The sequence below is a fragment of the Streptomyces sp. NPDC051310 genome (assembly GCF_044455245.1).
In the GTDB taxonomy this organism is placed as follows: Bacteria; Actinomycetota; Actinomycetes; order Streptomycetales; family Streptomycetaceae; genus Streptomyces.
Genome location: NZ_JBITEO010000006.1, coordinates 1 through 56,789 on the forward strand (window position 1 = coordinate 1; position 56,789 = coordinate 56,789).

Genomic DNA, 56,789 nt, shown 5'->3' on the forward strand with positions numbered 1-56,789 from the left:
GTCGAGGAGCAGGACGTCCTTGACCTCACCCTTGAGGACACCGGCCTGGAGCGAGGCGCCGATGGCGACGACCTCGTCCGGGTTCACACCCTTGTGCGGGTCCTTCCCCGTCAGCTCCCTGACCAGGTCCGTCACCGCGGGCATGCGCGTCGAACCGCCGACCATGATCACGTGGTGGATGTCGGAGAGCTTGATGCCCGCGTCCTTGATCGCGTTGTGGAACGGAGTCCGGCAGCGCTCCAGCAGGTCCGCGGTCAGCTGCTGGAACTGGGCGCGGGTGAGCTTCTCGTCCAGGTGCAGCGGCCCCTCGGCGGACGCCGTGATGTAGGGCAGGTTGATCGTCGTCTCGGTCGCCGCCGACAGCTCGATCTTGGCCTTCTCGGCCGCCTCGCGCAGGCGCTGCAGCGCCATCTTGTCCTTGGACAGATCGATCCCGTACCCGGAATGGAACTGCTTGACCAGGTGGTCGACCACCCGCTGGTCCCAGTCGTCCCCGCCCAGGTGGGTGTCGCCGTTGGTGGCCTTCACCTCGACGACGCCGTCGCCGATCTCCAGCAGCGAGACGTCGAAGGTGCCGCCACCGAGGTCGAAGACCAGGATGGTCTGGTCCTCCTTGTCGAGGCCGTACGCCAGGGCCGCGGCCGTCGGCTCGTTGATGATGCGCAGGACGTTCAGGCCGGCGATGCGGCCCGCCTCCTTCGTGGCGGTCCGCTGCGCGTCGTTGAAGTACGCCGGGACGGTGATGACCGCGTCGGACACGTCCTCGCCCAGGTACGCCTCGGCGTCCCGCTTCAGCTTCTGCAGCACGCGCGCGGAGATCTCCTGCGCGGTGTAGCGCCTGCCGTCGATGTCCCCGGTCTCCGGGAAGCGCCAGCCGGTGTCGCCCACGTGGCGCTTGACCGAGCGGGCTGTCCGGTCGACATTCGTCACGGCCTGGCGCTTGGCGACCTCGCCGACCAGCACCTCGCCGTTCTTGGCGAAGGCGACGACGGACGGCGTGGTCCGGGCGCCCTCGGTGTTGGTGATGACGGTCGGCTCACCGGCCTCCAGGACGCTGACGACGGAGTTCGTCGTACCGAGGTCGATACCCACTGCACGGGCCATGGGAGCGCACCTCCTCCTCCACGATCTGGATAAAACGTCTCAATACACCCTGTCAAGGGCCGGCGGTCCCCACGGCGGCCGGACCGCTGATCATGGACCTCGGGGCTACCGGCATACTGTGCCGCTGCGGCGCGACCCCTTCCGACACACGAGGAGCAGCCATGGCCGAACAGCCCGCTGCCGAGAAGACGACCTTCCTGCCGGTCTTCGAGGTGGGACCGGCCCACCTGTCCCGGGCCCGGGGCATCGAAGCCACGTTCCAGCACGCGATCGCCCCGGCGACGGTGAACTTCGACTTCGGCGAGATCAGCAGGGCGGCCGCCGCCATCCCCGACGGCTCCACCGTCCGGATCATCCGCGGCTGGGGCCTGCAGGAGACCGCCCCCGTCAGCGTCATGGTGCTGTCCCTGACGGAGGCGGTCCGCCAGGCGCTGTCCCGGCCGTTCACCAACTCCCGCTTCTGGCGGAAGGCCGAGGAGGCGCTCACCGGCGCGTTCGTCGGTCTCGGCCGGCAGCAGGGCACGCACTTGTCGTTCCACGAGGACACCGCGGAGCGCACGGGCTACTACTACAACCTCCTCTTCGCCCTGGAGGACGAGGAGACCGAGGGCCACCTGTACGCCGTCGCCCTGTGCCTCGACGCCACGCTCGCGCTGGACGGGGAGAAGGCCCGGTCGCTGAGCGCCGAGGACACCGCCCGGTGCCATCTGCGCGTCAACGCCATCGCCGTACGGCAGCCGCTGGGGAACACCGGCTGACGCGGCCCCCGCGCGGCCCGGGGCCCGACGGCCCCCGCCGGACCGCCCCCCGAGCGGGGCGGTCCGGCGGGACGCCGCCCCGGCCCGCCGGCTCACAACCCGCCCGGCCCCAGGCCGCCCTTCAGGCGCTCGAGGTCCGACGGGCGCACCTGAATCACCAGCAGGGCGATGACCGCGGCGACCGCCGTGAAGACCGCGGCCACGATGAACGCCGCCGAGACCCCGGACGTCAGGACCTGGTCGGCCCAGGGCGGCGGCAGTTCACGGGTCTGCTGGAACCGCAGCCGCTCCGCGGGGGTCGCCTGCGACAGGTACGCCCGTACCTGGTTCTCCGCCTCGTTGCGGTTCGCCGTGCCGAAGACGGTCACCAGGATGGACAGGCCCAGCGAACCGCCCACCTGCTGCATCGCGTTGAGCAGCCCGGACGCCGCGCCCGACTCGTGGGCCGGCACGTCCGACAGCGCCATCAGCGTCAGCGAGACGAACTGCATCCCCATGCCCATGCCGAAGACGAGCATCGGACCGAGGATGCTGCCCAGATACGTGGAGTGCACGTCGGTCAGCGTCAGCCAGGCCAGCCCCACCGCGGTCAGCAGCGCCCCCACCACCATGAACGGCTTGGGCCCGTACTTCGGCAGCAACTGCGAGGCCAGGCCCGCGCCGACCGCGATGATCGCGCTCACCGGCAGGAACGCCACGCCCGCCGCCAGCGGGCTGAAGTCGAGGACGTTCTGCACGAAGAGCGTCAGGAAGAAGAACATCCCGAAGATGGCGGCGGCCAGGCACAGCATGATGCCGTAGGTGCCCGCCCGGTTGCGGTCGGCGAACATGTGCAGCGGCGTGATGGGCTGGCGCGAGCGGCGCTCCACGAACACGAACACGGCGAGTATCACCACGGCGGCCCCGAACGACGCCACCGTCAGGGGGTCCCCCCACCCGTCCTGCGCGGCCCGGATGAACCCGTACACCAGCAGGACCATGCCGAGGGTCGAGCTGAGCGCCCCCGTGATGTCGAAGTGGCCCGGATGGCGCTCCGACTCACGGATCCAGCGCGGCGTCGCCAGGACGATGAGCAGCCCGATCGGCACGTTGACGAAGAACACCCAGCGCCAGTCGAGCCAGGACACCAGCATGCCGCCCGCCAGGAGCCCGATCGCACCCCCGCCCGCCGACACCGCGGCGAAGACGCCGAACGCCCGGTTGCGCTCCGGCCCTTCCTCGAACGTCGTACTGATCAGGGCCAGCGACGTCGGGGAGGCGATCGCGCCGCCGACGCCCTGGAGCGCCCGCGCCGCCAGCAACTGCGCGGAGTTCTGGGCCAGTCCGCCGAGCAGCGAGGCCAGGACGAACAGCAGCACGCCGAAGACGAACACCCGCCGCCGCCCGAGGATGTCACCCGTGCGGCCGCCCAGGAGCAGCAGCCCGCCGAAGGTGAGCGTGTAGGCGTTGACCACCCACGAGAGATTGGTGGTCGAGAAGTCCAGCGAGCTCTGGATGTGCGGCAGTGCGATGTTCACGATGGTGATGTCGAGGACGACCATCAACTGGCAGGAGGCGATCACCAGGAGCGCGATCCCGTTGCCGCCGCCCCGCCCGGGCGCCGTGGTGCCGGGTGCGGGAGTCGGCCGAGGTGTGGTCATGGCGCAGTGCCCTCACCGAAAGGTCGGTGAACGGTTCCGGGGCGTCGCCGGCCCCGCCGTCCACCATTCGACCGTAAGCCGGGGACCGGAGCGCCACCAGTCGATCAAAGCGACCACCGCGGGCGCCCCGTTCGCGCCCTTGTGGCGCGGCCCGGCACGGGACAAGGTGGTCCCGTCCTCTCCCGATCGGAGCGTGCCCGATGGCCCCCTTCGTCCTGCCCCACCGGCTGCTCGGCGACGGACCCCACCGGGTGTTCGCCGTCCACGGCTGGCTCGCCGACCGCGACGCCTACGCGCCCGTCCTGCCCGACCTCGACCTCGGAGCCTTCACCTACGCCGTTGTGGACCTGCGCGGTTATGGGGAAGCCAGGGACGCCCACGGCGCGTACACCACCCGCGAGGCCGCCGGCGACCTGCTCGAACTCGCCGTCCGGCTCGGCTGGGACCGCTTCTCGCTGATCGGCCACTCCATGGGCGGCAGCGTCGCCCAGCGGGTCCTGGCCGCCGCTCCCGACCGGGTCCGCAGGCTCGTCGGCATCTCCCCGGTGCCCGCCGAGGGCCTGCCGATGCCTCCGGAGCAGTGGGAACTGTTCGCCGGGGCGGCCGAACGCCCCGAGAACCGCCGCACCATCATCGACCTCACCACCGGCGGCAGCCGCCCCGGCGCCTGGCTCGACCGCATGGTGCGCCGCTCCCTGGAGCGCAGCGACCCCAAGGCGGTCCGTGCCTGGCTCGACTCATGGGCGAGCGAGGACTTCCACGCCGAGGTCGACGGCCTCGCCGTACCCGCCCTCGCCGTCACCGGCGCGCTCGACCCGGCGCTCGGCGCGGACCTCATGCGCCGCAGCTGGCTGGGGCGCTACCCGAACGGCCTGCTCACCGAGCTGCCCCGGGCCGGCCACTACGCCATGGACGAGACCCCGCTCGAACTCGTCCGCACCGTCGAGGACTTCCTGCGCGCGGACGGACCCGCGTGACACCCGGCACCGACGTCTTCGACCCCCGCCTGTACGCGCGCGGGATCCCGCACGACACCTACCGCGCCCTGCGCGACAGCACGCCGGTGGCCTGGCAGGACGAGTACGAGGTGCTGGGCTGGCCCGCGGGTCCCGGATTCTGGGCCGTGACCCGCCACCACGACGTCGTGGGCGTCCTCAAGGACACCCGCACGTTCTCCTCGTACCTCGGCGCCACCCAGATCCGCGATCCGGACCCGGCCGACCTGCCGTTCATCCGCCGCATGATGCTCAACCAGGACCCGCCCGCCCACGGCAGGCTGCGGCGGATGGTCAGCCGCGCGTTCACACCCGGGCGGACCGACCGCTTCACGGACGCGGTACGGACCCGCGCCCGTGAGCTGCTGCGCACCGCGTACGCCACCGCCCGCGACGGCGACGGAACGGTCGATCTCGTCCGCACCGTCACCGACGAGTACGCCCTGCTCAACCTCACCGACCTCCTCGGCGTACCGAGGAGCGACCGCGGGCTGCTGCTCGCCTGGACCGAGCGGGTCATCGCCTACCAGGACCCCGACGAGCCACCGGTCCTCGGACCGGACGGCACACCCCTCGACCCGCGGTCGCCCGCGATGCTGCGGGAGATGTTCGCGTACGCCCAGGAGCTCGCGGCACACAAGCGCGCCCACCCCGGGGACGACGTCATCACCTCCCTCGCGCACGCGGACCTGTCGGAGGGGGAGCTGGAGATGTTCTTCTTCCTGCTGACGGTCGCCGGGAACGACACCGTCCGCAGCGCCGCCCCCGGCGGTTTCCTCGCCCTCGCCGAACACCCCGGCACGCAACGGCTGCTGCGCGCCGGGGCGTTCCGCCTCGACACCGCCGTGGAGGAGCTGCTGCGGGTGCACCCGCCCGTCCTGCACTTCCGCCGCACGGCGACGGAGGACTGCGTCCTGGCCGGGCAGCGCGTCCGCGCCGGGGACAAGGTCGTGGTGTTCCACGCCTCCGCCAACCACGACGAGCGTGTCTTCGACGACCCGCACCGCCTGGACCCGGGCCGCTCCCCGAACCCGCACGTGTCCTTCGGCGACGGCCCGCACATCTGCCTGGGCGCCCACTTCGCCCGCCTCCAGCTGCGCGCCCTGCACGAGGAGGCGCTGCGCGCCCTGCCCCCGTACACCGTGGCCGCCCCGCCCCGGCGGCTGGTCTCCCACTTCATCAACGGTCTGAAGTCGCTGCCCCTGCGCCTCTCCTCAGGGGCAGGTGCCGTCGGCGACGGTGAAGTACCCGGCCGGTGACTCCTTCAGGGTGTGGGTGACGAACGTGTTGTACAGCCCCATGCCCTGCTGCGAGCCCTTGGCCCAGGTGTAGCCGCCGCTCGTGGTGGCGCGGCCCGCCCGGACGTGGTGGTGGTTGCTGCCGGTCCAGCAGGATGCGGTGCCGTCCCCGGGGCCGGGCGGCGGGGTCGGGTCCCCGCCGGATTCCGTCAGCCCGAAGAAGCCCGCGATCCAGTGGCTGGAGCAGATGGAGTCGAGGAAGTACGCGGCGGCGGTCGAGCCGCACTGCGCGGGCCCGGTCCCCGGGTCGACGGGCGTGCCGTGGCCGATGGCCGGAACCCGGTTCACCTCGACGGCGACCGTGCCGTCCGCGGCCGCGTACTCCTCGTGGCGCGTGGAGTCGGGACCGATGACGGAGGTGCGGGTGGGCTGGGGGGAGAGCCCGTGCACGGCGGTCCACTGGTCGCGCAGCTCATCGGCGTTGCGGGGCACCACCGTGGTGTCGCGGTCGCCCTGCCAGACCGCCACCCGCGGCCACGGCCCCGTCCACGCCGGATGGGCGTCCCGCACGCGCTGCGCCCACTGGGCGGGGCTCAGGTCCACCCCCGGGTTCATGCAGGAGTACGCGGACGCGACGTCCCGGGCGCAGTCGTACGGGACGCCCGCGACGACGGCCCCGGCGGTGAAGACGTCCGGGTAGGCGGCGAGCACGACGGACGTCATGGCGCCGCCGGCCGACAAGCCCGTGACGTACACCCGCCGCGGATCCGCGCCGTACGACGCGACGGCGTGCGCCACCATCTGCCGGATCGACGCGGCCTCGCCCTGGCCGCGCCGGCTGTCCGCGGTCTGGAACCAGTTGAAGCACTTGTTGAGGTTGTTGGACGCCCGCTGCTCGGCGAAGACCAGCAGGAACCCGGCGCGGGCCGCCACCTGCGGCAGGCCCGAGTGGTCGGCGTACACCTGGGCGCTCTGCGTGCAGCCGTGGAGGGCGACCACCACGGGCGGGGAGGCGGGCAGCGACGCGGGGCGGTGGACGTACATGGCCAGCTGGCCCGGGTTGCTCCCGAACCCGGTGACCGGGGTGAGCGCGACGCCGGCGGCACGGGCGGCGGGGACCGGGCCGGACAGCACGGCGGCGACCGTCATGACGAGCACGGTCAGGGCGGCCCGCAAGCGGGGGACGGGGAAGGGCATGGCGGCTCCTCGCGAGGCGTGGGGATGCTCCCGGCGGCCGCCGCCGCGGCCGGACGCAGGCCGCCGGGGTGACCCGCACCGTAGGCCGCCCCCGCACCGGCGGTGTATGGCCTCGGCCCCCACAGTCCGTCCTCCGCACACCGCCCACCGGGCGATTGCGGCGGGCGGGCGGCCGGTGCTATGCGCCGTTCCGGCCGGGTGTGGCGCGTCGCCGTGCGGGCATCCGACATCCGCAGGCAGTGGCAGGCAGTGGCACCAGGCCGTACGCAGTCGTCACGAGCCGTCACGAGCCGTCACGAGTCGTCACGAGTCGTCCGGAACACGGGGAGGCCGGGAGTGGTCGTCGCACGCGGATTACCGGAAGGTCCCACGGAGTGGGCCTGGCTGGCAGGCATCATCGGCGCCTACCTCGCCATCAGTTACCTCCTCGCCTACCGGGCCCGGCGCCGGCGCGGCGCGTCCGCCGCGGCGCGCGGCGCGCTGCACGACCTCGGGGACCGCCGGCCCGTGCAGCCGCCGGGGCAGTACCTGGCGAGCCGCATGATCATGCTGGGCGGCGCCCTGGTCACCGGCGTCGCCGGCTTCCTCACGTCCGGCGCCGTACGCGTGGTCGTGGTCGTGGTCGTCGGCCTCCTGGCGATCGCCCTGTGGGCGTACTTCGACCACCGCACCGAAGTGCGGTCGTCGCAGCGCGCGGAGTGACGCCCCTGCACCCGCCGTCCCCCGGTCGCGACGACCGGGGGCAGCCGGCGGTCAGGCGTCCCGGGGCAGGACGGTCATGGGGACGCGGTCGGGGTGGGCCATCGCGGACGCGGCCGCCCGAGGGGCGGGCTGCCCGTCTTGGGGGCGCAGCTTCCAGCGGCGCAGGACCGTCGCCAGGACGATGGTGGCCTCCGTCCACGCGAAGGCGTCACCGATGCATTTGCGGTTGCCGGAGCCGAACGGCACGAATTCCTCGCGGCCCAGCGCGGCACGGCGTTCGGGCAGCCACCGGTCGGGGTCGAAGCGGTCGGGTTCCTCGAACAGGCCGGGATCGCGGTGCAGGGCGTAGAGGCTGAAGGCGACTTCCGAACCGGCGGGCAGCGAGAAACCGCCGAGTTCCACGTCGGCCGTCGCCCGCCGCATCAGGAGCGTGACGCCGTACAGCCGGATGACCTCGTCGAGCACCCGCCGGATCGCCGTCAGACGGGGGACGTCCTCCATGGTCACCGGACGGCTGCCCACGACCCGGTCGATCTCGTCCACCACCTCTCGCTCCACCTCGGGGTGGCGAGCCAGCTCGTGGAAGGCCCAGGAGAGCGTGGAGGCCGTGGTCTCGGTACCGGCGAAGAGGATGGTGACGAGCTCGTCCCTGACCTCGGTGTCGGTGAGCGCCTCGCCGGTGTCGGCGTCCCGGGCGGCGAGCAGCACCGAGAGCAGATCGGACCGGTCGGTCCGCCCGGCTCGCCGCGTGGCCGTGATGACGTCGTCGATCACTTGGCGCATGCCGGCCGAAGCGGCGTCGAAGTCGCGGTTGGCCCGCACCGGCAGGCGGTCGAGGAACCGGGGGGAGGCGGCGCGGATCAGCATGTTCTTCAGGATGACGGGCAGATGCCGGCGCACCGCCTCCACCGCGGGGCGTCCGATGTCCGTGGAGAACATCGTCGCGGCCAGCGTCTCGATGGCGAACTCACCCATGACCTGCTCGACCGCGATCCGCTGCCCCGGTGTCCAGGACGTGGCGAGCGCCAGGGCGCGATCGCTCATGATGTCGGCGTAACCGGCGATGCGCTGGTGATGGAACAGCGGCTGCACCAGCCGGCGGTGGCGGCGATGGATGTCGCCGTCGGCCGTCGCCAGTCCGTTCCCGACGAGAGGCCGTACCCGGTCGTACAGGCGACCCTTCTCGAAACTCCGCGCCTGTCTGACGGTCACCTCGTTGACCATCCGCGCCGAGGTCGCGACATACATGGGCATGGTGCCGAGATCGACCCGCACCAGATCACCGCTCTCGCGCAGGGACCCCAGGAAGCCGAGCGGGTCACGCCACAGCTTCAGGGCGTGTCCGAGGAGGGGCACCCCTCCGGGGGCGCGCGGCACCGATTGCAATCGGACTGACACCGATGAATCCTTTGCTCTAGGCGGTGCGCTGGACCGGCCGGCGCATCGTGCGGCGCGCGGTTGCGGCCGGGAGGAGGTCCCACCACCAGGCGATCACGGGGATGTCCAGCGGTTCGGTGCTGTCGTCCGTGGGCCGGTCGGTGAACAGCGAAGGCATGCTCGCCGGGCTATGGGCAGTGGTGTACCGCACGGAGCTGATGCCCCAGTCCTGCGCACCGCGGATGAAGTGGGCCAGACTGGCGAGGTACTGGCGCAGTTGGGGGCTGCCGTGGTCCGACAGGTACTCGGTGAGGCGCATGAACAAGCACATCACCCGGTCCCGCTGGGCGATGGCGGTGCGCAGTGCGTTCCGGGCAGTGAGTCCCTCGTGCTCCTCCAGCACCCGCAGGACGTTGAGGTAATAACCGGACCCGCTCTTCTCCTTGTGGTGCGAGAAGATGTCGTTGTCCCAGGTGATGATGAAGGAGGCCATCTCGGCCGCGGCGCGTACCGCCGTACGGTCCCGCTCGTGCGGCTGGAGTTCGTACCCGTAGCCCATTTCCAGCAGGGGCAGGACCACGGAAGTCGCCCCGTCGTACAGCCGCATGAGGGTGTAGTCGTCGAGGTTTGGAACGGTGCCGTTGCGGCGGTGGGACGCCTCCCAGACGACCGAGAAGAAGTACTCGCGCAGGGCGTCCACCCAGCGGGCCGTCTGCCCGGACGTCCCGTACCGGCTGATCCGCAGGCGCAGGTCGCGCAGACCGGCCGCGAGCGGGTCGCCCTGGAGGACGGGGGCCTCAGGGTTCTGGGCCACGCGCAGCAGCCGGTGGAGCATGCCGGCCAGTTCGCCCGGCCGGTGCCCGAGCTCACCTTCCTCGCAGTGACCGTCGTCCACGCCGAAGAGCCACAGGACGAAGTCGGCGAGGAGGGAGACGACTTCCTGGCGGCCGCCCGGCAGGATGCGGGCCGAGAACGTGCCGATGGCCTGTTGCACGAGGCGGCCACGCAGCTCGTCGGACCCTATGTGAAACGTTTCTGCCCAGGCGGCCGTCTGCACGTCCGCTTCGGCGTGACAGGGATGGATCGCCGGTGGGATGGGGGAGTAGATCGGCGGAACGATGAGCCCGGGGCCCACAGCGGCCTCCCTCTTGTCACGGGACGCGACGTGTGCCCCGGCGGCACTGGCGGCACACACGTCTCTTGCACCCCAGAGTGATCAACTATGGCGCATAGTAGTCACCCGTGACAGTTGATCCAATAGGACAATAGCCGCGCTGTGCTGCCTGGAACGCGGTGCCTCAGCGCCGGGACCGGAACAGCCGGGCCCACCACGACGTACGGGCACGCTCCCGTCCCACCGGCGCAGAGCCGGGCTCGACGGCCGTAACCGGAACCACCTCGGGCAGGGGGCCGGGGCCTGTGGTGGCGACGTCGGACCGGCCGGCTTCCCCCTCGGCCGCCGAGCGCGGTGGCGTGAACCGTACGGGCATCGATTCCAGCCGCTTGGACAGCCACGCCGCACGTGTCCGGAGGTCCCCCTCGGCCACGGCGAGCTGCAGATCGGGCAGCCTCGCCAGCAGCGTGTCGATGCCGGTGTCCGCAATGGCCCTGCCGATGTCCTGTCCGGGGCACTCGTGGGGACCGCTGCTGAAGGACAGGTGGGCACGGTTGCCCTGCAGCGGCGCGGACAGGTCGGGGCGGATCTCCGGGTCGACGTTCCCGGCCGCCACCCCCAGCAGGAGCATGTCGCCCGCCTTGATCCGCTGACCGCCGAGAAGGGTGTCGCCCGTGGCCCAGCGACCCGGAATCGCGGAGAGCGGCGGCGCGTCCCACAGCACCTTCTCCAGAGCGTCCGGCAGCGTCATGTGGCCACCGGCCAGGTTCGCCCGGAAGCGCCGGTCGGTGAGGACCAGGTGGAGCGTGTTCGCAATCAGGTTCACGGTGGTCTCGTTGGCGGCCACCAGGACGAGCCGCAGATGTTCCAGGACCTCGTTGTCGGTCAGCCCGGCGTCGTGACGGATGAGCCAGCTGGGCAGATCGTGCCCGGGGCTGACCTTCTTGCGTTCCGTCAGCGTCCGGAGCGTCGAGACGAGGAAGTCGTTGCTCGCGAGAGCCGTCTTGCTGCCCTTCATCAAATCCAGTGCCGCGTCGACCAGGCGCGGCCCGTACTCCTCGGGCATCCCGAGGAGCTGCGTCATCACCAGCATGGGGAGCTTCTCGGCGAAGTCCCCGATGAGGTCCGCCTGTCCGGTCGCGGCGAAGGAGTCGACGAGCTGGTTGGTGTACCGGATCACGTACCGGCGGATGCCCCGGCGGTCGAACTGCTCCAGGCTGCCGGTCACCGCACCGCGCAGGCGCTCGTGCTCCCGGCCGTCCGCGAAGACGCAGATCGGTTGCCACTGGATCATCGGACGGAGCGGCGAGTCCGGGGCCACCCTGCCTTCCTGGAACATGCGCCAGTTGCGCGAGTCACGGGAGAAGCGCGACGGAGAGCGCATCACCTCCAGGTTCTCCCGGTGGCCCAGCACCAGCCACGCCGGCAGGTCGCCGTGCAGCAGTACCGGCGCCACCGGGCCGTACCGGGCGCGCAGCGTCTCGTACAGCGCCTGCGGGTTCGACTCCGCGGCCGGGCCGTACAGCCGGTGCAGGGCTTCGGGGCCCATGCCGTGGGCCGGGCAGCCGGGGGGCGGGCCGGGGAGGGGGCCGGAAGCGGTGTCGGCCGTTGTCATGACGCCTCCTGCGTCGTGGCGAGGGTCTGGAGATAGCGCATCAACGTCATCAGGACGTCCTTGCCGGAGCTGCGCTGCCGCGCGTCGCACGGCACGATCGGCACCGAGGGCGGCAGGTCGAGCGCGCCGCGCAGCTCCTCGACCGGATACGCCGGGGCGTCCGGGAAGGAGTTGACGGCCACCACGAAGGGCACGCCGCGCTCCTCCAGCCGCCCGATCACGTCGAAGCTGACCTCCAGGCGGCGCGTGTCGACCAGCACGACCGCGCCCAGCGCGCCCTCGAACAGGCCGCGCCACAGGAACCAGAAGCGTTCCTGGCCGGGCGTGCCGAACAGGTACAGCACCAACTGCTCGTTGATGCTGATGCGGCCGAAGTCCATGGCGACGGTCGTCGAGGTCTTGCCGCCTATCCCGGCGGTGTCGTCCACCCCGACCCCGGCCTGGGTCATGGTCTCCTCGGTCGTCAGCGGCCGGATCTCGCTGACCGAGCCGACGAGGGTCGTCTTGCCGACGCCGAAGCCGCCCACGATCACCACCTTGACCGCGGTGGTGGCCGTCGCCGGCAGCACGTCCTCGCTCCGCGGCCCGCGCGCGAGCGCGCCTGCCGGCTCAGAGCTTCTGAAGTCCATCGATCACTGCCTCAATCAACGCGCGGTCGGGGAGTCGGGCGGGTGGGACGGGTGCGCGGGCGACGACCCGGTTGTCGGCGAGGAGGTCGCCCAGCAGGACGGTGACGACACTGACCGGGAGACCGAGGTACGCGGAGATCTCGGCGACCGACAGCGGCGCCTGGCACAGCTGGACGATCGCCGCGTGCTCCGGCTGCATCCCGGGCTTCACGCCCGCCCTGGCCACGATCAGCGTGACCAGGTCGAGCGCGGCGGGCGCCGACGTACCGCTGCGCCCGCCCGTGATGACGTACAGCCGCTCCGGGCTGCTCTCCTCCCAGTGCGCGCCGGTCCCGCCGCCCCCGTTGCCCGCGTCGCTCACTCGGCGTCCCGGCGCGGCGGGCTGCTCAGGTGCTCTCCGATCCGCAGGACGAGATCGCGCATGCGCTGGCCCATGAGCCCGGCGTCGACGCCTTCCCCGGCGAGCACGGCGAGGTACGCGCCGGTGCCGGCCGCCATCAGGTAGAAGAAGCCGCCGTTCATCTCTATGACCACCAGCCGCATCCTGCCGTCGCTGCCCGGGAGTTCGGTGGCGACGGCACCGGCCAGCGACTGCAGGCCGGCGCAGGCGGCGGCCAGCCGGTCCGCGGTGTCGTCGTCCGTGCCGTACTGGGCCATGCGCAGACCGTCGGCGGAGAGCACGACGACATGCCTGGTCTGCGGCACGCCTTCCGCGAGGTCCTTGAGCATCCAGTCCATATTGGCCTGCTGCTTGATCATGGCTGAGTGTTCCCCTTGCTTGCGTCGTTCGGCTCCCCGGTCAGGCCGCTCTGGAAGGCGGCCAGCCACATTCCGGGCTGCACCTGAGGTGAGGGCTCCGCGTCGGGAGCGGCGGTGGGCGCCGGTGCGGCCGGCGCGGAGGGTGCGGCGGCCGCACCGGCCGGCGGCGTCACCGGCTTCTTGCGGCGGCGCTGGGGCAGCCCGTTCGGGGTCCGCCCGGTCACGACCGGCGCGTGGTCGTCGGTCACCGGCCCGGTGGCCGAACGCGGCGCCGGGTCGGCGGCCGGGCCCGGGAGGGCCTCCGCGGCCGGGACGGTCGCACGGGGCACGGAGGAGGCACCGATGCCGTGGGCGAGGCCGCTGGCCGACGCGACGGTGGTGATCAGCTCCTGGGGTACGACCACGACGGCCCGGACACCGCCGTACGCGGACGGGCGCAGCGAGACCTGGAAGCCGTACGCCTGCGCCAGCCGGCCCACCACGGCGAGGCCGAGGCGCGGGGTCTCGCCCAGGTCGTTCAGGTCGATGCCCTGCTGGGCCTGGCGGAGCATGCGCTCGGCGCGCTTGCGGGCCTCCTCGCTCATGGAGACACCGCCGTCCTCGATCTCCACCGCGATGCCGGACTGCACGTCCACGGCGGTCAGATGGACCTTGGTCTGCGGCGGCGAGTAGCGCGTGGCGTTGTCGAGGAGCTCGGCGAGGGCGTGGATCAGCGGTTCGACGGCCGGGCCCGTGACGGCGACCTCGGTGACCGAGTGCAGCTCCACGCGCTGGTAGTCGAGGATGCGGGACATGGCGCCGCGCAGCACGCTGTACAGCGGGACGGCGCGGCTCCACTGGCGGCCCGGGCGGGCGCCTCCGAGGACCGCGATGGAGTCCGCGAGCCGCCCGATCAGCGCGGTGCCGTGGTCGATCCGGAGCAGGTCGCCGAAGACCTCCGGGCTGTTGCCGTGGCGGTCCTCCATCTCCCGCAGCTCCTGGGCCTGTTGGTGCACGATGGCCTGGACGCGCCGGGCGATGTTCACGAAGGCGCGCTGCGCGGACTCGCGCAGGTCCTCCTCGGCGACGACCGCGTCGACGACCACGCGTACGACCGCCTGGTGCTCGTCGGGCGCGGTGAGCGAGGCCAGCACGTCCTCGGGGAACTCCCCGCGCCGCAGGCGCTCGACGGCGTCCGGCAGCAACGTTCCGGCCAGATGCGCGGTCTCCGCGTGCCGCCGGGCCAGGGCGGTGTCGCGGGCGGCGACGGTGCGCCGCAGCTCTTCGATCACCCGCCCCCGGCGGGCGGCCGCCATGCCTGTCGCGGCGAGCGCGAGGGCGGCCAGGGCCCCGATGGCGCCGACCGGGACGCGCGCGGAAGCGGACGCCAGGGCCGCGGTGACACCGGCGGCGACGGCGGTCAGAGCGGCGGGCAGGAGCCACACGAAAGAGGCCGCGGACCGCGGGCTTCCACTTCCGGGCGACGATGTCTCACGGACCATCAGCACCATCAAACCCATCGAACGAGAAAGATCATATGACGACGGGCGGGAGCATAGCCCGTTGCAGTCAAGGGGTTTGACGGCGGGTCACCGCGTTGGCGTGATCTGTTCGGTGCCGCTGAAGCGGAGTGAGTACCTCCGCCGGTGGTCCCCGTAGGCCTCGGGATCGGCGCACGAAGGGCGGGGTGGCAGCGCCACCGCCGCGGCGGAATGCGGGCCTGGAATGGCGGCCGGGGTCGGGGGCGCCGGTTCAGGGGCGGGTGGCGGCCCGGGGGCGCTGGCGCCACCGGCTCGGCGGCGGGTGGCGCCCCGAGGGCCGGCCGGGGGGATCCGCGGGGTGCCGGGCCGTCACCCGCGCATCGGCGCGGCGGCAGCGGCGCGGTACCCGCGCGTGGCCAGGGGCACGCGGCAGCGGCACGGCACCGGCGCATCGGCAGCGCCCCGGCACCCGGCGCCCCCGCGCCCGGCCCGGCGTGGGGGTCAGGGCCGGTCGAAGTCGCCCGCGAGTGCCGCCGCGACGCGCAGGTGCGTTTCGGCTTCTTCGTGCCGTCCCTGCCGCTGGAGCGTGCGCCCCAGCATCAGCCGGGCGTAGTGCTCGACGGGGTCGCTCTCCACGACGGCGCGCAGCTCGGCCTCGGCGCTGCGCAACTGGGCCGAGTGGTAGTAGGACCGTGCCAGCAGCAGCCGCGGTCCCGTCTGCTCCGGCACTTCGTCGACCAGCGCGCGCAGGACGAGCGCGGCGGCCGCGTAGTCCTTGGCGTCGAAGAACAGCCGCGCCCGCTCCCAGCGCTCGGCCGGGGTCCCGTGGTCGTAGTACGTCGCGTTCACTCCAACCTCCTCGGCGCCGTCAACGAGCCACACCGGTTGAATATTCCACTACCTGACCGGCGTGGCTCGTGTGCGGCGGTGCTAGCCCTCGACGACCCCCAGCTGCCGCATCAGGCCGAGGTCGTCGACGTTCCACCAGCTCTCGGCGATCTTGCCGTCCTTGCAGCGGAACGTCGCGTGGCCCGTGCCGGCGACGTCGCGGCCGGTGGCCTCCAGGCCGTGGTACGTGCCCACGTGGCGGCCGGTGAACGTCATCCGCAGACAGACCAGGTCGCCCTCGGCGACGAGGCTCTCGATGGTGCACGTCGGCCGGAACCCCTCCATGATCTCCCGGTTCTCGGCCTTGGCGGTCTCCAGGTCCACGTCGTACGACGAGAGCGAGGGGTCGTGCTCGCGGTAGTCGGCGCTGCACAGCGAGTCCGCCGCGTCGACGTTCCCTGCGTTGATCACGTCGTCGACGAAGCGCTGCACCATGAGCTTGTTGAGCTGCTGGTCGCCGACGACGTCCAGGTCGGTGAACGACGGTTCGCCGTCGCAGAGCGCCATCAGCTGCTCGTAGATCCGGTTGGTCTCGGGCAGGTTCGAGTTCTTCATCGCCTCCTCGTACGAGGGGAACTCCACGATCTCCACCACGTGGGTGCTGTCGGAGCGGTCCCGTCCGACGATCGAATGCGTGGCCGTCCGCTTACCCTCGGTCGCTTCGATCCACTGGTCCATCAGGCCGCGTAGCTCGTCGACCCGGTCCGTCTTGAGGTCGATGACCTGGACGAATGACATGGTCCCTCCTGTGCTCGGATCGCTGGGGCAATTTCAGAATATGCCCGTTATGAGATGAATGTTCGGCTCCATGGCGGGGGTCTCCGGGCACGGCCGGGTCCGTGGCCGCTGAACGCGACGGCCCCGCCGTCCGTACGAAGGGGCGGACGCGTCCCCCCGGCAGCCGTCGGCCGCCGGAGTCCGAACGACCAGCAGGAGCCACCGAGTTGACCCACAGGCGCATGACCAAGCGAAAAGCCGTCCTCGCAGGAGCCGGAGCCACCGGCATCGTCGCCGCGGCGATCCTGCTGCCCAACGCCAATGCCTCGCAGTCCCCAGCCGGCTCCGGACCGGTCGTCGCCCGGAAGATGACCGCCGCCTCCGCCGCCGGCGTCGCCGAGAAGCTCGGTGAGCGGCTCGGTGACGCGTACGGCGGGGCGTACTACGACGCCGGCAAGCAACGGCTCGTCGTCAACGTCGTCGGGGACGACGACGCCGCCGAGGCCGCCGTCGCACAGTCCGGCGCGGTGCCCCGCGCCGTGCGCAACAGCACCGCCACCCTGAAGTCCGCGGCGGGCACACTGACCCGCCGGGCCGCCATCCCGGGCACCGCCTGGGCCGTCGACCCCCGTACCAACCAGGTGATCGTCACGGCCGACCGCACGGTCACCGGCCAGAGATGGGACCGGCTGGAGACGGCCGTGGAGGCCCTCGGCGAGGGTGTCGCGCGGATCCAGAAGTCCAAGGGCGAGTTCAAGCCCTTCGCCGACGGCGGCGACGCCATCTTCGGCGGCGGTTCCCGCTGCTCCCTCGGCTTCAACGTCACCACCCAGGACGGAGGGCGCGGCTTCCTGACCGCCGGCCACTGCGGTGTCGCCGCCGACCGGTGGACCGACGAGAACGGCGCGGCCCTGGGCACCGTCCAGGCCGCCACCTTCCCGGGCGAGGGCGACTTCGCCCTCGTCACGTACGACGACCCCGGCGCCGACGCCCCCGACGTCGTCGACGTGGGCGGCGGGCAGACGGTGCCGATCCGCGGCGCGGCCGAGGCCGCCGTAGGCCAGCAGGTGTTCCGGATGGGCAGCACCACCGGTCTCAGGGACGGCCAGGTCACCGGCCTCAACGCCACGGTGAACTACCCGGAGGGCACGGTCACCGGCCTGATCCAGACCGATGTCTGCGCCGAACCGGGGGACAGCGGAGGCGCGTTGTTCACCCGCGACGGGGCCGCCATAGGCCTGACCTCGGGCGGCAGCGGGAACTGCGACGTGGGCGGCGAGACGTTCTTCCAGCCCGTGACGACCGCGCTGGACGCGGTCGGCGCCCGCATCCCCTGACCGCGCTCACCCGTGCCCGTACGGCGGGAGCGGCGGCGCCAGCCGCAGCCGTACGGGCACGGTCGGGGCGGGCTCCGGCAACCGCAGAGCGCGCCGGCCCGGGGTGATCGAGCCCAGCACGCTCGCATGCCGGGCACCGGTGCACGCCGGTACCGTACCGGCCAACCCGTGGGCGGTCAGGAAACCGAGAACCGCGAAGGCATACGCCTCCTTGGCCGCCGACGGCAGCCCCAGCTCGCCGGACCCGCGCAGCGGCACTCCGCCGAGCGCCGAGCGCAACCGGTCCATCAGTACCGGATTGCGGGTGCCACCGCCCGAGGCGAAGACCTCGGTCGCCCCGACGGAGCGGACCGCGTCCGCGACGGTACGGGCGGTCAGCTCCGTGAGGGTGGCGACCACGTCCGCCGGACGCAGGGCGTCCCGCCCCTCCAGCGCCGCCAGCAGGTACGGCAGGTGGAACAGCTCCTTGCCGGTCGTCTTGGGCGGCGGCGCCGCGTAGTACGGATCGCCCAGCAGCCGCCGCAGCAGCTCCCCGTCGACCCTGCCGCGCGCCGCCAGGGCGCCGTCGGCGTCGTAGGCGAGCCTGCCGCCCGTGAAGTGGAGCACGGCCGCGTCGATCAGCGCGTTGGCGGGACCGGTGTCGAAGGCGAGCGGCGGCGACCCGGCCGGGCCGCCGGCCGCCGTGATGTTGGCGATGCCGCCGAGGTTCAGCGCGACGGGCACGCCCGGGCGCCCGCGCAGCCACAGCACGTCCACGATGCTCACCAGCGGCGCGCCCTGACCGCCGGCGGCGACGTCCCGGGTGCGCAGGCCGGAGACGACGGGACGGCCGGTCGCCTCGGCGATCCAGGCCGGCTCACCGAGCTGGAGGGTGCCGTGCACCCGCCCGCCCTCGGCCCAGTGGTGGACGGTCTGCCCGTGGGAGACGACCAGCTCGGCGCGGCCCCCGCACAGCTCGCGGTCCGCCCGTACGGCGAGCTCCGCGAACGCCTGCCCGATGCGGGTGTCCAGCAGGCAGACGTCCTTCAGGGTGGTGGCCGCCGGAGGCAGCGCGGCGGCCAGGGCGGACCGCAGGCCGTCGTCGTACCGGGCGCTGACCATGCCGAGCGGGCGCAGGACGACACCGTCCCCGTCGAGCGTGATGTCCGCGGCGGCCGCGTCGACCGCGTCGTACGACGTGCCCGACATCATGCCGATGATCCGCACGGCGCCGCCCTCCCCTCAGTCGCGCAGGGCGCGGCGGTGGCCGTCGCCGGGCAGGGTGGCCAGGGCGAGCGCGCTCACGGCGCACGTGGCGGCCACGTAGTACGCGGGGACGTCGACGCTGCCGGTCCGCTCGATCGTCCAGGTGACGATCAGGCCCGCGCAGCCGGAGAACACCGCGTTGGACAGCGCGTACGCCAGGCCGAGCCCGGTGTACCGGACGTGCGTGGGGAACATCTCCGCGAGCATCGCCGGTCCCGGCCCCGCCATCAGGCCGACGACCGCGCCGGCGGCGATCACCGCGAGGCCCTTGGCGACCGCCCCGGCCGAGGGGTCCCGCAACAGGCCCAGGAGCGGGAAGGCGAGGAGGACGGCGAGCACCGCACCGGTCACCATGACCGCGCGCCTGCCCACGCGGTCGCTGAGCGCCCCCGCCGGGAGGATCGTGGCGGCGAAGCCCAGATTGCCCAGGACGGTGGCCACCAGCGCCTGCCGGAAGGAGGCGTTCAGGCTGCTCTGGAGGTACGACGGCAGCACGACGAGGAAGGTGTAGCCGGCCGCCGACCAGCCCATCAGCCGTCCGGCCGCGAGCGCGATCGCCCGGGCCGCCTCGCCTGTCGCGGCGGGGGCGGTCCGGGTCGCCTTGCCCGTCGCGGCGGCGGCGGACCGGGTCGGCTCCCGCCGCCGGAACGACGGTGTCTCCTCGAGGCGCAGCCGCAGCCACAGGGCGCCCAGCCCCATGGGCAGCGTCAGCAGGAACGGCACCCGCCACCCCCAGTCCTCCAGCTGAGCCTGTGTCAGGACCGTCGCCAGCGCGGCGGCCACCCCGGCACCGCCGAGCAGCCCCAGCGCCACGGTGAACGACTGCCACGCCCCGTACAGGCCGCGCCTGTACGGTGGGGCGAACTCGGTCATGACCGAGACGGCGCCCCCGAACTCCCCGCCCGCGGACAGCCCCTGGACGGCCCGCAGCAGGGTGAGCAGCCACGGTGCGGCGGCGCCCAGCGTCGCGTACGTGGGCAGCAGGCCGATCAGGGTGGTCGCGCCCGTCATCAGCAGGATGACGAGGATGAGTGTCGGCCGCCGGCCGGCCCGGTCGCCGATCCGGCCGAACAGCGCTGCCCCCACCGGACGGAAGAAGAAGGCCAGCGCGAAGGAGGCGTACGTCTTGACCAGGGCCTCGGCGCCGCCCGTGCCCGCGGGGTCGAAGAACCGGGCGGCGATGATCGTGGCGAACCAGCCGTAGACGCCGAACTCGTACCACTCGATGAAGTTGCCCACCGAGCCCGCCACCAGGGCACCGCGCGACCGCGGCGGCACGGCCGCCCCGCGGGCCCCGCCGGGAGGTGCGGAGGTGGTCGTGTGCCGGCTCTCCATGAAAGTTCGTTACATCATCGCAGCCTTTCGCTGTCAACAACTTTCACCGGCGCGGTGCGGCGAACCTTCCCGGCGGTGCGGCACCGCCCGCCGGCGGCAGGGCGGGGCGACGCTCGTGATGCACGGCCGCACAGTCGCACCTACGGTGTAAAAGTAACCCGTATGGCGCATTCGGGTCCTCTGGAGGCGAGACCATCGGCAGGTCAGCGTGGAGACGATCACCCGTCGTGAGAAGTGGCTCCGGCCGAACGGACGCTCCAGCCGCCCTATGCAATGCCTGACGGTCTGTTACCTCCTTGTCGTGATACCGCCGGTCGTCGTCCACCTGACGGTCCCGGCCCTGCACACCGGTATGTCGGCCCTCGTCGGACTCGCGGGCGTCGCGGCGATACTCATCGGCATCCGTATCCACCGCCCCGCCCGACGCCGGCCGTGGCTCCTGCTCGCCGCGGCGAATCTCGCCTTCACCGCCGGGGGCACCACGTACAACCTCCTCGAAGCCGCGTTCGGCCAGTCGAACCCCTTCCCCTCCCTCGCGGACGTGTTCCACCTGTCCACCTATCCGCTGTTCGCCGCGGGCGTCCTCGGCTTCGCGCAGCCAGGCCGGCTTCCGCATCCGGATGACGGCCCTCAACACCGACGGGCAGATCGACCGGCTCAATGCCGCCCTCACCGAACTGGCCGAGCGCTTCCCGCTCAAGCGGGCCGGGGTGAGCGCCCAGCCCGACCGCGTGCCGGGCGCCCGGCGGACGCGAACGCAGGCGCGGCGAGAGCGAGCCGGGAGAGGCGGGAGGCCGGGAGAACCAGGAGGGCCGGGAGGACCGTGGGCCGGGGGAACCGGAAGGGCGGGAGAACGGTGGAGATCATGGCAGCAGCAGTGACCGGGACGACGGACGGGTGGCGGGCATGACACCCGGCCCGCCCAGCCCCCAGGGGCACGACGACGACGGACACGAGCCCCGGTTCAACGCCGACGCGGACTGGGACCGCTGGCCCGTCACCGCGTACCTCACCGAGAACTACCGGCGGATGCACAGCTCGGACGCCACGGTCATCCGCCACCACGCAGCCTTCTACCGGGCCTTCGCCGCCGGCAGCGTCGGCCGGTCCCTGGAGTTCGGGGCGGGGCCGAACCTCTACCCGCTGATGCCGGCCGCCGCCGTCGTCCGCGTCATCGACGCGCTGGAACCGGGGGCCGGCAACGTCGCCTACCTCGCGGGCCAGCTGGAACGCCCCGACGAGAGCTGGCGGACCTTCTACGACCTGTGCCGCGAGCTCGACCCCCGGCTCCCGGTCTCCCTCACCGAGGCGCTGTCCCGGGTCCGCGTCCTGCACGCCGACGCGACCGCCGTGCCCGAGAGCGCCTACGACCTCGCGTCGATGAACTTCGTCGCCGAGAGCGTCACCGAGGACGCGGAGGAGTTCGCCGAACTCTGCGGTCTGTTCATCCGCGCCGTACGCCCTGGCGGGCACCTGGTCGCGGCCTTCATGGAGAACATGCCCAGCTACCGGATCGGTGCCGGGCTGGAGTGGCCGGCCTTCCCGGTGGACTCCGCGACGGTACGGGAGGTCTTCGGCCCGCACACCACGGACCTGCACCTCACACGCGTCGACAAGGACCCGGGCCTGCCCGACTACGGGGACACCGGCATGGTGCTGCTCCGCGCGGAGCGCGCTCGGCCGACCAGCTCCCGGTGAGGCGCGCGTCCCGCCGGTCACCCGTCAGCGCCCGTCGGGCCTGTCCGCGCCGCGCCCCTCCGCCACCGTGACCCTGCCCCGGCGGGCCCGCCCGTCCGGTCGGCCGCACATCGAACCCCGCCCGTCGCCGGGGGCGGCGCTCCGGTGGCCGGCGGCGGGCGGGACGTCTCACCGGCGGTGTCCGTCCAGCCCCTGGACGGACACCGCCGGGCAGGCGGCGCGCAGCGGCAGCGCCGCCTCCGCACCGGCGGCGCGGGCGGGGTGGCGGCACCGCCCCGTGTCCCGCGCCACCGGGACGCCGGCAAGGTCACGCGGACCGGTGATGCGGCGCCGGCCGGCGTGCCGGCAGCCGCTGAGGTGGACGAGGCGTACCCGGTCGACCAGGCGCACCTGGTGCACGAGGCGGTGGTCGACCAGGTGCACGTGGTGGACGACGACAGCACCGTGGCCGTCCCCGCGAGGTGCGCCGCCACGGCGCCCACGGCGGCGGTGGCGGCGGTGCCGCTCACCGTGCGGGCCTTGCGCACCCGCGGGATGGAGACGACGGCCACGGTGGCCCCCCACTGGCTCGGCCGGCCTCGCGGCCGTCCGGCCCGGCGCACGGCCGCCCGCCCGTCCCGGCGGCTCGCATGCGGCGTACGGGCGGGACGGGCGGGGGCGCGGGGCACCGCGGACGCGGCTGCGGGGCGGAGTACCAGGACCCGGACCCGGTACGGCCCGGGTCGGTGGTGACGCGGGTGCGGCAGGAAGCGGCAGGGGGCGGGCCGGCCCTGGTCCGGCCGGGCCCCGGTGCCCGGCGCCGGGCTGCCGGGAGCGTCCGGCCCGTCGTCGCCGCCGGCCGGGCCGCCGGAATCGTCCGTGCGGCGGCCGCACGTGACGCGCACGGCCACGCGGGACCGGTGTCGGCGGGGTGCCGAACAGGGCCGGTGTACGGGCGCGCGGCGGGTGGTGGTGGCGGCGCGCGACAGCCGGTCGGACGCCCTGCGGGCGGGATGCCTGCGACCGGGAGCCCTTCTGTCGCAGCTACGGCTCCGCGAGCCGGCGGCAGGCCAGTCGGTCACCCGCCGCAACGGGTGCGGAACCGAAGGCGCCGAGAGTCGGCCGACCGGGAGCGAGGACACCGCGGGCCTCTTCCTGCGATGGTGCAGACCGGGAGACGACCTGCCGGACATCAACGGTAAGCACATGGCTTTTGCCCGGTCAATCCGTGCCGGCCGGGCTTGCGCGGCGGCCCGGACGCGCATGCCCGGCCGCCGGGAGGGCGCCCGTCACGGTCGATCCCGCCGGGCGCGTGCCAGGGGCCCTCGCCGGTTCCGGCCCCCATCCGCTCCGGCCCTCACCCGGAGCGCCCCGGCGGACCCGGTCACCGAGCCCCGGCACGGCAACCACCCGTGCTCGGCACCGCGCTGACGAAGCGCCAGAAAAAGGCGGAGCGGCGCGAGTCGAGGGCGCGCCGAAGCGAACACGCCGTGCGACCGGCGCGAGGCGCTGCCCGGTCGACCCACAAAGAATCACGGAAAGTGGAACCTATGGCCACTGCTGTCCCTCTTCCTTCCCGACACGCGCGCGCTGCCAGCTGAAAGAGACGACCGCACGAAGAGAGCACAGCCATGTTCAGCAAGGCCCTCGCGCCCGAGTACCAAGGGGCCCTCAGCGCCCTGTCCGTCAACTCCTCCCTCACCGACGTGCTGGCCGCCGCGACCGAGCAGCTGACCGCCGCGCAGCGCGCCGGTGACGCCCGCGAGACGGCCCGCGCCGCCCTCGCCGTCGCCGAGGCACACCGCCGGCTCGGCGACGTACAGGCCGCCGACCGGGCGTGGAAGGCCGGTTACCGCACGGCCCGTGCGGCCGGGGACCTCTCCGGCATGGCCTGGGCCCTGTGGAGCGGCGGCACCCTCGCCCGCCAGCGCGGCGCCCTGGCACTCGCCTTCCGGCTCCTGCGGTACGCGGCCGACACGGGGAAGCGCGGCGGCGATGTCGTGGCCCACGGCTACTCCCTCGCCGGACTGGCCGAAACGGGCCGCATCCAGGGCGACTACGCCGCCGTGGAGGCCCTCCACGACGAACTGCTGGCGGAGGCCCGCCGCCGCGGCGAGGCCCGGCACACCGTCTGGGCGCTGGAGGGCATCGCACAGATCCACCGCAACACCGGCCGCTACGACAGCGCCTATGCCCTGTTCGAGGAGGCCGCCGGGATCGCCGAGCGCGCCGACGACCGCCGCGGCCACGCGTGGGCCCTGCGCGGCCTGGCGGACATCGTCTCCGTGCGGGACGGCGATCCGGAGCGCGCCCTGGACCTGCTCGCCCGCGCCGAGGCGACCTGCCGCGAGATGAACCTCTCGAGCGCGCTGGCCTACAACCACAAGATGCGCGCCAACGTGCTCTACCGGGCGGGCCGGTACGCGGAGGCACGCGAGACCTACGACCTCGCCCTGGCCGAGTTCCGCGAGATGGGCGAGCCGCGCGGCGAGGCCCTCTCCCGCCTCGGTGCCGCCAAGGCCCGGGCGCGGCTCGGCGCCGACCCGGCGCGGACCGCCGCCGAACTCGCCGAACTGCGCGGCGTACTGGACCGCCTGGGCCTCCACCACGCCCGCGCCATGGTGGACCGGGCCCACACCGAGCTGGGCCTCGACACGACACCGGTGACCGCCCGATGACCCGGCCCGTGTCCACGAGCACGGCCGTGTCCGCGACCCCGGCGCCCGCGACCCCGGCGCCCGCGAAGCCCGTCACGACGGGCCCTGTCGCGACGGACCCCGTCACCGCGAGTCCCCGGACCACGGGCCCCGTCACCGCGGGCTCCCCGACCACAACCCCCGAGCGGACGCTGGCCCGCTGCCGCGCGCTGGTGGAGCCCGCTCTGCGCGAGCGTGTCTCGGGACTGCACAACTGGCCCGCGGAGATGGCCGCCTACGCCTTCGGCTGGTGCGAGGTCGGCGGGGCACCCCGCGCCGGCGCGGCCGGCAAGGGGCTGCGCCAGGCACTCGCGGTGCTGTGCGCCGAGGCCGCCGGAGCGCCCGGTGACCTCGCGCTCGACGGCGCCGTCGCGGTCGAACTCGTCCACACCTTCAGCCTGGTGCACGACGACATCATGGACGGCGACGAGACGCGCCGGCAGCGCCCGGCCGTCTGGAAGGCGTACGGCACGGGCCCCGCGGTGCTCGCCGGGGACGCGCTCTTCGCCCTCGCCTACGAGGTCCTCGCCGGGGCACCCGGCCCGCACGGCGCGGCGGCCGTGCGCCGGCTCTCCCGGGACATGGCCGACCTCGTCGAGGGTCAGGCCGAGGACCTGCTCCTCGAGAGCCGGCCGTGGACCGGACCCGGTGCCGTGGAGGTGGGGGCGTACCTGCGGATGGCCGAGCAGAAGACGGGTGCGCTGCTGGGCTGTGCGTCCGCGCTCGGAGCGCTGCTGGCCGGGGCTCCCGCGCCGGTCGTGGACGCCCTGTCCGCCGCCGGGCGCCACCTGGGCGTGGCCTTCCAGGCCGCCGACGACGTGCTCGGGCTGTGGGGCGACCCCGCGGTCACGGGCAAGCCCGCCCACGGCGACCTGCGCCGTCGCAAGAAGACCCTGCCGGTGCTCACCGCCCTGGCGGCGCCCCACCCCGCGGCCGCCCGGCTCGCCACGCGGCTCACGGCCCTGGGACCGGGAGGCGGGGAGCCGGGTGACGCCGTGCTGCGGGAGCTGGCCGGCCTGGTGGCGGAGGCGGGGGGACGGGAGGCGGCGCTGGCCGAGGCGCGACGCCGCCTGGACCTGGCCGCGGAGGCGCTGAGCAGCGTCCCCCTGGCGCCGGCGCCGGCCGCGGAACTGCTCGCCCTGCTGCCGTTCGCCATCGGCCGCGTCAGCTGAGCGGACCGCCGGCCGGAGCACCGCCGGGGCGTGAACCCTGGTGCCGGCGGCGGCCGTTCGCGGACCCTCAGCCGCTGTGCGCCGTCGGGTCGACGGCCCGCAGCCAGCGCAGCAGGGCCGATGCGGCGAACCCAGCGGTGAGCGCGGCACAGGTCACCGCCGTGGCACTTGCCCACGCGTACGGCCCGCCGAGGCTGCTGACCAGCAGATCCGTGTCGCCGACGCCGGCCGTCGCGTGGAGGGCGACGATGCCGACACCGGTCGCGGCCGCGGCCGCCCAGATCCGTACGGTGTCGCGCAGGGTGAGCCAGGCGCCCGCTCCCAGGCAGAGCGCGGTCACGCCGACAGCCAGCAGGCCGGTGCTGTCACCGGCCCGCAGGCCGGGGAGGTCGGAGGGCAGGTGGACCAGGCCGCAGACGAGGAGCACGAAGGCGGCGGGCCAGCGCAGGGCGGAGCGCAGGCCGTGGGTGACGGCGTCACCGTCGCCCGGTGCGGCGGAGCGGATCCGGGCGGCCGCGACCGCCGGCCGCTTGCGCTCCCCGTCCCTCCTGCCGTCGCCCTTCGTGCCGGCGGCCTCACCCTCCTCGGCCTTGCGGCCGTCGGCCTTCCTGTCGCCGGGCTTGCGGAGGAAGACCCTCTTGTCGCCCGCCCGGAGGGCGGTGGTGGTCCTGCCGTCGGCGGCCTTCCCCATGTCCGCCGGGCTGTCGCCCGCGGGCGTCGGGGCCGCGTCCCGCGCGGTGTCCTCGGTGGTCCCGGCGCTCCGGGGCCAGCCGCCGCCGTCCTCGGTGCAGAGGATGTCCACCAGCCGGGCGACCTCCTCGATGGGCCTGCCGACGGCCGCGGCGCGCAGCGTCGTGTCGGCCTCGTCGAGGTGATGCGGAGGTTCCCCCAGCATGGCGACCAGTTGCCGGACCTCCTCCAGGGGGCGGGCCACGGCGGCGGCGCGCAGCGCCTCGTCGCCCGGGCTCGACACCTCCCTGGTCCGCTTGAGCAGACTCACCAGTGCGGCGACCTCTTCCAGCGGCCGGTAGGTGGCCGCGGTCCACAGCAGGGTGCGTATCGGCTCGTCGGTTACTTCCACGGGCGGTCTGACCTGCTCCTCCCCGGCCTCCGGCGGGGGAGGGGCGGGGGGTGTTGTCGGTCGGTCGGTGGTCATGGCGCGGCTCCATTCGCCGAACGTTCGGTGAGGCACACACCGTGTCGTTGGACCATCTAAGGGGCATGCCGGACCATTGCGCCATCCGGGAGCAGCAGAAGGGGGTACGCCGCCGGGAGGAGCCGTGACCGCGCCGGTCCGCGCGCCGGAGGCCGACCGGCGGCCCAGCAGCCCGACGGGGCCATGCCGGCCGTGGACGTCATGCCGGAGGGCGACCCCGAGGAGGTCTTCGACATCGTGTACCACTCCACCCTGGTCGCCGCCTTCGCCTCCCTGCCGGCGACCTCCCGGGCCCTGGCGCGGATGGCGGAGGCATGACCGCCGCACCGCACCGGCCGTCGCTGGGCCGCACCGCCGACGGGACGGAGATCGAGGGCCGGCTCGACGAGGCCGTCCGGGCCGTCCGGGCCCCCGACGCCGTGTTCGCCCTCTCGCAGGACGGCCGCCGCACGGTCCGCTGCGTCGGTACGGCGCCGCCCCCGGCCCGTCCCGCGCGACCGGCTGCGGTACGAGCTCGGGTCGGCCTCCAAGCCGTACACGGGGCTGCTCCTGGCCGAGCTGGTCCGTACCGGAGCGCTGTCCGGCGCCGACCCGGCCGTCGTCCACCTGGGCCCGGGCCGTCCGCACCCGCGCCGGTCCGCCATCACCCTGACCCACCTGATCACCCACACGTCCGGGCTGCCCCCGCTGCCGCGCGACTTCTACCGGCAGGGCCTGCCCCACTGGTCCACCAACCCCTACGCCGGCTACCCGGCCGAACGGGTCGTGCGGGCCTTCCTGCGCAGCCGGCCGGTCCAGCCCCGGAACCCGCTGGCGGTACTCGAACTTCGGGGCCTCCGTCCTCGGCCACGCCCTCGCGGCCGCCACCGCCACCCCGTGGGAGGAGCTGCTCACCGGCCGGATCCTGGAGCCCCTGGGCCTGACGGCCACGGCACTGGCGCCCGCCGGCCGGCCGGACACCGACGCCACCGGGCACCGCGCCGACGGCACGACGCCCGTGCCCCCGCTGCTGATCGGCGGCTTCCAGGCGGCCGGGGCGGTACGCGCCACCCCCCACGACCTGCTCTCCTTCCTGGAGGCGCACCTCCGCCCGGACGGCACCCCGCTGGCCGGCGCCCTGCGCACGGTGCAGCGGCCCGTCCTGCGGCGGGGTCTCGGCCACCGGCACGTGCACACGCTCACTTGGTTCCGGCACCCCACCGACCAGGGGCCGATGTACTTCCACGCCGGCGCGACCAGCGGGCAGCAGGCGTTCCTGGGCTTCCGCCCCGACACGGCGACGGCCCCTGGCCGCCGTCTCCACCCGCCGCCACACCGGCCGCGACACGTTCGTCGCCACGGCGTACGGGCTGCCGGCGTCCCTGCCGCCCCTTGATCGCGAATAGCTCACCAGTTCGATATCGGTCTAGGCTGGAGGGCATGGCACAGCACCTCCAGGGCTCGCTCTTCGACCAGAGCGACGAGATCCGGCTCGGCCCGCTCACCGGCGTCCGCCGGACCGTCCTCGGTGCCGGGGCGTGGATCGACCTGCTCCCCGGCTGGCTGACCGGAGCGGACGCCCTCTTCGGCGAACTGGTCTCCACCGTGCCCTGGCGGGCCGAGCGGCGGCACATGTACGACCACGAGGTCGCCGTGCCCCGGCTGCTCGCCTTCTACGGCGCCGACGACCGCCTCCCGCACCCGGTGCTCCAGGAGGCCCGCGCCGCCCTGTCCGCCCACTACGGCGCCGAACTGGGGGAGCCGTTCGCCACGGCGGGGCTGTGCTACTACCGCGACGGCCGCGACAGCGTCGCCTGGCACGGCGACCGCATCGGCCGGGGCTCGCGGGAGGACACCATGGTCGCCATCCTCTCGGTCGGCGAGCCGCGGGACCTCGCGCTGCGGCCCCGCGGCGGCGGCGCCGCACCGATGCGGCTGCCGCTCGGCCACGGCGACCTCGTCGTGATGGGCGGCTCGTGCCAGCGGACCTGGGAGCACGCCGTCCCGAAGACCTCGAAGGACGTCGGACCCAGGATCAGTGTCCAGTTCCGGCCCCGGGGGGTGCGCTGAGCACCCCCGGGGTACCCCCGTACGGCGGCCCGGCGCCCCGGCCGCCGGGTCAGGCGACGCGGTGGACCAGCTGGCTCGCCAGCTCGTAGCGGGCGCCGACGACGGCGAGCGCGCCCGTCTCCACCCGGGCCGCCAGATCGGGCTCGGCGGCGAGCCGGGTCGCCACGAGCCGCACCTGCGCCGTGATGGTCGCGTCGACGCGGGCCGGACCGCTCTGCCCGCGGTCGATCGCGGGCCGGATCTGCTCCGCGACGTACGCGATGTGCGCGGGCAGCTCCTCGCCCGTCTCGTCGGCGTGCACCGCCGCGCCGACCGCCCCGCAGGACTGGTGGCCGAGCACCATGACGAGCGGGATGCCGAGCTCCAGTACGCCGTAGGCGATGCTGCCGAGCACGGCCTCGTCGAGCACCTCGCCCGCCGAGCGGACGGTCATCAGGTCGCCCAGCCCCTGGTCGAAGATGAGCTCGGGCGGGACGCGCGAGTCGATGCAGCCGAGGACGACGGCGAACGGGTGCTGCCCGGCCACGGCCGCTACCCGGTCGGCCCTGGCCTCGTGCGGATGGGACTGGTGCAGGGCGCGCCACCGTTCGTTGCCGTGCGCCAGGGCGCGCAGCGCCGCGGCGGGGGTGGCGGGCCGCTTCCCGGGGGCGCCCGCGCCGGTCCGTGCGGCCGCGGACGGGGCGCCGGCGACCAGGCCGGTGGTGAGCGCCGCGGTGCCGCCGAACGCCGCCCGGAGCAGGCTCCGCCGGCGTGTCCCGGCCGTGGTCGCGGCGTCGGCCGGGTACGTGGATATGTCGCCTGGGGTCGAAGTCACGCCCGGGAACGTACGCCTGGTCATGATGTTTTCTGTTCGACTTTGATCAGCGTTGGGTCCTTGTTGGGCGAATCCTGGACTCCGCTGACGGCGGGTGTCCGGACGGCAACCTTCGGTCACACATGGTCGCGGCCGGGTGTGCGGTGTTAAAAATGAGCGTGGTCAACGTTCGCGACCGATTCCGTGGTGCCTCGGTTCGGTCCCTGGCCGAAAGGCGTCCGCGGAGTGTCGCCGGGCAGGTCTTCGTCCTGCAGGTGGCGCTCGTCGTACTGCTCGTCCTCGGCGCGGTCCTCGCGCTGCTCCTCCAGTCGCGCAGCGACAGCGACCGCGAGGCGCGCAACCGATCCGTCGCGGTCGCCGAATCGTTCGCCCACGCCCCCGGCATCGAGGAGGCGCTGGCCTCGCCCGATCCGTCCCGCGTGCTCCAGCCCCTCACCGAAGCCGCCCGCAAGGCGGCCGGTGTCGACTTCGTCGTGGTCATGGACACCCGCGGCATCCGCTACACGCACCCCCAGCCGGAGCGGATCGGTGGTCGCTTCGTCGGCACCATCGAGCCCTCCCTCGAAGGCCGCGTCCACACCGAGAACGTCAGCGGCCCCCTCGGTGACGAGGTCCAGGCCATAGTGCCGATCCGGGACCGCGACGACGGGCGGGTCATCGGCCTCGTCTCCGCCGGACTCCAGATCAAGAACGTCACCGGCGTGGTCAACCGCCAGCTCCCCGTCATCCTCGCCACCAGCGCGGCCGGCCTGGGCCTGGCCACCGCCGGGACGGCCCTGGTGGCCGGACGGCTGCGCCGCCAGACCCACGGCCTCGGCCCCGCCGAGATGACCCGGGTGTACGAACACCACGACGCCGTCCTGCACGCCGTCCGCGAGGGCGTCGTCATCATCGCCGGCGACGGCCGCCTCCTCCTCGCCAACGACGAGGCCCGCCGCCTCCTGCAACTGCCCGCCGACGCCGAGGGCCGCCTGATCGGCGAACTGCCGGGACTCGACCCCGGCATCGCCGAGCTGCTGGCCTCCGGCCGCCTCGCCACCGACGAGGTCGTCCTCGCCGCCGACCGGCTGCTCGCCGTCAACCAGCGCCCCACCGACCGCAACGGCGGCCCGGCCGGCACCGTCGCCACCATCCGCGACACCACCGAACTGCGCGCCCTCACCGGCCGCGCCGAGGGCGCCCGCAAGCGGCTCAACCTCCTGTACGACGCCGGCGTCGGCATCGGCACCAGCCTCGACGTCGTCCGCACCGCCGAGGAGCTCGCCGAGGTCGCCGTCCCCCGGTTCGCCGACTTCGTCACCGTCGACCTCGCCGACGCGGTCCTGCGCGGCGAGGAGCCCACCGGAACCGGTGCCGACATGCGCCGCACCGCCGTCGCGGGCATCCGCGACGACCATCCCCTCTACCCGCGCGGCAGAATGATCGGCTTCCTGCCGTCCACGCCGCAGGCCCGCGGCTTCGGCACCGGCCGGGCGGAGCTCGTCCCCCACCTGTCCCGGGCGCCCGGCTGGCAGGCCCAGGACCCCGAGCGGGCCGGCCGGATCGTCGCGTACGGCATCCACTCGCTCATCGCGGTGCCCCTCAAGGCCAGGGGCGTGGTGCTGGGCGTCGCCAACTTCTGGCGCTCCGAGAAGCCCGAGCCGTTCGAGGAGGAGGACGTCGCGCTCGCCGAGGAGCTCGTCACCCGGGCGGCGGTCTGCATCGACAACGCCCGCCGCTACACCCGCGAGCACGCCATGGCGGTGACGCTCCAGCGCAGCCTGCTGCCACGGGCCCTGCCCGAGCACAGCGCGCTGGACGTCGCCCACCGCTACCTGCCCGCCCAGTCCGGCGTCGGCGGCGACTGGTTCGATGTCATCCCGCTGCCCGGCAGCCGCGTCGCCCTGGTCGTCGGGGACGTCGTCGGGCACGGCCTGCACGCCGCCGCGACGATGGGCCGGCTGCGCACCGCCGTGCACAACTTCTCCACCCTCGACCTGCCGCCCGACGAGATCCTCGGCCGCCTCGACGACCTGGTCGGCCGCATCGACCAGGACGAGAGCGATCCGGTCACCGGACAGCCCGCCGGCGACCCGCCGGACGCCGGCATGACCGGCGCCACCTGCCTGTACGCCGTGTACGACCCGGTATCGCGCCGCTGCGTCATGGCCCGCGCGGGACACCCGCTCCCCGCCCTCGTCCACCCCGACGGGCTGGTGGAGTTCCCCGACCTGCCCGCCGGCCCGCCCCTGGGCCTGGGCGGCATCCCGTTCGAGACCGCCGAACTCGAACTCGCCGAGGGCAGCCAGCTCGTCTTCTACACCGACGGGCTGATCGAGGACCGCACCCGCGACATCGACGTCGGCCTGGAACTGCTCCGCCGGGCCCTCTCCGCACCGGACCGGACCCCCGACGAGAGCTGCCGCGCCGTCTGCGAAGCACTGCTGCCCGCCCACCCCAAGGACGACGTGGCCCTGCTGATCGCCCGCACCCGCGCCCTCGGCCCCGACCGCGTCGTCGACTGGGACGTCCCCTTCCACCCGGGAGCCGTCGCCAAGGTGCGCGCCGCCGCCGCACGGCAGCTCGACGAGTGGGGCCTGTCCGAACTCGCCTTCACCACCGAGCTCGTCCTCAGCGAGCTCATCACCAACGCCATCCGCTACGGCGCCCCGCCGGTCCGCGTCCGCCTCCTCCACGACCGCGGCCTGACCTGCGAGGTCTCCGACACCAGCAGCACCTCCCCGCACCTGCGGTACGCCGCCACCACCGACGAGGGCGGCCGCGGCCTGTTCCTCGTCGCCCAGCTCTCCGAACGCTGGGGCACCCGCTACACCCCGCAGGGCAAGGTCATCTGGGCGGAGCAGCCACCCCCCGACGCGAGCCGGGAGGCGGCCGCCGACGGCGCGCTGTTCCTCGACATCCTCGACGCCGACCCGATCTAGCCGACCCCATCCAGAAGATCCCTGGCGCGGCGCCCCGGCGCCCGCCACCCGGGACAGCTCAGCCCGACACCGCCCGCAGGGCCCCCGGGCGGCGGCCGGTCAGCCGGTCCGGCGCCGCCGCGGCGGCCCCGTCGGCGGGCAGGTGCACGATCAGCCTCAGACCGACGTCGCCGGGCAGCTCCAGCGTCTCGTACGCCAGGCGCAGCGCCCCCGCCTCCGGGTGCGCCGGCCGGGTGACGCCCGTGGCCGCCGGGAGCCCCGGCAGGGTGCGCACCCGGTCGGCGAAGTCCCCCCCGGCCGTGAAGGCCGGCTCGTCGGCGAACGCCGCGACTTGGGGGGTCGGCCCGGAACAGCCCCTGCTTGAGCGCGGACCTGCTCGTCGGCTACCCGGTCCCGGTCGGGGAAGACGGTGTGCCCGCTCGTCGGCCGGCATCGCCAGTTCCGCCCGGCGCAGCCCCGGCGTACGGCGGCGGACCGGTGGGCAGGCCGGCCTCGGCGGGGTGACCGCCTCGCGGCGCGTCCGCAGGAAGAGTCCCAGCTCGTTGTCGCTCAACCGGCACCCGGAGGAGCACGCCACCGCCGCGAAGACCATGCTCGACCAGCCCGACTGGTGGGGCCGGGTGCTGCGCGACGCCCGCCGCGAGCGCCCCTACGCCGGCCGGTGGCCCCGGCCCGCCGATACGCTGGACGGCGATGTTCACAGCCAAGGGCCCGACCCTCCGCGAACTCGCCGTCCAGGCGCTCTCCTCCACCGAGCACGGCTACGACCTGCTGGCCCCCTCGTTCGACCGGACGCCCTTCCGCACCCCCGACCGGCTGCTCGACGCGGTCACCGACGCGCTGCGGCCGCTCGGGCCGTTCCGCGCCGGCCTCGACGTGTGCTGCGGCACCGGGGCGGGCCTGCGCGTGCTGCGGGAGGTGTGCCGGGAGCAGGTCACCGGCGTCGACTTCAGCGCCGGGATGCTCGCCCGGGCCCGCGCCGCCCACCCGCGCACCACCGCCGGGCCGGTGCCGCACTGGGTACGCGCCGACGCCCGCGCGCTGCCGTTCCGGGAGGGCTTCGACCTGGCCGTGAGCTTCGGCGCCTTCGGGCACTTCCTGCCCCGCGAGCGTCCGGCCCTCTTCCGCCAGGTGCACACGGCCCTGCGGCCCGGCGGACTGTTCGCCTTCCCCGTCCCGGCCCCGCCGCCGGTGGGTTCACTGCCCTACTGGGCCCTGTGGGGCTTCGACTCCGCGATGCGGGTGCGCAACCTCCTGTGGCGGCCGCGCTTCATCATGTACTACCGCAGCTTCCGCCTCCCGGACGTCCTCGACGACCTGGCCCGCACCGGTTTCACGGCCGGCACGACGGCGCTCCCGGCGCTCGGCACCCGCCCCGACGGCGCTCCCCGCTGCCGGCTCGTGGTGGCACGCCGGTAGGTTGGGCGGCGCCCCGCCCCGCGGGGGGCCGCACCCGGCCCCCGGGGGCTCACCCCGACCGACCCCGTCGGGCTGCCCACCAGGAGAAACGTGTCCGCCACCGCGCCCCGGCCCCGGCTGCTGTACGTCACCGACCTCGCCTACCAGGCCCGTGGGCGGCGCTACTGCGACGAGGACATCTTCCTGACGTCCCGGCTGCGCGACACCTTCGACCTGGCCCTGTGCCACCCGGCCGACGCGGCCGCCCTGATGGCCTCCTTCGACGCCGTCGTCGTACGCAACAGCGGCCCGGTGCTGCACTACCGCGCCGCGTACGACGACTTCCGCGCCCGCGCCCTGGCCGGCGGGGTCCGCGTGTACAACCAGCTCACCGGCAAGGGCGACATGGCCGGCAAGCAGTACCTGCTCGACCTGAGCGCCGCGGGATACCCGGTCATCCCCACCGTCGACCGCCCGGAGGACCTCCACCTCCTGCCCCCGGCGGACACCTACGTCGTCAAGCCCAGGACCGGCGCGGACTCGATAGGGCTGGAGTTCGTCACCCCCGACCGCCTGCCCGGCCTCGCCGCCGGCGGCGACGTCCTCGTCCAGCCCCGCATCGACTTCCGCTACGAGGTGTCGTTCTACTTCGTCGACCGCACCTTCCAGTACGCCCTCCACGCCCCCCGCCCCGACCGGCGCTGGGACCTCGCCCCGTACGCGCCCACCGCCGCGGACCTGGCCTTCGCGCAGCGGTTCGTCGACTGGAACGCCATCGACCACGGCATCCAGCGGGTCGACGCCTGCCGCGCTCCCGGCGGCGAACTCCTCCTGGTCGAGCTGGAGGACCTCAACCCCTACCTCTCCCTCGACCTCCTCGACGAGCGGACCCGCGACGCCTTCGTCACGCGGATGACCGCGTCCCTGCGCCGCCTCCTCGGCGCAATCTCGGCCGCCTGAGCGCTCCTGAGGTTGCGATCCGGCAATACGTCCGGGCGAATGGAAACGACACCGCGAGAAATCCCCTCTTGGGTGTCGGACCAGTGGTTTTCCGAGAGGCAGTGAACAGAGCATGTCCGTCGGCGCAACGAGTGTCACCATCCCCCGGGAACCGGGCGACAGCCCGGGGGCGGGGCCGGGGAAGGACGGGGGAGGACCGCGCCGGTCGTGGACCACCGCCTGGACGACGGGCCTGGCGCTGCTGCCGCTGGGCCTCCTGGCCGCGGCGTCGTACCTGGGCCGCTACGTCCGGCCGAGCGCCGACGAGTGGTGCTTCCTGCCGGTCGTGCGGGACGGGGGCATCTGGGGACTCGTCGGCAAGTTCTACTCCACCGACAACGGGCGGATCGCCAACGGCCTGCTCGTCGGGCTGTACGCCGAGTTCCCCGTCGCCGGCCACCAGTGGTACGCCGTGATCAGCGGCGTCCTGATGCTGGTGCTGCTGTGGGCCGTCACCGTCCACGCCCTGCGCGCCACCGGCCGGCAGGTGCCGCGTGGCGTGCCGCTGCTCGTCGCCTCCATGATCACGGCGATGTTCCTCTTCGCCACGCCCAACACGTACAAGACCTTCTTCTGGCCGGCCGCCTCCGTCTCGCACACGCTGGCACCCGTGCTGGCGTGCGCGGCGGCCGTGCCGCTGATGCGCGCCCGCGGCCGCCGGGGCAGGATCGCCGCCCTGGTGGTGGTGCTGCTCGCGGGCGTCTTCATGGGCACGCTCTCCGAGGAGGCGTCCGTCGTCGCGCTCGTGGTGCTCGCCGTCGCCGCCGTCTGCGCGAACCTGCTGTTCACCGCGCGGGTGCGCGCCATGGTCCGCGTCTGGGCGGTGACCGGTATGGCGGGCGTCGCCATCGGCACGCTCCTGCTCGTGACCTCCCCGGGTTCGCGCAACCGCCGTCGGCGGTACGACGCCGAGACCGTCTCCATGCTCGCCCCCGAATCGCTGATCGGGTCGCTGCGCGCGTACCTGCGCATCCTGGAGACGGTCTTCACGACGTGGGAGTACGTGGGCGCGGTCGCGGCCGGCGTGCTGCTGGGGCTGTTCGCGCGCCGCCGGGCGGGCCACCGGCCGGTGCTCAGGCCGTGCCGCCCGCTGCTGCTCGCCGCGCTCGGCACGCTCACCTTCCTCGCCTGCGGCTACCTGTGCACCGCCATCACCTACCCGGCCTTCGGGGAGCGCGTGGTGCGCACCGAGCGGACCTGGAACGACTGGCTGCTGGTGTACGTCGCCCTGCTCGTCGGCATCGGCGCCCTGACCGGCCGCGCGGTGCGGCTGCGCACCGCCGCGTCGGGCAGCCGCAACCGCCTGGTGACGGCGCTGGCCGCGGCGGTGTGCGCGGTGTCCGTCCTGGGCCTGGTCGCACCGCTGTACGACCTGGGCCACGACATGAAGGTGCGGGCCCAGAAGTGGGACCGCCAGGACCGCTGGCTGCGCGAGCAGGCCGCCGGCGGCGCCACCACGGCCCCGTACACGCCGCTGTCCGTCGGCCGGATGCTGGAGCCGTTCGGCAACGGCGGGCGCAACGTGTGGCCCGCGCAGTGCGTCGCCGACTACTACCGCCTGGACAAGGTCACTTACGGGACGCGCCTTCCGTGACCCGGGTCGCCTCCTCCGCCCGCGGCGGCCGGGACCCCGTCCGACGGGTCGCGGCCGCCCCGGAGGTGATGGCCCATCGGGCCAGCAGGAACGACAGCGGTGTGACGGCGACGCCGGCCGCGAGCGCGGCGAGGTTCTCGTTCATGCCGAGCCGGGTCACGGCGAGGTGGAGGAGGACGCCGCTGCCGACGACGTTCACCGCTCCGGAGAGCGGATAGCGCGCGAAGGCCCGCCAGGTGGGCCGGGTGCGCAGGGTGAGGTACGAGTTGAGCAGGAACGAGCCGACGACGCTCACCGCGTACCCCACGACGTGCGCCGCCAGATACGGCAGCCAGATGTTCAACGAGGCGTACACGGCGTAGTAGACCGCCGTGTTGGCCAGGCCGATCGCCGCGAAGGCCGCGAACTGGCGCAGGCCGGCCGCGCTCGGCCGGCGCAGCACCGCGCGGCCGCCCGGGCGGTGCTTCACGACTCCGGCCGGGTGCGGCCGGCGGCTTCCAGCCGGGGCGTGGCGCGGGCGGCGGCACCTTCCGCGGCGCCGGGGGCGGTACGCGCCTCCGCGGGCTCGTTCGTCTCGCGCACGACGTAGTGGGGGCGCCGCTTGGCCTCGTGGTAGATCCGGCCCACGTACTCGCCGATGACGCCGAGGGTGGCGAGCTGGACGCCGCTGAGCGCCACGATGGCGGTGATGAGCGTCGCGTAACCCGGGGTGTCGACCCCGTCCAGGATGACGTTGGCGATGATCCACAGCGCGTACGCGACGGCCGAGAGGAAGAGCCACAGGCCGGTGTGGATCGCCAGCCGCAGCGGGCGGCTGTTGAAGGAGAGCAGCCCGTCGATGCCGTAGTTGAGCAGCCGCCGGCCGCCCCACTTCGACTGCCCCGCGGCCCGTTCGACGTTCTGGTACGTGAAGCTGACGGTGTCGAAGCCGATCCACGAGAACAGGCCCTTGGAGAAGCGGTTGCTCTCCGGCAGGGACATGACCGCCTCGACCGCGCGGCGCGACAGCAGGCGGAAGTCGCCGGCCCCGTCCACCACCTCGACGTCCATGAAGCGGCGCACCAGGCGGTAGTAGGCACGGCTGAGCGAACTGCGCACGGCGCCCTCGCCCGTGCGGTCGCGCTGGGCGATGACCTGGTCGTAGCCGTGGCGGTGGAGCTCCAGCATGCGGGGGACGAGCTCCGGCGGGTGCTGGAGGTCGGCGTCCATGAGGACCACGGCGTCGCCCCGGGACATGTGCAGGCCGGCCAGCATGGCCGACTCCTTGCCGAAGTTGCGGCTGAAGGAGGTGTAGCGCACCCGCGGGTCCGCCGCCGCGAGCGCGCGCAGCCGGTCCATCGTTCCGTCGCGGCTGCCGTCGTCGACGTAACAGACCTCGAAGGTCGTGCCGGCCGGTTCGAGAGCCGCGGTGAGGGCGGCGTGGAACGCCTCGATCACCTCGCTCTCGTCGAAGCACGGGACGACGACCGAAATATGGACCATTGCCTACTCACTCCATGCACCGTTGTGCGGGGCGGCGGACGCACGATCGGAGCCCGCCGCACAGGGAGGATGGCGATCGGCCGGCCGGGGTTGCCTTGCCGTGCGGAGGACTTCGGCACATGTGCCGCCGCGTTCCTCCCCAGTGGAGCGCGCGCGGGGGCGCGGCACCGTCCCACGCCGTCCACTCGGGTGACCCCCGGACACGGCTCCGCCCCGCGGTCCCGCGGCGGGCGGCGGGGCGGACGGTCCGGGTCGGCTCAGGACTCCTTGCGCACCTCCTTGTTGACGGCGGCCGGCGAGTCGTACTCCTTTTCCGGCAGCGACTTGAGCGCCTCCATGACGTCCCGGCCCGCCTTGTGCTTCTGCGCCGTGCCGACGATGTCCTGCTTCGACGCGGGGTAGTGCACACCGCCGAGAGCCTTCTGCATTTCAATGGGGTTCACGTTCATATGCGATGAATACCCCCGTCATAGGAAACATCACCGGAAAACGGGCGATCACGGTCTGTGTCCATGCTGGGCGGATCCGTCACGGTTGCATCACAATGTCGGTTGAGGAGCGGAGCGCGCGGGCACATCCAGGTGCGGGGGATGGCGTCCCGGCAGGGGACTGGCGCGACCGGCCTCGGGAGGGAGGCCGGCATCGGCATCCCTCCCACCGTGTGCTGTGTGGCGTGGAAAGGCAGGTACGTTCATGCTGTTGGCGCATCCCGCGGTGCTGCAGGAGCTCGTGGCCCGCTACGAATCCCTGTGCACCGCCGCTCAGGGGCTGTCCATCGCCCCCGACCTCGAACGCCGGCTCGAGGACGTGACGTACACGCTCTGCGTGACGACGGGAACGCGCCAGCTGGATCAGGCGCTGGCCGCCGCCCGGGCGCGACTTGCCGCCACTGCCGCAAGTACCTGACCGGCCGAATTGAGGCGGCCCCGGTCCAGGGGTTGACCGGGGCCGCCACGGGCATCCGAGGGGAGACGGAGTACCCGGTGGGAACACCCCCCGACCGGCGCGAGGAGGGAGCGCCGATCGGGTCGTGTTCTGTTTCAAGGCCCTGCGGGCAGGGCTTTGAGGGGTGTGCCGGGGGTGCCGCCGTGACTGTCATCCGGCGGCCCCCGGTCGTTCGAGCAGTAAATATATTTACCGTCGAGTAAGCAAGTGCATGAAAAATTTCATGCGGGCCGGTGGCGTGAAAACACCCCCGGCGAGGCGTCGCTCCGACGTCGCGGGGGTCAGTCGTCCAGGAAGAAACTGTGCTGTTCCGCGGCCTGTTCGTACCCTTCCAGCCGCAATTGGGTCCGCTCGGGATTGGCATCGGCCATCGCCTGCAGCACCGAGGCCGACAGCACACCGGGCGCCGCGTACGAATCGAAGACCAGGCGTGATCCCGTCCCCGCGGTGAGCGTCACATCCGCCTCGTCCACCAGCGGCCCCAGCGTCAGGTCGGTGATCAGCGCGACCCGCAGCCCGGTGCGCCGCGCCGTCCGCAGAGCCGCCAGCGTCTCGTTGGCGTGCCGGGGCATCGCGAACGCCAGCACCCACGTACCACCCGCCTCCCGCGACTGAAGCAGCGCGTCGTAGGCGACGCTGCCACCGCGGGTCACCAGCCGCACGTCGGGGTGGATCCGGCGCGCGGCGTAGGCGAAGTACTCCGCCAGCGACACCGAGATCCGCAGGCCGAGCACCGTCAGCGGCACCGAGCCGGCCAGCTCCCGCCCCACGTCGAGGATCTGGCCCGGGTCCGCCACGAGCCGGCGCAGCGCCTCCAGGTTCTCGATCTCCGCGTCGACGGCCGCCTGCAGCTCGTTGCGCCGGACCTCCTCGGCGGCGTCGGGCACCCCGGCGACCGCGCTGAGCGCGATGGGCTGGAGCGCCTCGCGCAGCGCCGGGAAGCCGCTGTAGCCGAGGGAGGTGGCGAACCGGGTCACCGAGGGCTGGCTCACGCCCACCCGCTCCGCCAGGTCCGTGATCGACAGGAACGCCGCCTCGGTGAGGTGGTCGATCATGTACTGCGCGATGCGGCGCTGCGCGGGGGAGAGGCGGTGGCCGCCGAAGAGCGCCAGCACCCGGTCCGAGGGCGACGGCGGCGCGCCCGGCCCGTCCTCACCGCCCTGCCCCGGCGGAGCCTGAAGGCCCCGCCGGATCGCGGCCGCCTGTGCGCGTGCCTGCTGCCCTGATGGCACCGGCGTGCCTCCTTCCAGTCCCGATCGCCCTCAACATACTTCACCCTCCGCAGCCGCCGGAGTGCGTCGTGAGCGGCACCGGACGGCCCCGGCGCCCACCGATGTGCGCCACCGGCCGGGCCGGGAGCATGCTGGGGGTGTCGCGTCCGTCCCGGCAGGCGCGGGACGCGGCGCCCCCGGGCCGGATCCCGCCGAGTGAGGGGGGACGACAATGCCAGACGGACCGCACAGCGATCCCCGCCCGGCCGAGCGCCGGACGGCCGCCGACGGGCGCCCCGGGGAGGCCCGGACCCCGTCCGGCGGCGGGCCGTCCGCCCCGCACCGCCCTGCCCCCGGCGGCCCGTCCGCGTCCGCCGCGTACGCCGGCCTCCCTCCCGCGCCTCCCGCGGCTCCGGACGGCCGGGTCCCCCAGGGGCGGCCGCTCCACGAGCACGCGACGGGCGGCCGGGGCGGTCCCGGGCTCGCGCCGGCCGGGCGGGACGAGCTCGGCGCCGTGCTCGCGCAGGCCGCGGTGAGCGCCGTCGAGGCGGCCGGCGGGTACGCCGGAGGGGTCTACCTCCGCACCGGGACCCCCGGACTGCTGCGGCTGGCCGTTCTGAGCGGCCTGCCCGGACCGCTGTTCCGGCCCTGGTGGCGCATGCACATGAACCGCCCCTTCCCCATCGCCGAGGCCTACCGCTCCGGCCGGACCGTCGCCCTCGCCGACGCCGAGGAGGCCATGCGCCGCTTCCCGCAGCTGATGGCCGGGCTGCCGTTCCCCTTCGGCTCCCTGTACACGCCGGTCACCCACGGAGGCGACCGTTTCGGCGTGCTCGTCGTGCTGCGCCCGGCCACCGCGGGGCGCCGGGTCGAGGCGGCCGACCTCGACCGGATGGCCGGCATCGCGCAGCGCCTCGCCGGACGGCTCGCCGACCTCACCGCCCGGGGCGCCTCCGTCGCCTGGGACCGCGAACCCGACTGCGTCCAGCTCCCCGCGACGGACACGCCACCGGTCCGGGTCGGCCACCTGCAGTGGAACCTCGACAGCGGGGCCGTCACGGTGGACGAGGAGGCGCGCGCCATCCTGGGCGGCGGACCGGGCGGTCCGCCCGGCGAGGGCGTCCCCGGCACCGCCGGACAGGGCCGTACGCCCGGCCGGAGCGTCCCGCGCACCGCCGACGAGCTGATGGCCCTGCTGTCACCGGAGGACGCCTCCGGACTGCGCGTGCTCGCCGCCCGGGCGGCGGAGTCCGAGCAGTCGGTGCCCCGCCGGATCTGGGTGCGCGGGCCCGACGGCCGCCCCCGGCTCCTCGAACTGACCGCGGACCGCCCCGGCCGGCTGTCCGGCCGCCTCGTCGACCCCGGCACCGGTCCCGTCATCGCGGCAGCGGCCGACCGCCTGCCGCGGGGCATGCTCTCGGCCGACCGGCTCGGCCGGGTCACCTTCGCCAGCCGCACGGCCGAGACCCTGCTCGGCAGCCCCCGCACCGAACTCGTCGGGAAGTCCCTCTACGAGGCGCTGCCGTGGCTCGGCCACCCCGCCCACGAGGAGCACTTCCGGGCCGCGCTGCTGTCGGAGGACCCCGTCCACTTCCTGGCCCACGTCGCCACCGGCAGCTGGCTGTCCGTCTCCCTCTACCCGGGCCACGACGGGCTGACCGTCATCCTCGCCGCCGAGGAACAGCCCGTGTACACACCCGGCTCCGTCAGCGCGCCCGGCGGCGGCCTGGCCGCCGGCCTCGGCTCACCGGCCGACCGGGCCTCCGTGCTCTACCGGCCCGTCGCCCTGGCCATCGCGCTCACCGAGGCGGTCACCATCCGCCAGGTCTCCGCGGTGGTGACCGAGGAACTGCTGCCCGCCTTCGGCGGCCGCCAGCTCGCCATCTACCTCCTGGAGGAACGGCACCTCCGGATGGCCTGGGAGACGGGCTTCCCGCAGGGCTTCCTCGACCGGTTCGACGGCGTCGCGCTCGACGCCCGGCTGCCCGGCGTCGAGACCCTCACCACCGGCCGGCCCATCTTCTTCGAGTCCATGCAGCGCCTCGCGGACGCCTACCCCGGCATCCCCCTGGACGCCCACGTCGGCGCCCGCGCCTTCCTCCCCCTGATCGCCTCCGGCCGCCCCATCGGCTCCTGCATCCTCGGCTTCGACCAGCCGCGCGGCTTCAGCCCCGAGGAGCGCACGGTCCTCACCGCACTCGCCGGGCTCATCGCGCAGGCCCTCCAGCGGGCCCAGCGCTACGACTCCGAAGCCGCCCTCGCCCGCGGCCTGCAGGACGCCCTGATGCCGCACCGGCTGCCCCGCCTGCGCGGCGTCGAGACCGTCGGCCGCTACCTGCCGGGCACCCAGGGCATGGAGGTCGGCGGCGACTGGTACGACGTCATCGACACCGGGCGGGCCATCGCCCTGGTCATCGGCGATGTCCAGGGCCACGGGGTGTCCGCCGCGGCCACCATGGGCCAGCTGCGCAGCGCCGTCCGCGCCTTCGCGCTCAGCGGGCACGACCCCGAGGAGGTGATGAGCGGCACCAACAGCCTGCTCATCGACCTCGACCCCGGGCAGTTCGCCAGCTGCTGCTACGCCGACCTCGACCCCGCCACCGGCGTGGTCAGGGCTGTCCGCGCCGGGCACCCGCAGCCGCTGCTGCGGCACCCCGACGGCCGGACCGAGGTCCTGGACCTGGCCGGAGGGGTCGTCCTCGGCATCGATCCCGACGCCTCGTTCCCGGTCACCGAGCTCCGGCTGCCGCCCGGCGCCGTCCTCGCCCTGTTCACCGACGGGCTCGTGGAACGGCCCGGAACCGACATCGACCTCGGCATCGAACGACTCCGCGGCACCCTCGCCGCCGTCGGCCGCGCCTCCCTGACCGACGCGGCGGACCGGCTCGTCCACGAGGCCACGGCCGCCACCGACCGCCCCGACGACATCGCGCTGCTCCTCGCCGCCCGCCCGGAACCGGGCGGCGCGCCCCGTACCCGGTGAGCGCGGTTGTGGAGCCCGCACGGCCGGGCGACCATCAGGAGACGACGAAGGCAGGTGCCATGAGCGCGGTGAACGCAGCCGAGGGTGCCGACTTCCGGGGCCCCCTCGACGTCACGAGAGCGGCGACGGCCGTCCTGGACGCCGGCGACACGGTCGTCGGCTGGAGCCCGGCGGCCCACGCGCTCCTGGGCTACCCGGCGCACGAGGCCGTGGGCCGCCCACTCGGCACCTTCGTGGTGGACCGGGCCGGTGCCTACCACCCGGCCGCCGAACTGCCCGGCGCCTCGAGCGCCCGCCGCCGGATCCTGCACATGCGCCACTGGGACGGCCGCATCATCCGTGTCACGTCCGCGACGCTGCCGCTCTTCCACACCAGCGAGGGCCCCGGCGCCGACGCCGGCCCCGCCCGGCTCCTGGCCCTGGCCGACGCCGACGAGACCGAACACTGGGAGGCCCTGCAGTCGATGCTGCGCGGGCTCGCCACCCAGTCGCCCGTCGGGCTGGCCATCTACGACACCGACCTGCGGGTCGTGTGGACGAACCACGCCCTCTTCCGAGAGATGGGCACCAGCCAGTACGCGGGGCTGGGGCCCGACGAGATGGTCGCCGACGGCGAGATCCTCTCCGCCGGCTACCCGCCCACGCTGGCGGAGACCATGCGGCGGGTCGTCACCACCGGCGAACCCGTCATCGAACTCCACTACCGGGGCCGGCCGCCCATGGACCCCCTCCACGACCACGTCTGGTCATGCTCGTACTACCGCCTCCAGGACGCGGGCGGCGCCACCCTCGGCGTGTGCGAGGAGACCGTCGACATCACCGACCGCTACCTCGCCCAGCAGCGCCTCGACCTGCTCGTACGGGCCGGCGGACGCGTCGGCACCACCCTCGACATGGTCCGCACCGCACAGGAGCTCTCCGCGGTGACCGTGCCGCAGTTCGCGGACGCCGTCACCGTCGACCTGCTGGACGCGGTACTCGAAGGGGACCAGCCGGCCCCCGGCACCGCACCCGCCCGCCGCGTCGTCCGCGTGTGGGACGGACCGGCGAACGGCGCCGCCGTACCCGGGCCCGCGCCCCGCCGCCCCGTGGACTACCCGCCCGACGCGCCCCAGGCGCGCTGCCTGGCCACCGGACGCCCCGTGCTCGACAGCCCGCCCGACGCGGACCCGGCCTCCTCCCGGCTCGTGGTGCCGCTGCGCACCAAGGGCCCCGCCCTCGGCGTCGTCACCTTCGTCCGGGACCACCACCCCGACCCGTTCGGCGCCGCGGACCTGCCCGTCGCCGACGAGCTCGTCGCCCGCGCCGCCGTCTGCATCGACAACGCCCGCCGCTACACCCGCGAACACACCGCCGCCCTGATGCTCCAGCGCAGCCTGCTGCCGCGGAACCTGCCCCGGCTGTCCGGCGTCGAGATCGCCCACCGCTACCTGCCGGCCGACATCACGACCGGCGTCGGCGGCGACTGGTTCGACGTCATCGCCCTGTCCGGCAAGCGCGTCGGACTCGTCGTCGGCGACGTGGTCGGCCACGGACTGCGCGCCGCCGCCACCATGGGCAGGCTGCGCACCAGCGTCCACGTCCTCGCCCAGCTCGACCTGCCGCCCGACGAGCTCCTCACCCGGCTCGACGACCTCATCACCCAGACGGCCCAGGAGCGCACCGCCGTCGCCGGCGCCCCCGCCGGCGACGCGGAACCGGACCCGGTGCCCGACGACGCCGCCCTCGGCGTCACCTGCCTGTACGCCGTCTACGACCCCGTCACCGGCCGGTGCAGCATGGCCCGCGCCGGCCACCCGCTGCCCGCCGTCGTCGACCCGGACACCGGCTCCGTCAGCCACCCCGACCTGCCCGCGGGCCCGCCCCTCGGCCTCGGCGGCCTGCCCTTCGAGAGCGCGGAGATCACCCTCCCCGAAGGCAGCCTCCTCGCCCTGTACACCGACGGCCTCGTGCAGGGCCGCGGCCGGGACCGCGACATCGAGCTCGACGCGCTGCGCGGGGTGCTCGCCGACCACCGCGGGCCCCTGGACGACCTCTGCGAGCGGACCGTCGCCACCCTGCTGCCCGGACCCGTCGAGGACGACGCCGCCCTCCTCCTCGTCCGCACGCACCTCCTGGACCGCGGCCAGGTCGCCACCTGGGAGCTCGCCGACACCCCCGAGATGGTGGGCCGTGCCCGTTCCCTGGCCACCGGGCAGGTCGGCGCCTGGGGCCTCGACGGCGAGGTCGCCTTCACCACCGAGCTCGTCGTCAGCGAACTCGTCACCAACGCCATCCGGTACGCCTCCGGGCCCGTCCAGCTGCGGCTCATCCGCGACCGCACCCTCATCTGCGAGGTGTCCGACACCGGCCACACCTCGCCCCACCTGCGCCGGGCCGGCAACGACGACGAGGGCGGCCGCGGTCTGTTCCTCGTCGCGCAGATGACGCAGCAGTGGGGCACGCGCTACACCGCCACGGGCAAGACGATCTGGGCCGAGCAGACCCTCCCGCCGTGACGTTTGTCCCCGGTGCCGACCGGAAACCCGGGGGGCGTCCGCACCGTCGGGAGGTATGCCATGGCAGCGTCCGGACAGATCAGCGCCGAACTGTGGGACGAGTTCCACACCGTCGTCAACATGACCTCGCGCGAACTCCAGGAGTGGCTGAACGTCGCGTCGGCGGGCGAGGAGACGGAGGAGCTCCCCGACCGGGCCGGGAAGGCCACCGGCCGCCGGGTCCTGGAGATCCTCGGCAAGCGCCGTACGGACCTCACGGAGGACGACGTCACCGTCATGGAGCGCGTCTGCGGCATCGTCCGCACCCAGCGCGGCCCGGACATGGAACCCACGGCCGGCGGCGAGGGATGGCGCCACGGCCTCATGGACATCGGGCACGACCCGCTCAAGCCCGTCTAGCGTCCGTCAGGCACCGGCGCCGGCGTCCGCGGACCCTCCAGCGGCCGTCCGGGCGGCCCGAGGAGGATCCCTTGCGTCTGCACCACACCAGGCCGACCGACCCCGGCTGGACCCGCGTCCGCCACGGGCGCGGCTTCCGCTACCCGGACGCCCAGGGGCAGCCCCTGCGCGACCCGGCCGCGCTCGACCGGATCCGCGGGCTGGTCATCCCGCCCGCCTGGCGGGACGTCCGGATCTGTGCCCGGCCCAACGGCCACCTCCAGGCCGTGGGCACCGATGCCGCCGGGCGCCGCCAGTACCTGTACCACCCGCAGTTCCGCGCCGAGCAGGAGCAGGCCAAGCACGACCACGTCCTCGACGTCGCCGAGACCCTGCCCGCCCTACGGGAAGCCGTCGAAGGGCACCTGGGGGACCGCGGACCGACCCGCCGGCGCGTCCTGGCCACCACCGTGCGCCTGCTCGACCTCGGCTTCTTCCGCATCGGCAGCGACCGCTACGTGGAGCTGAACAACAGCTTCGGCCTGACCACGCTGCTGCGCGAGCACACCCGCTGCCAGGCCGGCGCGGTCCTCTTCACGTACAACGGCAAGCACGGCAAGGAGATCGTCCAGAGCGTCGTGGACCCCGCCGCCTGCCGCAGCCTCACCGCGCTGCTGCGCCGCGGCGGCGGCGGTGACCGGCTCCTCGCCTACTGGGAGCGGCCCGAGTGGCGCGAGGTGACCAGCGCCGACGTCAACGCCTACCTGAAGGAGCTCGCCGGGCTGGAGGTCACCGCCAAGGACTTCCGCACCTGGCACGCCACCGTCATGGCCGCCGTGGCGCTGGCCGTCTCGCAGTCCGTCGCGCGCAGCGAGACCGCCCGGCGGCGCGCGATCTCCCGGGCGTGCCGCGAGGTCTCCGGCTACCTCGGCAACACCCCCGCGGTGTGCCGGGCCTCCTACGTCAGCCCGCGGGTGATCGAGCTGTACGAGGAGGGCGTCACGGTCGCGGCCGCGCTCCCCCGCCTCGGGGACGAGGGGGCGTACGGCATCCCGGCCACGCAGGGGCCCGCCGAGCGGGCGGTACTGCACATGCTGCGGACCGGGCGCTCCCCGGAGAACGTCTGAGCGCGCCCGGTGCGAGGGCCTGCCGGCTCACGGCCAGGACGGCTCCTTGCGGGGCACCACCACCAGCTCCGAGACCGCGCTGCCCGCCGGCACGGACAGCGCGTACAGCACCGTGTCGGCGACGACGTCCGGGCTCTGCAGCAGCGAGACGTCGGCATCGGGGAAGCGCTCAAGGATGAACGGCGTCTCCATGCCGCCCGCGATGATCCCGGTGACGCCGATGCCCGGGCAGTCCCGCTGGGCCTCCTTGAACAGCGTGTGCGTGAAGGCCCGCAGCCCCGACTTGGCCGAGGAGTACGGGCCCGCCTCGGTCCACGTGCGGTTCGACGCGGTGGACAGGATGTTCACGATGTGGCCGCCGCCCCGGGCGATCATGCGGCGGTAGGTCTCCAGGCACAGGTACATCGGCCCCAGCAGGTTCGTGGCGACCACCCGCGTGACCTCGTCGGCGGTGAGGTGCTCGATCGGCTTCGAGACGTCCACGGCGGCGTTGTTGACCAGGACGTCCACGGCCTGCCCGTCCTGCTCCAGTTCCCGGAAGACGTCCGCGACCGCCGCGGCGTCCCGCACGTCCAGCTCCACGAACCGGGCCTCGCCCGGTGCGCCGTTCCGGTCGAGCTCCTCGCACAGCTCCCGCGCCTGCTCCTTGCGGACGTCCGCCACCAGCACGGACGCCCCCGCGCCGGCCAGGCGCCGGGTGATCGCCGCACCCAGCCCGCGCGCGGCGCCGGTCACCAGCGCCTGCCTGCCCCGAAGGTCGACCCGCTCTCCGCTGCCGCTCATGGCTGCCTCCTCCTGCCGCTGCTTGCTGCCTTCCACTGTGGCCCGCGCCACTACGGAAGGCATGCCGGGCCGTCACTGTGAGCAAGCACACCAGGAGCGGCGTACCAGCAGGTCAAGCGGCACACGAGGGCTGCCCGGGCCGCTGGGCGGGCCCCTCGCCGGGACCGGCGCGCGCACCACTTCTGCCACCATGGTCGACGCTGCGGGACCGCCTCCGACAAGGCGCGCAGCAGCAGACAGTTCCGGTGGACCGGCCCTTGCAGCGCAGCAGGAAGCCTCCCCTTCCGCCGATTCCGCCATCCGAGTCCACCGGCTCGTCACCCCCCACCTCACCGTGCCTCCTTCCTCCGCGCCGTCCACGGCTCCCGCGCCTTCCGCGCCCGCATCCGCCCCCGCCGACCGCTCCCCGTGGCGTTCGCTCCGGTACCGCAGCATGCGCTGGTGGTCCGTCGGGAACTTCGTCTCCAACGCCGGCACATGGATGCAGCTCACCGTCCAGAACCTGCTGGTCCTCCAGATCACCGGGTCCGCCGCCGCTACGGGCCTGTCCCTCTCGGTGCAGGCCGCGCCCGGGCTGCTGATGAGCCTCGCCGGCGGCGCCGCCGTCGACCGCTTCCCCCGCAAGCTCACCGCCGCCGTCAGCCAGGCGCTGCTGGGCGCCGTCGCGTTCGTCACCGCGTTCCTCGTCGCGTACGACCAGCTCGGTCTCGGCGTCCTGATGGCGCTGGCCGCCGTCACGGGCCTCATCGCCACCGTCGACGGCCCCGCCTGCGCGCTGCTCGGCAACGACCTGGTCCGCCCGGAGGACGTGCCCTCCGCGATCGGTGTCGGCTCCCTGGTGCACAACGCCGGACGCCTCGCGGGCGCCGGCCTGGCGGGACTCGCCGTCGGGGTCTTCGGTACGGCCGCCGCGTACGCCGCGAACGGTCTGTCCTTCCTCTTCGTCACCGCGGTGATCCCGTTCCTGCGCCCGGTCGCGACGGCGGTCACCACGCGCCCGCCCGCCGCCGCCCCGCACACGACGGACAGCGCACAGAGCGCCGACAGCGCGGACGGCATGACGGTGCGGGAGGGGCTGGCCTTCTTCGCACGCCGTCCCCGGCTGGTCGCCCTCGCGGGCATCACCGGCATCAGCGCGGTCTTCGGCCGCAACTACGGCCTGACCCTGGCCGTCCTGGTCACCGGCCCGCTCGCGGGCGGCGCCGGCGCCTTCGGCACCGTCTCCACCGTCCTCGCCGCCGGCGGCATCGTCGGCGCGGTCCTCGGGGCCCGGCTGCGCAAGCCGTCCGTCCGGATCGTCGGCCTGCTGGCCGCCTCCGGCGCCCTGCTCCAGGTGGCGGCGGGCCTCTCGCCGTCGCTCGCCGTCCTGCTGGTCCTGGTGCTGCCGATGGCCGTCGCCGAGTCGGTCTCCGACACGGCCGGCACGACGGTCCTCCAGACCGATCCCCCCGCCCACCTGCGCGGCCGCGTCCTCGGCGTGTGGGGCAGCATCCGCACCGTGTGGTCCCTCGCGGGCCCTCCGGCGCTCGGTCTCCTCATGGAGCTCGCCGGTGCCCGCGGCGCCCTCGTCACCGGCGGCCTCGTCATCGCGGGCGCGATCGGTGCGGGCCACTTCCTGCGGGACCGCCGCCCCGTCCCGGCGCCGGTGCTCGTCCGCACCCCGGCCCTCACCGACCGCCCGGCCCTGGGCACCGCGGCTTAGGGGTGTCCTTGTCTTGGGGGGGGGGGGGGGGGGGGGGGGGGGGGGGCGGGGCCCGCCCGCGGCCCGCGGGGGGCGCGCGCCCCACCCCCCCGCCGCCGGCGCGCCGCCGCGGGCGCGCGCCGTGGCGTGGGGGGCCCGCCCCCCCCCCGCCCCGGGGGCCCCCCCCCCCCCCCCCACACCCCACCCCTGGGCCGCGCTCCGCCGACCGGGCGGAGCGCGGGGCGGCGGGCTGCCGCCCTCAGCGGCCCGGAGGGCGGATGGGCGCCGCCGCTTCGGCCGCGCGGCGGGCCAGCAGGGTGGTGGAGCGGCCGTCCAGGTAGGGCAGGACCACCGCCTGGCCGCCCCAGGTGCGCAGCACGTCCGCCTCCGGGAGGTCCTCCGCCGAGTAGTCGCCGCCCTTGACCCACACGTCCGGGCGCAGCCGGCCCAGCACCTCCACGGGCGTGTCGCCGTCGAAGACCGCGACCGCGTCGACGCTGCCGAGACCCGCGAGGACCCGCACCCGGTCCGCGAGCGGATTGAGCGGCCGGCCGGGGCCCTTGAGACGTCCCACCGAGTCGTCGGAGTTCACGCACACGATCAGGCAGTCGCCGATGCCGCGGGCGCTCTCCAGCAGCCCGACGTGGCCCGCGTGCAGCAGGTCGAAGCAGCCGCCGGTGGCCACCACCGTGCCGCCCTGCGCGCGGATCCGGTCCGCCAGGGCGAAGGCGTCCGTCTCCGGCGCCTCATGGCCCCGGACCGGCGGCGCGGCGCGCCACAGGCCCCGGTTGCCCGCGCCGCCGGCCGCCACGAACGCCGCCGCCTCGGCGACCGCCTGCTGCACGGCCTCCTCGGGCAGCGCACCGTCCGCGAGCGCCGCGGCCGTCGCGGCGGCGAAGCAGTCACCCGCGCCGCACGGGTCGCCCTGCGCCCGGTACGGAGCCGGGACCAGCATCGGCGTGTTGGCGCCCGGCCGCGTCAGCAGCACCCCGCGCTCGCCGAGCGTCACCGCCACCGTCGCCACCCGCCACCGCTCGGCCAGGTCGCCGCCCCGCTCGGCGTACGCCCGGAGGGACTCGCCGTCGCCGCGGCACAGCGCGCGCGTCTCGGCGGCGTTCGGTGTGACGATGCGGCAGCCCGGCACCGGGGCGTCGCCCTTCAGGTGCGGGTCCCACACGACCGGCACCTTGGGGGCGACGGCGGCCAGGTGCTCCCGTACCGCGCCCGCGGTGTGCCGTCCGTAGTCCGCGACGAGCACGGCGTGCGCGTCGGCGAGCGTGTCGCGCACCGCGCCGTCCGGTTCCCCCGGGTCGCCGCCCCCGCGGTCGATGCGCACCAGGGGCCGGCCGCCGGCCAGCACCCGCGTCTTCACCGGCAGCGTGCCGTTGAGCGGCAGCTCCACCACGCGGACGCGGCCCCGCAGCGTGCGGCGCACCGCCTCACTGGCCGGGTCGTCGCCGAGCGCGGTGACCAGCACCACGTCCCGGCCGCCGCGGGTGGCGAGCAGCGCCGCCAGACCCGCGCCGCCGGGGCGGCGCTGGTCACCGGTGACGTCCACGACCGGCGCGGGCGCGTCCGGCGCCAGGCGGGTGGCGACACCTTCGATGTCCTCGTCGAGCAGTACGTCGCCGACGACGACGAGGGGCTTGCGTCCGGTCATGACATCCTCCGATGGGCCGCGACGGGCGCCGACGCGCCCGCCGCCCGCGCGGGCCGGCCGCCGGCCCCGGTCACCGCCGCGTCGAAGCACGCGCACAGCAGGTGCACGGCGACGAGGTGCGTCTCCTGGACGGTCGCCGTCGCGTCGGCCTCGACGCACAGCGCCTCGTCCGCCGCCTCGGCCAAGGGGTTGGGTCCCGGGCCGGTCAGCGCCCACACGCGCAGCCCGGCGGCCCGGCCCGTGACCGCCGCCGCGACGAGGTTGGCGCTGCGGCCCGAGGTGGACAGCAGGACCAGGACGTCACCGGGGCGGCCGTGGGCGGCGACCTGCCGCGCGTACACCTGGTCGAAGCCGTAGTCGTTGCCGATGGCGGTCACGCTGGACGTCTCCGCGTGCAGCGCGATCGCCGAGTAGGCGGGGCGCTCGTCCTTGTAGCGCCCGACCAGTTCGGCGGTGAGGTGCTGGGCCTGCGCGGCGCTGCCGCCGTTGCCGGCGGCGAGCAGCCGGCCGCCCACGGGCAGGACGGCGGCGAGCTCGCCGCCCCACTGAGCGATCCGTTCCAGGTGCTGCCGGCGGAACCGGCCGAGCGCGTCCTGCAGCGACCGGCAGTGGCGCTGCGCGGCCTCGAGTGCGAGGGGAGCGAGGGGATCTGTCATGGGCTTCCGGGCGCGGCGCGTCCCAGCGGACGGCGGCGGTCCCGCACCTCCTTCGAAGGTCCAGTGGGGCCGGGGGCGGAAGGCGGAGGGCGTTCAGGCCACCTCCGTGACGGCGGTCCGTGCGGTGAGCACCGCGCCGTACACCGCTTCGGTGGCCGCCGCGACCCTGGCCCAGCCGTACCGGCTCAGCACCCGCCGGCGGCCGGCCTCGCCGCACGCCGCACGCCGCTGCGGGTCGGCGAGCAGCTCACCGACGGCGGCGGCCAGCGCCTCGGGGTCGCCCGGCGGCACCAGCCGTCCGGTGACCGGGTCGTCGACGGTGTCGAGCTGGCCGCCGACCGCACTGGCGACGACCGGTCTGCCGCACGCCATCGCCTCCAGCGGCACGATGCCGAACGGCTCGTAGTCCCCCGGGCACAGCACCACGTCCGCGCTGCGCAGCAGCGGCGGGACGTCCTCGGCGGCCACACCGCCGGTGAACCGGACGCGGTCGGCGACCCCGGCGGCCCGGGCGAGCTCGCGCAGCCGGCGTACCTCCGGGTCCGCGTCGAGCAGGTGCGGCGGCGGGCCGCCGACGATGAGGAGCTCGGCACCGGGCAGCCGCGACAGGGCCTCGACCGACACGGCGGCGCCCTTGCGGGGCACCAGCCGGCCCAGCTGGAGCAGCCGGTGGCGCACCGCCGGGTCCCGGTCGGCGACCGGCCCCTCGGGGCGGAACAGACCGGTGTCGACGCCGCACGGCACGACGGCGACCTTGTCGGGCGGAATGCGCATCCGGGCCAGTTCGAGGACCTCGTCGTGGCAGGTGGCGATCACCCGGTCGCAGCCCATGCCGACCTCCCGCTCGCAGGCGATGCGCTCCGGCGGGCTGGTGTCGGCCTGCTGCTGGTGGCGCCGCTTCACCGTGCCCAGCGCGTGGTACGTGTGCAGCAGCGGCAGCCGCAGCCCCCGCGCCGCCTGCAGGGACGCCACGCCCGACATCCAGAAGTGCGAGTGCACCACGTCGGGCGGCCGGATGCGCCACTCGCGGGCCATGTAGCGGCCGAACGCGGCCATGTACGGCGGCAGTTCGTCCTTCGGCACCGGCTCCGGGGGGCCGGCGGGGACGTGGTGCACCTCCACACCGGGGCGCAGCGCCACCCGGTCCGGCAGGTCCGGCGTGTCGCGCCGGGTGAAGACGGTGACCCGGTGGCCGCGGTCCGCGAGGGCCGCCGCCAGGTGCGCGACATGGACGTTCTGGCCGCCCGCGTCCACACCGCCGAGCGCGGCCAGCGGACTCGCGTGCTCGGAGACGAGCGCGATCGCCAGGTCGGCGGCCCGGGTGCCGTCGTCGAGCGAGGTCGTCGATGTCGATGTCATGCCCGCACCTCCGCGATCACGCGCTCCCAGTCGGCCAGGAAGCGTTTGAGCCCGTACCGTTCGAGGGCCGCCTGCCGGGCCCGCGCGCCGTCCTCGGCGGCGGCCTCCGGCTCGTGCAGGTAGCGGCGGGCGGCCCGGGCGAGCACCTCGGGCCGGGTGGACAGCGTCCCGGCGCCGGACGGCACCGCCTCGACCGCCTCCGTGGTGGCCAGCGCCACCACCGGCATGCCCAGGTGCATGGCCTCCAGCAGCGACAGCCCCAGCGACGTCCAGCGCACCGGGTGCAGGTACACCCGGCGCTCCGCCATCGCCGCGTGCAGGTCGCGCTGCGGCAGGTCGGCGGTGCGGCACCGCTCCTCGGACAACCCCAGATGGGCGGCGAGGCCCTCGGTGCGCATCCCGAAGACGTCCAGCGGCGCGGCCGCGGACAGCTCGGTGAGCAGGTCCGTGCCGGTGTAACGGCCGCGCCGGACCGGTTCGTTGACCACCACGGCCGCGCGCGGCACCCGGCCGGTGTACTGGTGGCCGGGGTCGACGATGCCGTGCTCGATCACCTCGGTGCGCGTCGAGCCGTTGTCCCAGAACAGCCGGTTGAAGTGGGTGACGTGGACCAGGGTCAGATCGTCCCGGTCGGCGCAGGGGTGGCGGGTCTCGGGGACGCCGCCGTCGGGCGCGTTGTGCTCCAGGTACACCGCCGGTACGTCGCGTCCCGGGCGCCGCCCGCCCAGCCAGCGTTCCGCCAGGGCGGGTTCGTGCGGACGCTGGAGGAACACCAGGTCGACCGGCGCGTCACGCAGCTCCCCGGGGGTGACCTCCCGGACCGAGTCGGGCCAGGCGAAGGTACGGGCCCGGCCCAGGCCGTCGGCGTCCCGCTCCGGTGTCACGGGGACGAGGTAGGTGTGGGGCCCCTGGACGAACGCCGTCGTCCAGGAGCCGTGCACGTGCCACAGCAGGATGTTCATCGGCCGGCTCCTCGGCTCACCGCGCCGGTCGCCGTGCGGCGTCGTCGGCGTCGTGGGAGAAGAACGCCCCGCGCCGGACCGCGTACGGCCCGATGGCGAGCAGGTCGACGGGGGAGGACCCGAAGCACTCCAGGGCGTCGCGCGGATCGTCCACCATCGGGCGTCCGGCGGTGTTCAGGCTGGTGTTGACGACCACGGGCAGTCCGGTCAGCCGCTCGAACTCGCTCAGCATCCGCGCCACCAGCGGCTCGGCCTGCCGGTCGACCGTCTGGATCCGGGCCGTGCCGTCGACGTGCACCACCGCCGGGATGCGGTCGCGCCACTCGGGCGCCACGTCGTGCACGAAGAGCATGTACGGGCTGGGCAGCACGCCGGCGAAGATGTCCGCGGCCCGCTCGGCGAGCACCATCGGGGCCACCGGCCGGAACTGCTCGCGGCCCTTCACGTCGTTGAGCCGCTCCAGGTTCCCCGCGTGGCCCGGGTGCGCCAGCAGCGAGCGGTGTCCGAGCGCCCGGGGCCCGTACTCCGAGCGCCCCTGGAACCAGGCGACGATCTGGTTGCCGGCGAGACACCGGGCGACGGTCTGCGCGATGTCCGCCGGCCGGTCGAACGGCACCGCGGCCGTCTTCAGCCAGGCGCCGAGCTCGCTGTCCGACCAATCCCGGCCCAGGTCCGCGCCGGGCATCGGGGAGGGGTCGTCACCGCCGGACGCGGCCAGCAGGAGCGCGCCGCCCAGCGCGGTGCCCGCGTCACCGGCCGCGGGCTGCACCCACACCCGGTCGAACGGTCCCTCGCGGGCTATGCGCGAGTTCGCCACGCAGTTGAGGGCGACACCGCCGGCGAGCGTGAGCAGCCGGTCGTGGGTCTGGCCGTGCAGCCAGCGGACCAGGTCCAGCAGCACCTCCTCCAGCACGGCCTGCGCGCTGGCGGCGATGTCCGCGTGGTCCTGGGTCCACGCCTCGTCGGGCCGGCGCCGCGGGCACAGCTCCGCCCACGGCACCCCGGCGGCGTGGAAACCGCCGTCACCGGTGGGGAAGACGTACCGGCGCAGCTCGGGCAGCATCCGGGGCCGGCCGTGCGAGGCGAGTGCCATCACCTTGAACTCGTCGGAGGACCGGAGGAACCCGAGGTGCTCGGTCAGTTCCTCGTAGACCAGGCCCAGCGAGTGCGGCAGCTCCTGCGCGTACAGCGGCTCCAGGCGGTCGTGCACGCGCCGCGCCGCCAGGTGCGAGGCCCGCTCGCCGCGGCCGTCGAGGACCAGGACGGAGGAGGTGTCGGCGCCCTCGGCGGCGAACGCGCCGGAGGCGGCGTGCGCCATGTGATGCGGCACGAACCGCACGATGCCCGGGTCCAGGCCCGGAAGGGCCGTCCTCAGGAAGCCGGGGGCCTCACGGGCGTAGGTGACCCGCAGGTGGTCCCACGGGTCGTGCAGGCCCATCCGGTCGGCGGGCCGGGAGAGTTCGGGGTCGAAGGAGTACGCCACCGCGTCGAGGTCCTTCGGGCGCAGGCCCGCCCGCTCCAGGCACCATGCCGCGGCCTTCTCGGGCAGCTCCCAGGCGGAGAACGGCAGCGGGCGCTTCCCGTGCTTGCGCCGGGAGAACCGCTCCTCCTCCGCCGCGGCTACGGTCCGTCCGTCGATCACCAGCGCGGCGGCGGGATCGTGGAAGAGGGCGTTGATTCCGAGGATGCGCATGGCGGTCCCATGCCTTTCGGCGAGTCGGGAGGCCGGGCCCGTGGAGTCCGGGCGCACGGCGGGGTGAGAGGGTCGGTGGCCGTCGGGAAGGACGGGGGCGGACCGGGTGACGAGGGTCCGCAGGCCCCCGGCAGGGGAGCGGGCGGCCGTCAGGAGCCGTGGGCGCGGAACCAGTCGATGGTGCGCCGCAGCCCTTCCTCGGCGCCCACGCGCGGCTCCCACTGCAGCTTGTCGCGGGCGAGCGTGATGTCCGGGCAGCGCACGGCCGGGTCGTCCGTCGGGCGCTCGATGAACCGGATCTCGGACGGCGAACCGGTCAGCTCGATGACCAGCCGGGCCAGTTCCAGCATGGTGATCTCGGTCGGGTTGCCGATGTTCACCGGGCCGCGCAGCCCGTGCGCCGCGGCGGCGAGGATGCCGCGGACGGTGTCGTCGACGTAGCACAGCGACCGGGTCTGGTTGCCGTCACCGGTCACGGTGAGCGGCTCGCCGGCCAGGGCCTGGCGCACGAAGGTGGGGACGGCCCGGCCGTCGTGGCCGCGCATCCGCGGGCCGTAGGTGTTGAACAGCCGCACGATGCCGGTGTCCGTGCCGTGCGCCTCGGCCTGGGCGGTGGTGAGCGCCTCCGAGAACCGCTTGGCCTCGTCGTACACGCTGCGCGGCCCGACCGGGTTCACGTTGCCCCAGTACCGCTCGTTCTGCGGGTGCTGCTGCGGGTCGCCGTACACCTCGGAGGTGGAGGCGAAGACGAAGCGGGCGCCGGAGCGGTGCGCGAGGGCCAGCGC

General features: G+C 74.4%; 48 protein-coding genes and 2 pseudogenes (1 of these 50 running past the window's edge). 21 read left to right on the forward strand and 29 right to left on the reverse strand.

Features of this window, described 5'->3' with window-relative positions:
• Positions 1-1,104 (reverse strand): Hsp70 family protein (locus ACIA79_RS10790; protein ID WP_399427845.1); only part of this gene is annotated, 1,104 nt, incomplete at its 3' end.
• A gap of 161 nt (positions 1,105-1,265) precedes the next feature.
• Between ACIA79_RS10790 and ACIA79_RS10795 the strand changes: the two genes are divergently transcribed.
• On the forward strand, positions 1,266-1,862 hold the full coding sequence (locus ACIA79_RS10795) for a Type-2Aa cytolytic delta-endotoxin (protein WP_399427846.1): 597 nt from the start codon (positions 1,266-1,268) through the stop codon (positions 1,860-1,862).
• A gap of 92 nt (positions 1,863-1,954) precedes the next feature.
• Here ACIA79_RS10795 and ACIA79_RS10800 read toward each other — a convergent pair whose 3' ends face one another.
• Positions 1,955-3,436: an MFS transporter gene (locus tag ACIA79_RS10800; protein WP_399428110.1), complete on the reverse strand. Its 1,482-nt coding sequence runs from the start codon at positions 3,434-3,436 to the stop codon at positions 1,955-1,957.
• A gap of 266 nt (positions 3,437-3,702) precedes the next feature.
• On the opposite strand from ACIA79_RS10800, the gene ACIA79_RS10805 reads away from it, so the two are divergent.
• On the forward strand, positions 3,703-4,479 hold the full coding sequence (locus tag ACIA79_RS10805; RefSeq protein ID WP_399427847.1) for an alpha/beta fold hydrolase: 777 nt from the start codon (positions 3,703-3,705) through the stop codon (positions 4,477-4,479).
• Positions 4,476-5,756, forward strand: coding sequence for a cytochrome P450 (locus ACIA79_RS10810; protein WP_399427848.1), 1,281 nt, complete (start codon positions 4,476-4,478; stop codon positions 5,754-5,756). The genes ACIA79_RS10805 and ACIA79_RS10810 overlap by 4 nt, the downstream gene beginning before the upstream one ends.
• On the opposite strand, the gene ACIA79_RS10815 is transcribed toward ACIA79_RS10810, so the two are convergent.
• Positions 5,712-6,932 (reverse strand): alpha/beta hydrolase family esterase, encoded by a 1,221-nt coding sequence (locus ACIA79_RS10815; protein WP_399427849.1) that lies wholly within the window; start codon positions 6,930-6,932, stop codon positions 5,712-5,714. The genes ACIA79_RS10810 and ACIA79_RS10815 overlap by 45 nt on opposite strands.
• A gap of 336 nt (positions 6,933-7,268) precedes the next feature.
• On the opposite strand from ACIA79_RS10815, the gene ACIA79_RS10820 reads away from it, so the two are divergent.
• Entirely contained in the window at positions 7,269-7,634 is a 366-nt protein-coding gene (locus ACIA79_RS10820; RefSeq protein WP_399427850.1) for a hypothetical protein, read from the forward strand.
• Between the two features lie 51 nt (positions 7,635-7,685).
• Here ACIA79_RS10820 and ACIA79_RS10825 read toward each other — a convergent pair whose 3' ends face one another.
• The 9 genes from ACIA79_RS10825 to ACIA79_RS10865 form a co-directional block, all read right to left on the reverse strand.
• Positions 7,686-9,032 carry a cytochrome P450 gene (locus tag ACIA79_RS10825; protein ID WP_399427851.1) on the reverse strand — a complete coding sequence of 449 codons (1,347 nt, stop codon included), beginning with the start codon at positions 9,030-9,032 and terminating at the stop codon, positions 7,686-7,688.
• Positions 9,033-9,048: 16 nt separating this feature from the next.
• Positions 9,049-10,146, reverse strand: a complete 1,098-nt coding sequence (locus ACIA79_RS10830) for a selina-4(15),7(11)-diene synthase (RefSeq protein WP_399427852.1) — start codon at positions 10,144-10,146, stop codon at positions 9,049-9,051.
• Between the two features lie 163 nt (positions 10,147-10,309).
• Positions 10,310-11,740, reverse strand: coding sequence for a cytochrome P450 (locus ACIA79_RS10835; RefSeq protein ID WP_399427853.1), 1,431 nt, complete (start codon positions 11,738-11,740; stop codon positions 10,310-10,312).
• Complete coding sequence (locus tag ACIA79_RS10840) at positions 11,737-12,369, reverse strand: GTP-binding protein (protein ID WP_399427854.1); 633 nt, start codon at positions 12,367-12,369, stop codon at positions 11,737-11,739. The genes ACIA79_RS10835 and ACIA79_RS10840 overlap by 4 nt, the downstream gene beginning before the upstream one ends.
• The gene (locus tag ACIA79_RS10845) at positions 12,350-12,730 is read right to left on the reverse strand and encodes a DUF742 domain-containing protein (protein WP_399427855.1); all 381 of its coding nucleotides are present in this window, start codon (positions 12,728-12,730) and stop codon (positions 12,350-12,352) included. Before ACIA79_RS10845 ends, ACIA79_RS10840 begins: the two co-directional genes overlap by 20 nt.
• A complete protein-coding gene (locus tag ACIA79_RS10850) occupies positions 12,727-13,128 on the reverse strand; it encodes a roadblock/LC7 domain-containing protein (protein ID WP_031078813.1) in 402 nt (133 codons plus the stop codon). The genes ACIA79_RS10845 and ACIA79_RS10850 overlap by 4 nt, the downstream gene beginning before the upstream one ends.
• A complete protein-coding gene (locus ACIA79_RS10855; RefSeq protein ID WP_399428111.1) occupies positions 13,125-14,609 on the reverse strand; it encodes a sensor histidine kinase in 1,485 nt (494 codons plus the stop codon). Before ACIA79_RS10855 ends, ACIA79_RS10850 begins: the two co-directional genes overlap by 4 nt.
• A 480-nt stretch (positions 14,610-15,089) precedes the next feature.
• On the reverse strand, positions 15,090-15,437 hold the full coding sequence (locus ACIA79_RS10860; protein ID WP_399427856.1) for a tetratricopeptide repeat protein: 348 nt from the start codon (positions 15,435-15,437) through the stop codon (positions 15,090-15,092).
• An 81-nt stretch (positions 15,438-15,518) separates the two neighbouring features.
• Complete coding sequence (locus ACIA79_RS10865) at positions 15,519-16,214, reverse strand: ester cyclase (RefSeq protein WP_399427857.1); 696 nt, start codon at positions 16,212-16,214, stop codon at positions 15,519-15,521.
• A 221-nt stretch (positions 16,215-16,435) separates the two neighbouring features.
• On the opposite strand from ACIA79_RS10865, the gene ACIA79_RS10870 reads away from it, so the two are divergent.
• Complete coding sequence (locus ACIA79_RS10870) at positions 16,436-17,530, forward strand: S1 family peptidase (RefSeq protein WP_399427859.1); 1,095 nt, start codon at positions 16,436-16,438, stop codon at positions 17,528-17,530.
• Positions 17,531-17,536: 6 nt separating this feature from the next.
• Here ACIA79_RS10870 and ACIA79_RS10875 read toward each other — a convergent pair whose 3' ends face one another.
• Positions 17,537-18,736, reverse strand: a complete 1,200-nt coding sequence (locus ACIA79_RS10875) for an anhydro-N-acetylmuramic acid kinase (protein WP_399427860.1) — start codon at positions 18,734-18,736, stop codon at positions 17,537-17,539.
• Positions 18,737-18,751: 15 nt separating this feature from the next.
• Entirely contained in the window at positions 18,752-20,110 is a 1,359-nt protein-coding gene (locus ACIA79_RS10880) for an MFS transporter (protein WP_399427861.1), read from the reverse strand.
• Between the two features lie 906 nt (positions 20,111-21,016).
• On the opposite strand from ACIA79_RS10880, the gene ACIA79_RS10885 reads away from it, so the two are divergent.
• Positions 21,017-21,808 carry a class I SAM-dependent methyltransferase gene (locus tag ACIA79_RS10885; protein ID WP_399427862.1) on the forward strand — a complete coding sequence of 264 codons (792 nt, stop codon included), beginning with the start codon at positions 21,017-21,019 and terminating at the stop codon, positions 21,806-21,808.
• 168 nt (positions 21,809-21,976) lie between these two features.
• Here the strand turns inward: ACIA79_RS10885 and ACIA79_RS10890 are convergent, their stop codons facing one another.
• Positions 21,977-22,231: a hypothetical protein gene (locus ACIA79_RS10890; protein ID WP_399427863.1), complete on the reverse strand. Its 255-nt coding sequence runs from the start codon at positions 22,229-22,231 to the stop codon at positions 21,977-21,979.
• A gap of 1,187 nt (positions 22,232-23,418) precedes the next feature.
• Between ACIA79_RS10890 and ACIA79_RS10895 the strand changes: the two genes are divergently transcribed.
• Positions 23,419-24,465, forward strand: coding sequence for a tetratricopeptide repeat protein (locus ACIA79_RS10895; RefSeq protein ID WP_399427864.1), 1,047 nt, complete (start codon positions 23,419-23,421; stop codon positions 24,463-24,465).
• A 170-nt stretch (positions 24,466-24,635) separates the two neighbouring features.
• Complete coding sequence (locus ACIA79_RS10900) at positions 24,636-25,655, forward strand: polyprenyl synthetase family protein (protein ID WP_399428112.1); 1,020 nt, start codon at positions 24,636-24,638, stop codon at positions 25,653-25,655.
• 67 nt (positions 25,656-25,722) lie between these two features.
• Here the strand turns inward: ACIA79_RS10900 and ACIA79_RS10905 are convergent, their stop codons facing one another.
• Positions 25,723-26,811 carry a hypothetical protein gene (locus ACIA79_RS10905; protein ID WP_399427865.1) on the reverse strand — a complete coding sequence of 363 codons (1,089 nt, stop codon included), beginning with the start codon at positions 26,809-26,811 and terminating at the stop codon, positions 25,723-25,725.
• 150 nt (positions 26,812-26,961) lie between these two features.
• On the opposite strand from ACIA79_RS10905, the pseudogene ACIA79_RS10910 reads away from it, so the two are divergent.
• From ACIA79_RS10910 to ACIA79_RS10920, 3 genes and pseudogenes are all read left to right on the forward strand, one after another.
• A pseudogene (locus ACIA79_RS10910) lies at positions 26,962-27,129 on the forward strand (DUF6895 family protein); the annotation flags it as partial.
• Positions 27,126-28,196: pseudogene (locus tag ACIA79_RS10915) on the forward strand (serine hydrolase domain-containing protein). The pseudogenes ACIA79_RS10910 and ACIA79_RS10915, both read left to right, overlap by 4 nt.
• 34 nt (positions 28,197-28,230) lie before the next feature.
• Entirely contained in the window at positions 28,231-28,860 is a 630-nt protein-coding gene (locus tag ACIA79_RS10920) for an alpha-ketoglutarate-dependent dioxygenase AlkB (protein ID WP_399427867.1), read from the forward strand.
• 49 nt (positions 28,861-28,909) lie between these two features.
• On the opposite strand, the gene ACIA79_RS10925 is transcribed toward ACIA79_RS10920, so the two are convergent.
• Positions 28,910-29,674 (reverse strand): carbonic anhydrase, encoded by a 765-nt coding sequence (locus ACIA79_RS10925; protein ID WP_399427868.1) that lies wholly within the window; start codon positions 29,672-29,674, stop codon positions 28,910-28,912.
• Positions 29,675-29,826: 152 nt separating this feature from the next.
• Here ACIA79_RS10925 and ACIA79_RS10930 point away from each other — a divergent pair, with 152 nt between their 5' ends.
• Positions 29,827-32,595, forward strand: coding sequence for a SpoIIE family protein phosphatase (locus tag ACIA79_RS10930; RefSeq protein WP_399427869.1), 2,769 nt, complete (start codon positions 29,827-29,829; stop codon positions 32,593-32,595).
• 58 nt (positions 32,596-32,653) lie between these two features.
• Here ACIA79_RS10930 and ACIA79_RS10935 read toward each other — a convergent pair whose 3' ends face one another.
• Positions 32,654-33,187 carry a hypothetical protein gene (locus ACIA79_RS10935; protein ID WP_399427870.1) on the reverse strand — a complete coding sequence of 178 codons (534 nt, stop codon included), beginning with the start codon at positions 33,185-33,187 and terminating at the stop codon, positions 32,654-32,656.
• A 101-nt stretch (positions 33,188-33,288) separates the two neighbouring features.
• On the opposite strand from ACIA79_RS10935, the gene ACIA79_RS10940 reads away from it, so the two are divergent.
• The 3 genes from ACIA79_RS10940 to ACIA79_RS10950 all read left to right on the forward strand — a co-directional run bounded on the left by ACIA79_RS10940 (position 33,289) and on the right by ACIA79_RS10950 (position 36,586).
• A complete protein-coding gene (locus ACIA79_RS10940; protein ID WP_399427871.1) occupies positions 33,289-34,014 on the forward strand; it encodes a class I SAM-dependent methyltransferase in 726 nt (241 codons plus the stop codon).
• A 90-nt stretch (positions 34,015-34,104) separates the two neighbouring features.
• Positions 34,105-34,953, forward strand: coding sequence for a hypothetical protein (locus tag ACIA79_RS10945; protein WP_399427872.1), 849 nt, complete (start codon positions 34,105-34,107; stop codon positions 34,951-34,953).
• A gap of 112 nt (positions 34,954-35,065) precedes the next feature.
• Positions 35,066-36,586 (forward strand): DUF6056 family protein, encoded by a 1,521-nt coding sequence (locus tag ACIA79_RS10950; protein ID WP_399427873.1) that lies wholly within the window; start codon positions 35,066-35,068, stop codon positions 36,584-36,586.
• Here ACIA79_RS10950 and ACIA79_RS10955 read toward each other — a convergent pair.
• The 3 genes from ACIA79_RS10955 to ACIA79_RS10965 form a co-directional block, all read right to left on the reverse strand.
• Positions 36,561-37,055 carry a GtrA family protein gene (locus tag ACIA79_RS10955; RefSeq protein ID WP_399427874.1) on the reverse strand — a complete coding sequence of 165 codons (495 nt, stop codon included), beginning with the start codon at positions 37,053-37,055 and terminating at the stop codon, positions 36,561-36,563. The genes ACIA79_RS10950 and ACIA79_RS10955 overlap by 26 nt on opposite strands.
• Positions 37,052-38,068 (reverse strand): glycosyltransferase family 2 protein, encoded by a 1,017-nt coding sequence (locus ACIA79_RS10960; protein ID WP_399427875.1) that lies wholly within the window; start codon positions 38,066-38,068, stop codon positions 37,052-37,054. Before ACIA79_RS10960 ends, ACIA79_RS10955 begins: the two co-directional genes overlap by 4 nt.
• 257 nt (positions 38,069-38,325) lie before the next feature.
• Positions 38,326-38,517 carry a DUF2795 domain-containing protein gene (locus ACIA79_RS10965; RefSeq protein WP_399427876.1) on the reverse strand — a complete coding sequence of 64 codons (192 nt, stop codon included), beginning with the start codon at positions 38,515-38,517 and terminating at the stop codon, positions 38,326-38,328.
• A gap of 244 nt (positions 38,518-38,761) precedes the next feature.
• Here ACIA79_RS10965 and ACIA79_RS10970 point away from each other — a divergent pair, with 244 nt between their 5' ends.
• Complete coding sequence (locus ACIA79_RS10970; protein ID WP_399427877.1) at positions 38,762-38,974, forward strand: DUF5133 domain-containing protein; 213 nt, start codon at positions 38,762-38,764, stop codon at positions 38,972-38,974.
• Between the two features lie 320 nt (positions 38,975-39,294).
• On the opposite strand, the gene ACIA79_RS10975 is transcribed toward ACIA79_RS10970, so the two are convergent.
• Entirely contained in the window at positions 39,295-40,245 is a 951-nt protein-coding gene (locus tag ACIA79_RS10975; protein WP_399427878.1) for a MurR/RpiR family transcriptional regulator, read from the reverse strand.
• Positions 40,246-40,456: 211 nt separating this feature from the next.
• Here ACIA79_RS10975 and ACIA79_RS10980 point away from each other — a divergent pair, with 211 nt between their 5' ends.
• The 4 genes from ACIA79_RS10980 (at position 40,457) to ACIA79_RS10995 (ending at position 47,210) form a co-directional block, all read left to right on the forward strand.
• Positions 40,457-43,207, forward strand: coding sequence for a SpoIIE family protein phosphatase (locus ACIA79_RS10980; RefSeq protein WP_399427879.1), 2,751 nt, complete (start codon positions 40,457-40,459; stop codon positions 43,205-43,207).
• Positions 43,208-43,266: 59 nt separating this feature from the next.
• Entirely contained in the window at positions 43,267-45,705 is a 2,439-nt protein-coding gene (locus ACIA79_RS10985; RefSeq protein WP_399427880.1) for a SpoIIE family protein phosphatase, read from the forward strand.
• Positions 45,706-45,765: 60 nt separating this feature from the next.
• Positions 45,766-46,104 (forward strand): DUF3140 domain-containing protein, encoded by a 339-nt coding sequence (locus tag ACIA79_RS10990; protein WP_399427882.1) that lies wholly within the window; start codon positions 45,766-45,768, stop codon positions 46,102-46,104.
• Positions 46,105-46,175: 71 nt separating this feature from the next.
• Complete coding sequence (locus ACIA79_RS10995) at positions 46,176-47,210, forward strand: DNA topoisomerase IB (protein WP_399427883.1); 1,035 nt, start codon at positions 46,176-46,178, stop codon at positions 47,208-47,210.
• Between the two features lie 27 nt (positions 47,211-47,237).
• Here ACIA79_RS10995 and ACIA79_RS11000 read toward each other — a convergent pair whose 3' ends face one another.
• A complete protein-coding gene (locus ACIA79_RS11000; protein ID WP_399427884.1) occupies positions 47,238-47,993 on the reverse strand; it encodes an SDR family oxidoreductase in 756 nt (251 codons plus the stop codon).
• 433 nt (positions 47,994-48,426) lie between these two features.
• Here ACIA79_RS11000 and ACIA79_RS11005 point away from each other — a divergent pair, with 433 nt between their 5' ends.
• Entirely contained in the window at positions 48,427-49,695 is a 1,269-nt protein-coding gene (locus ACIA79_RS11005) for an MFS transporter (protein ID WP_399427885.1), read from the forward strand.
• A gap of 238 nt (positions 49,696-49,933) precedes the next feature.
• Here ACIA79_RS11005 and ACIA79_RS11010 read toward each other — a convergent pair whose 3' ends face one another.
• From ACIA79_RS11010 to ACIA79_RS11035, 6 genes are all read right to left on the reverse strand, one after another.
• A complete protein-coding gene (locus tag ACIA79_RS11010) occupies positions 49,934-51,334 on the reverse strand; it encodes a PfkB family carbohydrate kinase (RefSeq protein WP_399427886.1) in 1,401 nt (466 codons plus the stop codon).
• The gene (locus tag ACIA79_RS11015) at positions 51,331-51,990 is read right to left on the reverse strand and encodes an SIS domain-containing protein (RefSeq protein ID WP_399427887.1); all 660 of its coding nucleotides are present in this window, start codon (positions 51,988-51,990) and stop codon (positions 51,331-51,333) included. Before ACIA79_RS11015 ends, ACIA79_RS11010 begins: the two co-directional genes overlap by 4 nt.
• 93 nt (positions 51,991-52,083) lie before the next feature.
• Positions 52,084-53,349, reverse strand: coding sequence for a glycosyltransferase (locus tag ACIA79_RS11020; RefSeq protein WP_399427888.1), 1,266 nt, complete (start codon positions 53,347-53,349; stop codon positions 52,084-52,086).
• Positions 53,346-54,311, reverse strand: a complete 966-nt coding sequence (locus ACIA79_RS11025) for a glycosyltransferase (protein WP_399427889.1) — start codon at positions 54,309-54,311, stop codon at positions 53,346-53,348. Before ACIA79_RS11025 ends, ACIA79_RS11020 begins: the two co-directional genes overlap by 4 nt.
• Before the next feature lie 16 nt (positions 54,312-54,327).
• Positions 54,328-56,004, reverse strand: coding sequence for a carbamoyltransferase (locus tag ACIA79_RS11030; protein ID WP_399427890.1), 1,677 nt, complete (start codon positions 56,002-56,004; stop codon positions 54,328-54,330).
• A gap of 149 nt (positions 56,005-56,153) precedes the next feature.
• Positions 56,154-56,789, reverse strand: partial view of a UDP-glucuronic acid decarboxylase family protein gene (locus ACIA79_RS11035; RefSeq protein ID WP_399427892.1) — the 3' portion only. It continues 324 nt past the right edge of the window; 636 of the gene's 960 nt are visible here — the last part of the coding sequence; the start codon falls outside the window, past its right edge; its stop codon occupies positions 56,154-56,156.

What these genes read in the sequence shown, in the direction of transcription:
- ACIA79_RS10795 (WP_399427846.1), top strand. Translation starts at nt 1,266, where the DNA reads ATGGCCGAACAGCCCGCTGCCGAGAAGACGACCTTCCTGCCGGTCTTC.
- ACIA79_RS10805 (WP_399427847.1), top strand. Translation starts at nt 3,703, where the DNA reads ATGGCCCCCTTCGTCCTGCCCCACCGGCTGCTCGGCGACGGACCCCAC.
- ACIA79_RS10815 (WP_399427849.1), bottom strand. Translation starts at nt 6,932, where the DNA reads ATGCCCTTCCCCGTCCCCCGCTTGCGGGCCGCCCTGACCGTGCTCGTC.
- ACIA79_RS10835 (WP_399427853.1), bottom strand. Translation starts at nt 11,740, where the DNA reads ATGACAACGGCCGACACCGCTTCCGGCCCCCTCCCCGGCCCGCCCCCC.
- ACIA79_RS10840 (WP_399427854.1), bottom strand. Translation starts at nt 12,369, where the DNA reads ATGGACTTCAGAAGCTCTGAGCCGGCAGGCGCGCTCGCGCGCGGGCCG.
- ACIA79_RS10850 (WP_031078813.1), bottom strand. Translation starts at nt 13,128, where the DNA reads ATGATCAAGCAGCAGGCCAATATGGACTGGATGCTCAAGGACCTCGCG.
- ACIA79_RS10855 (WP_399428111.1), bottom strand. Translation starts at nt 14,609, where the DNA reads ATGGTCCGTGAGACATCGTCGCCCGGAAGTGGAAGCCCGCGGTCCGCG.
- ACIA79_RS10865 (WP_399427857.1), bottom strand. Translation starts at nt 16,214, where the DNA reads ATGTCATTCGTCCAGGTCATCGACCTCAAGACGGACCGGGTCGACGAG.
- ACIA79_RS10870 (WP_399427859.1), top strand. Translation starts at nt 16,436, where the DNA reads ATGACCAAGCGAAAAGCCGTCCTCGCAGGAGCCGGAGCCACCGGCATC.
- ACIA79_RS10880 (WP_399427861.1), bottom strand. Translation starts at nt 20,110, where the DNA reads ATGGAGAGCCGGCACACGACCACCTCCGCACCTCCCGGCGGGGCCCGC.
- ACIA79_RS10885 (WP_399427862.1), top strand. Translation starts at nt 21,017, where the DNA reads ATGACACCCGGCCCGCCCAGCCCCCAGGGGCACGACGACGACGGACAC.
- ACIA79_RS10895 (WP_399427864.1), top strand. Translation starts at nt 23,419, where the DNA reads ATGTTCAGCAAGGCCCTCGCGCCCGAGTACCAAGGGGCCCTCAGCGCC.
- ACIA79_RS10905 (WP_399427865.1), bottom strand. Translation starts at nt 26,811, where the DNA reads ATGACCACCGACCGACCGACAACACCCCCCGCCCCTCCCCCGCCGGAG.
- ACIA79_RS10920 (WP_399427867.1), top strand. Translation starts at nt 28,231, where the DNA reads ATGGCACAGCACCTCCAGGGCTCGCTCTTCGACCAGAGCGACGAGATC.
- ACIA79_RS10930 (WP_399427869.1), top strand. Translation starts at nt 29,827, where the DNA reads ATGAGCGTGGTCAACGTTCGCGACCGATTCCGTGGTGCCTCGGTTCGG.
- ACIA79_RS10935 (WP_399427870.1), bottom strand. Translation starts at nt 33,187, where the DNA reads ATGGTCTTCGCGGCGGTGGCGTGCTCCTCCGGGTGCCGGTTGAGCGAC.
- ACIA79_RS10940 (WP_399427871.1), top strand. Translation starts at nt 33,289, where the DNA reads ATGTTCACAGCCAAGGGCCCGACCCTCCGCGAACTCGCCGTCCAGGCG.
- ACIA79_RS10950 (WP_399427873.1), top strand. Translation starts at nt 35,066, where the DNA reads ATGTCCGTCGGCGCAACGAGTGTCACCATCCCCCGGGAACCGGGCGAC.
- ACIA79_RS10960 (WP_399427875.1), bottom strand. Translation starts at nt 38,068, where the DNA reads ATGGTCCATATTTCGGTCGTCGTCCCGTGCTTCGACGAGAGCGAGGTG.
- ACIA79_RS10965 (WP_399427876.1), bottom strand. Translation starts at nt 38,517, where the DNA reads ATGAACGTGAACCCCATTGAAATGCAGAAGGCTCTCGGCGGTGTGCAC.
- ACIA79_RS10970 (WP_399427877.1), top strand. Translation starts at nt 38,762, where the DNA reads ATGCTGTTGGCGCATCCCGCGGTGCTGCAGGAGCTCGTGGCCCGCTAC.
- ACIA79_RS10980 (WP_399427879.1), top strand. Translation starts at nt 40,457, where the DNA reads ATGCCAGACGGACCGCACAGCGATCCCCGCCCGGCCGAGCGCCGGACG.
- ACIA79_RS10985 (WP_399427880.1), top strand. Translation starts at nt 43,267, where the DNA reads ATGAGCGCGGTGAACGCAGCCGAGGGTGCCGACTTCCGGGGCCCCCTC.
- ACIA79_RS10990 (WP_399427882.1), top strand. Translation starts at nt 45,766, where the DNA reads ATGGCAGCGTCCGGACAGATCAGCGCCGAACTGTGGGACGAGTTCCAC.
- ACIA79_RS11000 (WP_399427884.1), bottom strand. Translation starts at nt 47,993, where the DNA reads ATGAGCGGCAGCGGAGAGCGGGTCGACCTTCGGGGCAGGCAGGCGCTG.
- ACIA79_RS11005 (WP_399427885.1), top strand. Translation starts at nt 48,427, where the DNA reads ATGCGCTGGTGGTCCGTCGGGAACTTCGTCTCCAACGCCGGCACATGG.
- ACIA79_RS11010 (WP_399427886.1), bottom strand. Translation starts at nt 51,334, where the DNA reads ATGACCGGACGCAAGCCCCTCGTCGTCGTCGGCGACGTACTGCTCGAC.
- ACIA79_RS11015 (WP_399427887.1), bottom strand. Translation starts at nt 51,990, where the DNA reads ATGACAGATCCCCTCGCTCCCCTCGCACTCGAGGCCGCGCAGCGCCAC.
- ACIA79_RS11020 (WP_399427888.1), bottom strand. Translation starts at nt 53,349, where the DNA reads ATGACATCGACATCGACGACCTCGCTCGACGACGGCACCCGGGCCGCC.
- ACIA79_RS11025 (WP_399427889.1), bottom strand. Translation starts at nt 54,311, where the DNA reads ATGAACATCCTGCTGTGGCACGTGCACGGCTCCTGGACGACGGCGTTC.
- ACIA79_RS11030 (WP_399427890.1), bottom strand. Translation starts at nt 56,004, where the DNA reads ATGCGCATCCTCGGAATCAACGCCCTCTTCCACGATCCCGCCGCCGCG.